Annotated in this window: 53 protein-coding genes and 1 pseudogene; 30 read left to right on the top strand and 24 right to left on the bottom strand. The window is 59.6% G+C overall.

The annotated features are described in order from the left end of the window. Window positions 1-40: 40 nt before the first annotated feature. From ABD937_RS17095 to ABD937_RS17065, 7 genes are all read left to right on the top strand, one after another. Window positions 41-412: an immunity 22 family protein gene (locus tag ABD937_RS17095; RefSeq protein WP_345257016.1), complete on the top strand. Its 372-nt coding sequence runs from the start codon at window positions 41-43 to the stop codon at window positions 410-412. Window positions 413-421: 9 nt separating this feature from the next. After that, the gene (locus tag ABD937_RS17090; RefSeq protein WP_345257015.1) at window positions 422-919 is read left to right on the top strand and encodes a hypothetical protein; all 498 of its coding nucleotides are present in this window, start codon (window positions 422-424) and stop codon (window positions 917-919) included. A 20-nt stretch (window positions 920-939) separates the two neighbouring features. Continuing rightward, window positions 940-1,413, top strand: a complete 474-nt coding sequence (locus ABD937_RS17085; protein WP_345257014.1) for a YdeI/OmpD-associated family protein — start codon at window positions 940-942, stop codon at window positions 1,411-1,413. 133 nt (window positions 1,414-1,546) lie between these two features. Further along, entirely contained in the window at window positions 1,547-1,768 is a 222-nt protein-coding gene (locus ABD937_RS17080; RefSeq protein ID WP_345257013.1) for a hypothetical protein, read from the top strand. A 122-nt stretch (window positions 1,769-1,890) separates the two neighbouring features. Then, entirely contained in the window at window positions 1,891-2,565 is a 675-nt protein-coding gene (locus ABD937_RS17075; protein ID WP_345257012.1) for a phosphoribosylanthranilate isomerase, read from the top strand. A gap of 63 nt (window positions 2,566-2,628) precedes the next feature. Further along, on the top strand, window positions 2,629-2,991 hold the full coding sequence (locus tag ABD937_RS17070; RefSeq protein WP_345257011.1) for a lipocalin-like domain-containing protein: 363 nt from the start codon (window positions 2,629-2,631) through the stop codon (window positions 2,989-2,991). A 39-nt stretch (window positions 2,992-3,030) separates the two neighbouring features. Then, window positions 3,031-3,285 (top strand): acyl carrier protein, encoded by a 255-nt coding sequence (locus ABD937_RS17065; RefSeq protein WP_345257010.1) that lies wholly within the window; start codon window positions 3,031-3,033, stop codon window positions 3,283-3,285. A 9-nt stretch (window positions 3,286-3,294) separates the two neighbouring features. Here ABD937_RS17065 and ABD937_RS17060 read toward each other — a convergent pair whose 3' ends face one another. Beyond that, window positions 3,295-3,684, bottom strand: a complete 390-nt coding sequence (locus ABD937_RS17060; RefSeq protein WP_345257009.1) for a hypothetical protein — start codon at window positions 3,682-3,684, stop codon at window positions 3,295-3,297. Window positions 3,685-3,907: 223 nt separating this feature from the next. Here ABD937_RS17060 and ABD937_RS17055 point away from each other — a divergent pair, with 223 nt between their 5' ends. The 3 genes from ABD937_RS17055 to ABD937_RS17045 all read left to right on the top strand — a co-directional run bounded on the left by ABD937_RS17055 (window position 3,908) and on the right by ABD937_RS17045 (window position 8,015). Further along, window positions 3,908-4,261, top strand: a complete 354-nt coding sequence (locus ABD937_RS17055; protein WP_345257008.1) for a single-stranded DNA-binding protein — start codon at window positions 3,908-3,910, stop codon at window positions 4,259-4,261. 217 nt (window positions 4,262-4,478) lie between these two features. Continuing rightward, window positions 4,479-6,701, top strand: coding sequence for a helix-turn-helix domain-containing protein (locus ABD937_RS17050; RefSeq protein ID WP_345257007.1), 2,223 nt, complete (start codon window positions 4,479-4,481; stop codon window positions 6,699-6,701). Window positions 6,702-6,743: 42 nt separating this feature from the next. Further along, a complete protein-coding gene (locus ABD937_RS17045) occupies window positions 6,744-8,015 on the top strand; it encodes a M23 family metallopeptidase (protein ID WP_345257006.1) in 1,272 nt (423 codons plus the stop codon). Window positions 8,016-8,018: 3 nt separating this feature from the next. Here the strand turns inward: ABD937_RS17045 and mnmG are convergent, their stop codons facing one another. Together mnmG and ybeY are read right to left on the bottom strand one after the other, a co-directional pair. Beyond that, window positions 8,019-9,881: a tRNA uridine-5-carboxymethylaminomethyl(34) synthesis enzyme MnmG gene (gene mnmG, locus ABD937_RS17040; protein WP_345257005.1), complete on the bottom strand. Its 1,863-nt coding sequence runs from the start codon at window positions 9,879-9,881 to the stop codon at window positions 8,019-8,021. 612 nt (window positions 9,882-10,493) lie between these two features. Continuing rightward, window positions 10,494-11,012, bottom strand: a complete 519-nt coding sequence (gene ybeY, locus ABD937_RS17035; RefSeq protein ID WP_345257004.1) for an rRNA maturation RNase YbeY — start codon at window positions 11,010-11,012, stop codon at window positions 10,494-10,496. Here ybeY and ABD937_RS17030 point away from each other — a divergent pair. After that, window positions 11,011-11,229 carry a FeoA family protein gene (locus ABD937_RS17030; RefSeq protein WP_345257003.1) on the top strand — a complete coding sequence of 73 codons (219 nt, stop codon included), beginning with the start codon at window positions 11,011-11,013 and terminating at the stop codon, window positions 11,227-11,229. The two genes, ybeY and ABD937_RS17030, sit on opposite strands and share 2 nt — an antisense overlap. Window positions 11,230-11,232: 3 nt before the next feature. Then, the gene (gene nadD, locus ABD937_RS17025; RefSeq protein WP_345257002.1) at window positions 11,233-11,820 is read left to right on the top strand and encodes a nicotinate (nicotinamide) nucleotide adenylyltransferase; all 588 of its coding nucleotides are present in this window, start codon (window positions 11,233-11,235) and stop codon (window positions 11,818-11,820) included. Window positions 11,821-11,930: 110 nt separating this feature from the next. Here the strand turns inward: nadD and ABD937_RS17020 are convergent, their stop codons facing one another. Beyond that, window positions 11,931-13,169, bottom strand: coding sequence for a chromate transporter (locus tag ABD937_RS17020; protein ID WP_345257001.1), 1,239 nt, complete (start codon window positions 13,167-13,169; stop codon window positions 11,931-11,933). A 40-nt stretch (window positions 13,170-13,209) separates the two neighbouring features. On the opposite strand from ABD937_RS17020, the gene ABD937_RS17015 reads away from it, so the two are divergent. Continuing rightward, window positions 13,210-14,523, top strand: a complete 1,314-nt coding sequence (locus tag ABD937_RS17015; RefSeq protein ID WP_345257000.1) for an amidohydrolase — start codon at window positions 13,210-13,212, stop codon at window positions 14,521-14,523. 54 nt (window positions 14,524-14,577) lie between these two features. Here the strand turns inward: ABD937_RS17015 and feoB are convergent, their stop codons facing one another. Continuing rightward, window positions 14,578-16,692 (bottom strand): ferrous iron transport protein B, encoded by a 2,115-nt coding sequence (gene feoB, locus ABD937_RS17010; RefSeq protein WP_345256999.1) that lies wholly within the window; start codon window positions 16,690-16,692, stop codon window positions 14,578-14,580. Between the two features lie 275 nt (window positions 16,693-16,967). Here feoB and ABD937_RS17005 point away from each other — a divergent pair, with 275 nt between their 5' ends. From ABD937_RS17005 to ctlX, 4 genes are all read left to right on the top strand, one after another. Then, window positions 16,968-18,620, top strand: a complete 1,653-nt coding sequence (locus ABD937_RS17005) for a M28 family peptidase (RefSeq protein ID WP_345256998.1) — start codon at window positions 16,968-16,970, stop codon at window positions 18,618-18,620. A 16-nt stretch (window positions 18,621-18,636) separates the two neighbouring features. Next, window positions 18,637-19,071, top strand: a complete 435-nt coding sequence (locus tag ABD937_RS17000) for an IPExxxVDY family protein (protein WP_345256997.1) — start codon at window positions 18,637-18,639, stop codon at window positions 19,069-19,071. A 197-nt stretch (window positions 19,072-19,268) separates the two neighbouring features. Then, window positions 19,269-19,499 carry a 4a-hydroxytetrahydrobiopterin dehydratase gene (locus tag ABD937_RS16995; protein WP_345256996.1) on the top strand — a complete coding sequence of 77 codons (231 nt, stop codon included), beginning with the start codon at window positions 19,269-19,271 and terminating at the stop codon, window positions 19,497-19,499. Continuing rightward, entirely contained in the window at window positions 19,496-20,425 is a 930-nt protein-coding gene (gene ctlX / locus ABD937_RS16990; protein ID WP_345256995.1) for a citrulline utilization hydrolase CtlX, read from the top strand. Before ABD937_RS16995 ends, ctlX begins: the two co-directional genes overlap by 4 nt. A gap of 296 nt (window positions 20,426-20,721) precedes the next feature. Here ctlX and ABD937_RS16985 read toward each other — a convergent pair whose 3' ends face one another. The 6 genes from ABD937_RS16985 to rho form a co-directional block, all read right to left on the bottom strand. Next, a complete protein-coding gene (locus ABD937_RS16985) occupies window positions 20,722-21,507 on the bottom strand; it encodes a TylF/MycF/NovP-related O-methyltransferase (protein ID WP_345256994.1) in 786 nt (261 codons plus the stop codon). A gap of 105 nt (window positions 21,508-21,612) precedes the next feature. Beyond that, window positions 21,613-22,662: a selenide, water dikinase SelD gene (selD, locus tag ABD937_RS16980; RefSeq protein ID WP_345256992.1), complete on the bottom strand. Its 1,050-nt coding sequence runs from the start codon at window positions 22,660-22,662 to the stop codon at window positions 21,613-21,615. A gap of 1 nt (window position 22,663) precedes the next feature. Then, window positions 22,664-23,572 carry a hypothetical protein gene (locus ABD937_RS16975; RefSeq protein WP_345256991.1) on the bottom strand — a complete coding sequence of 303 codons (909 nt, stop codon included), beginning with the start codon at window positions 23,570-23,572 and terminating at the stop codon, window positions 22,664-22,666. After that, complete coding sequence (mnmH, locus tag ABD937_RS16970; protein ID WP_345256990.1) at window positions 23,569-24,858, bottom strand: tRNA 2-selenouridine(34) synthase MnmH; 1,290 nt, start codon at window positions 24,856-24,858, stop codon at window positions 23,569-23,571. Before mnmH ends, ABD937_RS16975 begins: the two co-directional genes overlap by 4 nt. A 193-nt stretch (window positions 24,859-25,051) precedes the next feature. Further along, on the bottom strand, window positions 25,052-25,741 hold the full coding sequence (locus ABD937_RS16965) for a hypothetical protein (protein WP_345256989.1): 690 nt from the start codon (window positions 25,739-25,741) through the stop codon (window positions 25,052-25,054). Between the two features lie 494 nt (window positions 25,742-26,235). Further along, a complete protein-coding gene (gene rho, locus ABD937_RS16960; protein ID WP_345256988.1) occupies window positions 26,236-28,071 on the bottom strand; it encodes a transcription termination factor Rho in 1,836 nt (611 codons plus the stop codon). Window positions 28,072-28,638: 567 nt separating this feature from the next. Between rho and ABD937_RS16955 the strand changes: the two genes are divergently transcribed. Continuing rightward, window positions 28,639-28,854: a hypothetical protein gene (locus tag ABD937_RS16955; RefSeq protein ID WP_345256986.1), complete on the top strand. Its 216-nt coding sequence runs from the start codon at window positions 28,639-28,641 to the stop codon at window positions 28,852-28,854. 168 nt (window positions 28,855-29,022) lie between these two features. Here ABD937_RS16955 and nadA read toward each other — a convergent pair whose 3' ends face one another. Beyond that, complete coding sequence (gene nadA / locus ABD937_RS16950) at window positions 29,023-30,036, bottom strand: quinolinate synthase NadA (RefSeq protein ID WP_345256985.1); 1,014 nt, start codon at window positions 30,034-30,036, stop codon at window positions 29,023-29,025. Window positions 30,037-31,034: 998 nt separating this feature from the next. Here nadA and ABD937_RS16945 point away from each other — a divergent pair. From ABD937_RS16945 to ABD937_RS16935, 3 genes are all read left to right on the top strand, one after another. Continuing rightward, window positions 31,035-33,203: a peptidylprolyl isomerase gene (locus ABD937_RS16945; RefSeq protein WP_345256984.1), complete on the top strand. Its 2,169-nt coding sequence runs from the start codon at window positions 31,035-31,037 to the stop codon at window positions 33,201-33,203. Between the two features lie 272 nt (window positions 33,204-33,475). Further along, a complete protein-coding gene (locus ABD937_RS16940; protein ID WP_345256983.1) occupies window positions 33,476-34,006 on the top strand; it encodes a DUF2480 family protein in 531 nt (176 codons plus the stop codon). A gap of 159 nt (window positions 34,007-34,165) precedes the next feature. After that, complete coding sequence (locus ABD937_RS16935) at window positions 34,166-34,864, top strand: hypothetical protein (protein WP_345256982.1); 699 nt, start codon at window positions 34,166-34,168, stop codon at window positions 34,862-34,864. A gap of 209 nt (window positions 34,865-35,073) precedes the next feature. On the opposite strand, the gene corA is transcribed toward ABD937_RS16935, so the two are convergent. From corA to ABD937_RS16920, 3 genes are all read right to left on the bottom strand, one after another. Next, window positions 35,074-36,171: a magnesium/cobalt transporter CorA gene (gene corA / locus ABD937_RS16930; protein ID WP_345256980.1), complete on the bottom strand. Its 1,098-nt coding sequence runs from the start codon at window positions 36,169-36,171 to the stop codon at window positions 35,074-35,076. A gap of 64 nt (window positions 36,172-36,235) precedes the next feature. After that, a complete protein-coding gene (gene kdsB, locus ABD937_RS16925) occupies window positions 36,236-37,000 on the bottom strand; it encodes a 3-deoxy-manno-octulosonate cytidylyltransferase (protein ID WP_345256979.1) in 765 nt (254 codons plus the stop codon). Window positions 37,001-37,269: 269 nt separating this feature from the next. Beyond that, the gene (locus ABD937_RS16920) at window positions 37,270-37,707 is read right to left on the bottom strand and encodes a MarR family winged helix-turn-helix transcriptional regulator (protein ID WP_345256978.1); all 438 of its coding nucleotides are present in this window, start codon (window positions 37,705-37,707) and stop codon (window positions 37,270-37,272) included. 89 nt (window positions 37,708-37,796) lie between these two features. Between ABD937_RS16920 and ABD937_RS16915 the strand changes: the two genes are divergently transcribed. Further along, a complete protein-coding gene (locus tag ABD937_RS16915) occupies window positions 37,797-38,288 on the top strand; it encodes a quercetin 2,3-dioxygenase (RefSeq protein WP_345256977.1) in 492 nt (163 codons plus the stop codon). A gap of 339 nt (window positions 38,289-38,627) precedes the next feature. Here the strand turns inward: ABD937_RS16915 and ABD937_RS16910 are convergent, their stop codons facing one another. From ABD937_RS16910 to ABD937_RS16895, 4 genes are all read right to left on the bottom strand, one after another. Continuing rightward, window positions 38,628-38,915: a DUF3817 domain-containing protein gene (locus tag ABD937_RS16910; RefSeq protein WP_345256976.1), complete on the bottom strand. Its 288-nt coding sequence runs from the start codon at window positions 38,913-38,915 to the stop codon at window positions 38,628-38,630. 226 nt (window positions 38,916-39,141) lie between these two features. Further along, window positions 39,142-40,416, bottom strand: coding sequence for a M16 family metallopeptidase (locus ABD937_RS16905; RefSeq protein WP_345256975.1), 1,275 nt, complete (start codon window positions 40,414-40,416; stop codon window positions 39,142-39,144). Between the two features lie 84 nt (window positions 40,417-40,500). Then, a complete protein-coding gene (locus ABD937_RS16900; protein WP_345256974.1) occupies window positions 40,501-41,739 on the bottom strand; it encodes a M16 family metallopeptidase in 1,239 nt (412 codons plus the stop codon). A 180-nt stretch (window positions 41,740-41,919) separates the two neighbouring features. Beyond that, on the bottom strand, window positions 41,920-43,104 hold the full coding sequence (locus ABD937_RS16895; protein WP_345256973.1) for an aspartyl protease family protein: 1,185 nt from the start codon (window positions 43,102-43,104) through the stop codon (window positions 41,920-41,922). A 608-nt stretch (window positions 43,105-43,712) separates the two neighbouring features. On the opposite strand from ABD937_RS16895, the gene mqnC reads away from it, so the two are divergent. The 5 genes from mqnC to ABD937_RS16870 all read left to right on the top strand — a co-directional run bounded on the left by mqnC (window position 43,713) and on the right by ABD937_RS16870 (window position 47,608). After that, window positions 43,713-44,837, top strand: coding sequence for a cyclic dehypoxanthinyl futalosine synthase (gene mqnC / locus ABD937_RS16890; protein ID WP_345256971.1), 1,125 nt, complete (start codon window positions 43,713-43,715; stop codon window positions 44,835-44,837). Window positions 44,838-45,222: 385 nt separating this feature from the next. After that, window positions 45,223-45,567, top strand: coding sequence for a hypothetical protein (locus ABD937_RS16885; RefSeq protein WP_345256970.1), 345 nt, complete (start codon window positions 45,223-45,225; stop codon window positions 45,565-45,567). A 3-nt stretch (window positions 45,568-45,570) separates the two neighbouring features. Further along, window positions 45,571-46,221: a hypothetical protein gene (locus ABD937_RS16880; RefSeq protein ID WP_345256969.1), complete on the top strand. Its 651-nt coding sequence runs from the start codon at window positions 45,571-45,573 to the stop codon at window positions 46,219-46,221. Beyond that, a complete protein-coding gene (locus ABD937_RS16875) occupies window positions 46,182-46,937 on the top strand; it encodes a sensor histidine kinase (RefSeq protein WP_345256968.1) in 756 nt (251 codons plus the stop codon). The genes ABD937_RS16880 and ABD937_RS16875 overlap by 40 nt, the downstream gene beginning before the upstream one ends. 2 nt (window positions 46,938-46,939) lie before the next feature. Then, a complete protein-coding gene (locus ABD937_RS16870; RefSeq protein WP_345256967.1) occupies window positions 46,940-47,608 on the top strand; it encodes a response regulator transcription factor in 669 nt (222 codons plus the stop codon). On the opposite strand, the gene ABD937_RS16865 is transcribed toward ABD937_RS16870, so the two are convergent. Further along, the gene (locus ABD937_RS16865) at window positions 47,596-47,925 is read right to left on the bottom strand and encodes a hypothetical protein (RefSeq protein WP_345256965.1); all 330 of its coding nucleotides are present in this window, start codon (window positions 47,923-47,925) and stop codon (window positions 47,596-47,598) included. The genes ABD937_RS16870 and ABD937_RS16865 overlap by 13 nt on opposite strands. A gap of 532 nt (window positions 47,926-48,457) precedes the next feature. Here ABD937_RS16865 and ABD937_RS16860 point away from each other — a divergent pair. Then, a complete protein-coding gene (locus tag ABD937_RS16860; protein ID WP_345256964.1) occupies window positions 48,458-49,228 on the top strand; it encodes a phosphatase PAP2 family protein in 771 nt (256 codons plus the stop codon). A 111-nt stretch (window positions 49,229-49,339) separates the two neighbouring features. Here the strand turns inward: ABD937_RS16860 and ABD937_RS16855 are convergent, their stop codons facing one another. After that, entirely contained in the window at window positions 49,340-49,564 is a 225-nt protein-coding gene (locus tag ABD937_RS16855) for a hypothetical protein (protein WP_345256963.1), read from the bottom strand. A gap of 280 nt (window positions 49,565-49,844) precedes the next feature. Between ABD937_RS16855 and ABD937_RS16850 the strand changes: the two genes are divergently transcribed. Next, window positions 49,845-51,485: an ABC-F family ATP-binding cassette domain-containing protein gene (locus ABD937_RS16850; RefSeq protein WP_345256962.1), complete on the top strand. Its 1,641-nt coding sequence runs from the start codon at window positions 49,845-49,847 to the stop codon at window positions 51,483-51,485. Window positions 51,486-52,558: 1,073 nt separating this feature from the next. Next, window positions 52,559-52,942: a GtrA family protein gene (locus ABD937_RS16845; RefSeq protein ID WP_345256960.1), complete on the top strand. Its 384-nt coding sequence runs from the start codon at window positions 52,559-52,561 to the stop codon at window positions 52,940-52,942. A 331-nt stretch (window positions 52,943-53,273) separates the two neighbouring features. Here the strand turns inward: ABD937_RS16845 and ABD937_RS16840 are convergent, their stop codons facing one another. The 3 genes and pseudogenes from ABD937_RS16840 to ABD937_RS16830 form a co-directional block, all read right to left on the bottom strand. After that, the gene (locus ABD937_RS16840; protein ID WP_345256959.1) at window positions 53,274-54,824 is read right to left on the bottom strand and encodes an ArnT family glycosyltransferase; all 1,551 of its coding nucleotides are present in this window, start codon (window positions 54,822-54,824) and stop codon (window positions 53,274-53,276) included. A 313-nt stretch (window positions 54,825-55,137) separates the two neighbouring features. Then, window positions 55,138-55,524, bottom strand: coding sequence for a hypothetical protein (locus ABD937_RS16835; RefSeq protein ID WP_345256958.1), 387 nt, complete (start codon window positions 55,522-55,524; stop codon window positions 55,138-55,140). 143 nt (window positions 55,525-55,667) lie between these two features. After that, window positions 55,668-56,029, bottom strand: a pseudogene (locus tag ABD937_RS16830) (hypothetical protein); the annotation flags it as partial.

Below are 56,029 nucleotides of genomic sequence, written 5' to 3'. Positions count from 1 at the left end.
CAGGTGGCGGCGACAGATGGTTACATCCGTAAATTGCAGCATGACAGAACCCACGGTAGCCATATGGGTAGGGAACTTCACGGATGAAGCGGCCTTACGCTCCTATACAAGCCTGGTATATGACGATGAGGGAGAGGCAACAAGCCCCTTTGCACACGACACAGGGCTGGAGTGGTACGACGAGGACTTTATGGAGGCCATAATGATCGATCCGCGGGATCCGCTCACCGCGATCGGCAGGGCGTCGTATGCCGCAAGCTTCCTGCCCCAGCTGCAGCCCCTGGCCGCAAGGCTCGCCGGCCACAATGCCTGCATCCTGCTCTATGATCTCGAAGATCCCGTAGAAATGCGCAGCAGCGCCGCTGTGACCTTTGCAGGAACCTTTGCCTATAGTCCCGACGAAGCCGGATAAGTTTCGCCTATGCCACCCCGCCTGCACCCCGTTCGCTCCACCTATGCCCTGCTCGCCGCCCGCTGCCGCCAGCAAGACCACAGCGAGGATTGGATCGACTGGGCGATCGACCTGATGGAGGCGGGCTACGACACCGCGCACATCGTGGAGCTGGCCGGAAGCACGCCCGCGCTGAATGCTTTCGAGCGGAGTGAGCTCACCGCGCGGGCGCTCGCCGAGGCGGGCATCGACGCCTCCGACCGCGAGCAGGTGCTCCGCGAATATGCCTGGCACCTCGCCTCAGATGCTCTCGAAGGAGGTCTTTCCTACCCGTCGGCAGTACGCGAGCTGACGCAGCTCAGCCGCGACCTCGGTTACCCGGCTGAGCTTAGCCAGTTTCACTGGCTCGACGACGTGTACGGCGATCCCGTGCTCTACGGCTACGCGTCGGCCGCGGCGGTGCATCCACAGACCGAAGAAGCGCTGCTCCATTGGCTTCATGTATATGAATCCGGCGGGATGGACTAAGTTTGAATCCTCGTACCACCATGGACTATATCATTCAGAAATTCGCACAGGGCGGGATGCATTACCTGCCGGTAGATGACGTTACCGCCGCCCCCCTGCTTGCCGGCGGCAACAAGCGGGTTGTACTTCGCGCAAAGGGCGTGGAGCTCCACGCGGCCCTGCAGCGCAGCAAAGAGTCCGGATACTACATTGCCCTCGGCGCGCCCAGCCTCAAAAAGCTGGGGGCAAAGGAAGGCGACCGTCTCGATGCCGCCATCAGCCGCGATGAGGATCCCTATCAATTCGTAATGCCCGAAGAGCTGCTCGAAGTGCTGCGCACCGACCCGGAGGCCGACACGGTCTTTCATGCGCTGACCCCGGGCAACCAGCGGGGCCTCATGCATGTGGTGACGAGCGTGAAGTCGCCGGAGAAGCGCGTGGAGCGCGCCCTCCGGATCGCCGAGCGCATCAAGGCCGGGGTCACGAGCCCGATGAAGGTGCTTGCGCGTAAATGAATGTTTAGGGGAACGCGCATGCTGACGGCTGCAGCGCCCATCCAGGCTATTTATTTAATGTGAAAACCGGTGGGGCGGGCGGTCCTTGGGCACAATTTTCGGACGTACAAGAGCGAACTTAAAAACCTGAGTTATGGCAACAAGCAGACATCGCGGTACGGAGCTCAACAATGTCCGGGAAACCTGGGAACAGAATGAGCGCGAGAGCGGCATGACGCCAGTCAGCAATACAGGCAGCGAGGGGCTGGAGCGCACGATCCAGGAAGAGGCGGCCGAGTACGACCGCAATTCCAGCGAGGAGCGCCTGCTCGGCGGCGACCGTGCCTCCGTGAGCGACGCCGAAGGCGAAGAGTGATCCGTGCGGACAATGGATAACGAAGGCCTCCCTGTGAGGCCTTTTGCATTTCCCTATCTTTAGCTACCGGCCACCGGGCGATTGCTTTAGCTTTTTTCTGACCCAACTAAAGCACACACGCCATGAAGATCAAGGTCTGCGGAATTACTACGCTGGAGCAACTGCACGAGCTTGCCGCCCTCGGCATCCACTACGCCGGGTTCATTTTCTACCCGCCCTCGCCCCGCCACGCGGAGCGCTTCGGCCTCCGGGGCGCCCAGGTAAAGGCGGTGCGCTACCCGTTGTATAAGGTCGGCGTCTTTGTAGATGCGGGTTATGAAGAGGTGCTGCGGCGCGTGGAGGAATACGGCCTCGATATGGTACAGCTCCACGGCCGCGAATCACCCTGGACCTGTGAGCAGCTGATGCCGCACATCGACGTCATCAAGGCCCTGCGCTTTGCCGAGAACGACCACGTGGAATGGACGATCCGCCATTATACGGCCTCCACCGACCTGCTGTTGCTCGACACGGGCGTTCCGGCGCCGAAGGAAGAGCGGGAGAACAAAGCGCTGCACGGGGGCATAGGCCGGCGCTTCAGCTGGAACCGCCTGCGCGGCCTCGCCGTGGACAAGCCCTTCCTGCTCAGCGGCGGTATCGAGCCCGGCGATGCCGCCTATATCCGCTCCTTCCTCACCGATTCCGCGGCCCGCTCGCTGGCAGGCGTTGACCTCAACAGCCGCTTCGAGAGCGCACCCGGCATCAAGGACGTCGAAAAGATCCGGCGCTTCATCGCGGAGCTCGGGGGCACACAATAGTGCGGCGCCTTTCACGTTGTTGGGTATGCGCAGCGGCAGACCGCTGCCGTCAAACCACTACTTATGCGCAATCTACTCATGGCCGCAGCCGCCGGCCTGCTCCTCGCCTCCTGCGAAACCGCACAGAATGCCAATGCCCTTGTAGGCACCTGGTCCGGCGCGGAATGGCTGGTAGACGGAAAACAAGTCCCGGCGCGCAACGCCGCCGCCACTTCGTTCACCTTCGCGGAAGACGGTAATTATACGTATACCAATGAGGGGGTTGTGGAGAAAGGGCTTTGGAAGATACAGGACGACAAGTTGTATACAACGCCGGCCGGCCAAACGGAGATGATGGTGAAGATCGCACGGGTGACCAAGGATTCGCTCGTGTTCGACATGAACCGCGGCGGCCTTCCGGAAACGCTTACCCTGGTTCGTAAATGATTTCCGTAGTTATACGGATCAACGCAGTAACCTGAACCAATGGGACTGGACACCGTGGAGCTGATCGTACGTATCGAACAGCACTTCGCCATATGCATCCCGGATGCGGAAGCCGAGCGCATTGCCACCGTGCAGGACCTGGCCGACGCCGTGTTGCGGCATTCTGGGCCGCCCCCGAACCTGGTAGCCGAGATCACCAGGCGGGTGGTGGAGCTGGTGGCTGACCATGCCGGCCGGGACCCGGACGCCGTGCTCTTGGCGCATAGCCTCACGTCCGACCTCGGATTGGATTAACACAAACCGCTATATGTCAGGCGCCGCCTCCTCACTGCGCCGCCGCACCAGCAGGATGCGCTCCTGCGGCAGCTCGAGCCAGCCATACTCGTAGCAAAAGCTGTAGGTGCTTCCCCGCTTGTTCACATACCGGTGCGTTGCATACCGGAACTGAAAGCCGCGCAACAGCAATTCTTCGCGCGCCACTTTGCCCACATCGCCTGCCCGCAGCAACCCCTCGAGTATCCGCCGGTTTTTCAGCAGCGCCGCATTGATGCGGCGCACCAGCGCGGCGTCCGCTCCTTTACGCGCATTGTTATACGCATTGCGGCAGTAGTCGTTACAGAATTTCTTGTCGCTGCGCCCGCGCAGGGGGTGGCCGCAATGGCGGCAGGGCGACAGCTTGGCCCCTGTTTCCATATGCAAGATTTTTTAATATGATCCGCCGCCGCATCCGCTTCGGGCGGCGCTACAAACCTCGCACGGCTGCCAGCCGGAAACAAAGGTTTTTACCCATTTACTTCCGGGAAAAAACGGGTAAAAACCGGTTATCCCCTCAGGGGCTGGGCACCTTTGTGTTGTCCGGGGCAAGGCGCCGCCACGGGCTGAGATAACAAAATTCATCACGACAAAAACCGACACTATGTATGCACTTCGCAACAAGGTTCAGCTGATCGGAAAGCTGGGCCGCGACCCCGAGATCCGGCTGATCGACGGCGGCAAGAAAAAAGCTTCCTTCACCATGGCTACCAACGAAAGCTACCGCAACGCCAAAGGAGAGCGGGTAACCGAAACTCAGTGGCACAATGTGGTAGCCTGGGGTAAGGTAGCCGAGCTCACGGAGCGCTTCCTCCTGAAAGGAAAGGAAGTAGCCGTGGAAGGAAAGCTCGTCAACCGCACGTACACCGACAAGCAAGGGCAGCGCAAGTACTTCACCGAGGTGGTCATCTCTGAGATGATGCTGCTCGGCGACAAGAGTGCAGAGGCTGAAGCTTAAGCGCGTGCCGGCGCTTCCGGAGCGCCGGCCTTTTTTTCCCTTTTCCGAAACAGGGCGATTGCTTTTAATATGTTCGGGGAAAGCGGTGCATGCTGCCGCCGGCCGGCAAGCGGAGCCTGCGCTCCGAAGCCCCGTACGCCCCCACTTAAATATGTCTTAAGAAACAGGCATGGATCCTTCGTCACCGGCGGTCTTTCGTAACTTTATGGATCCTGAAATGAAGTCGCAAGACGCCTCCAATACACTCTTCCAGCTGGCCCTCGACCTGGTGAACAGCACCACCCAGCACCTCTTCCTGACCGGCAAGGCCGGTACGGGCAAGACCACCTTTTTGCGTTTCGTAAAAGAGCACACCCGTAAGAATACGGTGGTGGTCGCCCCCACCGGGGTTGCGGCCATCAATGCGGGCGGTGTCACGATGCACTCGTTCTTCCAGCTGCCCTTCGGCACCTTCGTTCCGGGCTCCTTTCACCGCAGCGGCCAGTCGGCCAGCGTGGAGGTTACCGACCGGCATAGCTTGTTCAAGAACATCCGCTTCGGCGCCGACAAGCGCAAGCTGCTTGAAGAGCTGGAGCTGTTGATCATCGACGAGGTGAGCATGATGCGCTGCGATATGCTCGACGCGATCGATACCATCCTGCGTCACTTCCGGAAGATGCCCTACGTGCCCTTCGGCGGCGTGCAGGTGCTCTTCATCGGCGACCTCTTCCAGCTTCCGCCCGTGGTGCAGAATGAAGAATGGTCGATCCTGCAGCAGTATTACGAAAGCCCCTTCTTCTTCAGCGCCAAGTCCGTTGCCGAGGCTCCGCCGCTCTATATCGAGCTGAAGAAGATCTACCGGCAGAACGAGCAGGTCTTTATCGACATCCTGAACCGCATCCGCAACAACGCAACCACCGGGCAGGACCTCAATGTGCTGAACGCCCGCTTCCGGCAGGACTTCTTGCCGCCGGCCGACGAGCACTATATCACGATCACCACGCATAACAAAAAGGCCGACACCATCAACCGCGCCGAGCTCGACAAGCTCAAGGGCCGTGTATATACCTTCCAGGCCGAACTGAAAGGCGACTTTTCCGAGAAGGCACTGCCCACCGATACGGAACTCCAGCTGAAAGAAGGAGCTCAGGTGATGTTCATCAAGAACGACTCCTCCGCCGAACGCCGCTATTACAACGGCCGCCTGGCTACCATCAAGTGGATCCTGAACGATGAGATTATGGTGTCGTTCCCCGACGGAGGCGACGACCTGAAGCTGGAGAAGGAAACCTGGAAGAACATCAGGTACACCTATAATAAAGAGAACGACGATATCGATGAAGAAGAGCTCGGCTCGTTCACCCAATACCCGGTGCGGCTTGCTTGGGCCATCACGGTGCACAAGAGCCAGGGCCTCACGTTCAGCCGCGCTATCATCGACGCCGGCGCCTCCTTTGCTCCCGGCCAGGTGTATGTGGCCCTCAGCCGCTGCACCGATATGGAAGGCATGGTGCTGCGCTCGCGTATCTACTCCAATGCCATTGCCACCGACAGCAGGGTGCTTGCGTTTGCCCAGCAGGAATCCGACGAGGAGGTGCTGCGCGAGCGGCTCGAAAGCGAGAAGTACAAATGCTGGTCGCTCGACCTGCTGAAGCTGTTCGACTGGCACCGCATCGTATACGAACTGCACGAGTGGAGCATCGTTGTGCCGGAGAAGAAGCTGCCCGATGTGGAGGCGACGCTGAAGCTATCGCAGGCATTGGTTGTTCGGGCCAAAGAAGCGGCCGATACGGCACGTAAGTTCCAGGCGCAGCTGATCCGGCTCACCGATGACGCACAGCGTACCGGCGATACCGCGGCACTTGCCGACCGTATGAGTAAGGCTGTGGGCTACTTCGCCCAGATCCTCGCGCAAGACATCCTGCTTCCCGTGCAGGAGCACCTCAAGGAGCTCGCCTATAATACCCGCGTCAAAAAGTACAAGGAAGACATTATTAAGCTGGAAGGCTTTCTGTGGCAACAACTGCAGCGCCTGCTCACCGCCTCCTGGGGCGAGTTGAAATTTTTCGATGACTTTGCCGGCTACCAACGCTATAACCCGGCGGAGCAGTCGATGCACAAGAAGGAAGCCGCCAAGAAGCCGAAGACCGAAAAAGGCGCTACGCTCCAGGTGACGCTCGAGCTGTTCGAAAGCGGCAAGAGCATCGAGGAGATTGCGACCGTTCGTAACCTGGCCATCAGTACGGTGGAAAGCCACCTCGCGCAGTTTGTACGCGAAGGCCGCTTGCAAATCAACGACGTAGTGGAGCCCGTGAAGGTGGAGCAGATCCTGAAGGTGATGGACGAGGTCGGCACCGAAAGCCTGGGGCTGATCAAAGGCCGGCTCGGCGACGCGTATTCCTTCGGCGAGATCCGCGCCGTGCTCAACCACCGGCTCTTTGCGCAGAAGCTGAGTGCCTGATAATGGCTGTGGCGCAGCATTTGTGCGCGTCGTATATTCTTTATGAACCGCATCCTGTTTCTGGTACTCCTTACCTGTTTCCTGTTTTCCTGCAGCGGCAAGGGCGGCGCTTTCGGAGGCCGCACGCCACTACAGCGCTATGCACAAAAGCTCATAGATGCGGACTTGCGCACAACCACGCTGGGCGGGCTGTGGCTGCGTGCGTACGACTCGTCGCTGCAGGCGCCCGAAGTGGTGTCCCTCCCCTACCGAAAGGCTGGCTACTTTGCCGACACCGAGCCGCGCGCAGTAAGCATCGCCTTCGCCGCTGGCCGCGGTTCCGGCCTGCAAATCGATGTAACACCACGCAGTGCCGGCGACTTTCGCCTGTACACCGAATTGTGGCGACAGGAAAGCGACGGGCAATACCGCCTCGTGCATGCGTTCGACTCTGCGCAGCGGGCTTATACGTACACTGCCGACAAGGAAGAGAAACTCTTGCTCCGCCTGCAGCCCGAATTGCTGCAAAAAGGAGAATATACCCTGAGCATCACCGTTGGTCCCTCGCTGGCCTTCCCGGTGCCCCGCGGCCGTATCGGCTCGGTGTGGGGCGATGCGCGTGATGGCGGAGCGCGACGGCACGAAGGGATCGACATCTTCGCGCCGCGGCGCTCCGCGATCATTGCCATTGCTCCTGGTACGGTGGGCCGGGTGGAAACAACACGGCGGGGTGGCAAGGTAGTCTGGCTCCGGCCCGACGACCGCCCGATCAACCTATACTATGCGCACTTGGAGGAGCAGCTGGTGGAAGCGGGTGATCGTGTGGATATTGGCGACACTATCGGGCTCGTCGGGACCACAGGTAATGCGAAAGGCACTCCGCCCCACCTGCATTTCGGTATCTATGGGCGTGGTGGGGCTATTGACCCGGAGCCCTATGTGGACCCGGAACTGAAGCGGCCCGGGCTGGTAGCTCGTAGCGTTGCGGGCAATTGGATGCGGTTGCGTCGGGCGATCGAGTGGAATGGAATAGAGTTCTCACCAAACGAACTGCTCCGGGTTACTGATGTCGATGAACGCTTTGCGATCGGGTATACACCCGGGTGCCAAAAGTTGAAGGTTGCGCTGAGCAACCTTCAAAACATTGATAATCAAATTGTTAGACTTTCCAACGCGGCTTATATCCCGTTACTGGATGAGCCTTCGGAACGTGCAGCGGCTCAGCAGGCCATAGCACCCCGGGGCTCTGTGTATTTAAGAGGGTTTTGGCGTGACTATGCGCTTGTTCGACAAGGTACCCTTGAAGGATGGGTTCCCCGTGGCGTGCTGCGCTGATCATCAGCGTCCCATATACACCATCAGGATCTGGATATCGCTCGGGTTGATACCCGAGATCCGGCTTGCCTGCCCCAGGGTCTGCGGGCGGATGCGCCCCAGTTTCTCCCGCGCCTCGATGCCCAGGGAAACGATCCGGGTGTAATCGAAATGCTCAGGGATCGCCAGGCTTTCCATCTGGCTCATGCGCTGCACAAGCTCCCGCTCCTTATCGATATACACTTGGTACTTGACCTGGATCTCGGCCTGCTCCCGGCTCTCCGGCTGAAAGCGGCTGAGGCCCTCTCCTACTTTGGGTACAGATTCCATGATCGCCTCGAGCCCAACGTTGGGACGCAGGATGATCTTTTCCAGCTTTTGCTTTTCGGTGAGGGCGGCGCTGCCCACACCTTCGAAATAGGGATTGATCTCAGCCGGGTCCAACTGCGTTTGGGAGAAGTACCCTTTGATCTCTTCTACTTCCGTACGCTTCCGGAGCATGCGTTGCATCCGCTCCTCCGTGGCCAGACCCAACCGGTAGCTCAACTCGGTAAGGCGGAGGTCGGCATTATCCTGGCGGAGCAGGGTGCGGAACTCAGCACGGGACGTAAACATCCGGTAAGGCTCCTGGGTGCCCTTGCTGATCAGGTCATCGATGAGCACACCGATATACGCATCGCTGCGCTTCAGCACAAGTGGCGCCTCGCCGCGGATCTTGAGGTGTGCGTTGATTCCGGCCATCAGGCCCTGGCAGGCCGCTTCCTCATAACCCGTGGTACCGTTGATCTGCCCGGCGAAGTACAGGTTCTGCAGCCCCTTTGTTTCCAGGCTGTACTGAAGCTGTGTAGGCGGAAAGTAGTCGTACTCGATCGCGTAGCCGGGGCGGTAGAAACGTACGTTTTCAAAGCCGGGCACACGGCGCAGCGCATCGTACTGCACCTCTTCCGGCAGGGAGGTAGAAAAGCCGTTGACATAAATCTCAGCCGTGTTCCAGCCTTCGGGCTCCACGAAGAGCTGGTGGCGGTCGCGCTCGGCAAACCGGTTGATCTTGTCTTCGATGCTGGGGCAATAGCGGGGACCGGTGCCTTCGATCCGGCCGGTGTACATCGGGCTACGGTCAAAGCCGGTCTTCAGGATATCATGCACTTCGCTGCTGGTGTAGGTGATCCAGCAGGAGCGCTGCTCTTTCGGTTTGGGCGTGTCGAGGTAGGAGAAACCGACGATCTCGTCGTCACCCTTCTGCTCTTCCATCTTTGTGTAGTCGAGCGAGCGGGCGTCTACCCGCGGCGGGGTACCCGTCTTCAGGCGGTCTGACTCGAAACCCAGGGAAACAAGCTGCTCCGTAATGCCTTCAGCGGCGCGCTCGGCCACCCGACCACCGCCAAGTCGCTTCTCCCCTATATGGATGACGCCGTTCAGGAAGGTCCCACTGGTGAGTACTACGGCCTTGGACCTGATCTCGTGTCCCATACCGGTGACTACACCCGTTACTTTGGAACCATCTACGAGCAAGCCTTTCACCATGTCCTGGTAGAAGTCTACGTTCGGCGTAGCCTCAAGCATTTCCCGCCACTTGATCGCGAAGAGCATGCGGTCGTTCTGCGTACGGGGGCTCCACATGGCCGGTCCTTTCGAGCGATTGAGCATCCGGAACTGGATCATGGAAGCATCGGAGACGATCCCGGAGTAACCTCCCAGAGCATCTACCTCCCGAACGATCTGGCCTTTGGCGATTCCACCCATGGCCGGATTACAACTCATTTGGGCAATGGTCTGCATATTCATGGTCACCAGGAGCACCTTGGAACCCATGTTGGCAGCCGCGGCGGCAGCCTCACATCCGGCGTGCCCCGCCCCCACAACGATTACATCATACTGCTGAAACATAAGGTTGCAAAATTACCGAACTAGGGCGGGCAGTCGTGTTAAAACAGGTGTTCCACGTGAAACCTTGGGCTCACTTCGGGTGTCAAGTAGAACGCTTTTAGGCCTCATAGCGGGAGAGTATAAAGGCAGGCCATCACTAACAAGCAGCGGCATGGGCCAACCTGCATGGAAGGGCCATGTGGCGACGCCTGCGAAAAACACGTAAAGGCCAAAAGATCCGCGGAGGCTCATGGTGATAACGGTCATTCGGGTGCCGTATAGGAAATCGAAAGCAACTCCTGTTTGAATTATTCTTTGGTCGCGGCCGCCTTATGCCCTGCCTCGCAAAGCAGCTCAACTGGCTCGCCCTTGCAATTGTTGCCAACCACGTTCAGCGGGCGAATCGAACTAACCTTTCAAGCGCGGTTCGCGCCCTGAAAACACAAATGTGAGTCCCGCTTTTCAAGCGCATCCCTATCCTTGGGATGAGCTTGTAGTCACGTCATGTTTCGCGAGCACTGGGGTTATTGTAAGAGTGGCGTTGTCAACCACCGTCTTTCCGACACAATGGGGTGCGGAAATAAAGAAGAGTTCCACGTGGAACTCTTCTTTAAGCTCTGCCTTCCCCCATCCTTAGTTCCACGTGGAACCAAAATAGCGCCCTAGCCAATACTCCTCCCGTTCGCGCATCGCTTTCTGCTCTTCCTTTTTCTTGTCTTTGTACCCACAGAGGTGAAGGAGCCCGTGGAAGATTACCCGGTGCAGCTCCGCCGCAAACGAATGCCCGTACTTTCCTGCATTCTCACGTACCCGCTCCACCGATATGTAGATGTCTGAGAGAATGGGGGCTCCCTGGGGAGAAAAGGGAAAAGTGATGATATCGGTGTACGTATCGTGGTTGAGGTGCTGCCGGTTGATCTCAAGAAGGTATTCGTCAGAACAGAAGATATAGTTGATCGCCTCCACCCCCATCCCCTCCTCCTTGGCCAGATCAAGGAGGAACTTCTTTAAGGAGGTACGGTGGGCAAACGGAAACTGCTGCGCTACGTAGTGGAAGCGAATGGACCCGGAGGTTGCTTTGGAAGACATACCCCAAAATTCGGCAACAGCAGGCAATCCCTTGCCGTAGCTTTGTGCATTGATTGAAACCATGAGATTATCTGATCTGAAACAAGGGGAGCGCGGAAGAATCAAGAGCTTTCATAGCTCGGAACTCGAACTCAAACTGATGGAAATGGGCTGTATACCCGGAGAAGAGGTGGTGGTGGAACAGATCGCTCCACTCGGCGACCCGATCTCGATAAAGGTAGCCGGCTACTCCCTGAGCCTCCGGAAGAACGAAGCCAACGAGATCATCATTGAACGATAAGCCATGCAGGTCGGACTCTATTTCGGATCCTTCAACCCTATCCACATCGGGCACCTGATCATCGCCAGCCACGTGCTGAACGTAACCTCCCTGCAACGGGTGTGGTTCGTGATCTCGCCGCAGAACCCGTTCAAGCCTTCCTCTACCCTCCTGAACGAATACGACCGCCTGCACTTGGTAAACAAAGCGATTGAAGGCGACGACCGGCTCCGGGCCTCCGAAGTGGAGTTCAGCCTCCCCCGCCCCTCTTACACGGCGCATACCCTTGCGTACCTCGAAGAGAAATACCCGACCTACTCGTTCCAGATCATCATGGGCAGCGACTCCTTTCAAAACCTCCCGAAGTGGAAGAACGCGGGCGCCATCATTGGCCGATACCCCATTCTCGTTTATGAGCGACCCGGCTTCCCGGTCGCCGATACCCACGGCGCCGAGGTGACCCTCCTGCAGGCACCCCTCCTCGAAATTTCTGCTACACATATCCGCGGGCTGCTGCACGACGGGAAGTCGATCCGCTACCTCGTGCCTGACGCCGTGGCCGAGGAGATCCGAAGCAGCCGCTTCTACCGCAAGGGTCCCGGGTCGGCATGACCGTTGGGAGCAGCACCCCTTCTGATTGCGTGAACCGCCGGCACCCGCCGGCTTTTTTGTGTGAAGTAGTAGGAGATGGAACTGCGCTTGTGGTATACCGTTAACCCTGCTCAAAGCAGGTAGCCAAGCAGCAGGCAGGCCGCTACGATCACCGGGGAGATGACGCGTGTAAAGTGAAGCAGGCAAAACGTTCCCACCAGCACCGCGATATTGACCAGGCTATAGCTGCGCCCGTCGAACATCGACACGTCTTTCGCAATGAAGAACGTAGCCGCGATCATGATGCCCACTACGGCAGCGTTGATGCCTTCGAGCGAGCGGTAGATGGCCGCGTATCTTTTGAGGTTGTTCCAGATCGGGAAGAAGAAAAGCACCAGCAACACACTCGGAAGAAAAAGGCCCACCGTACCGATGATGCACCCGACTACCTGCAGGAACGGGCCCTCGTTGCGCAGCGCCATTCCGCCCGTGAACGAGCCGATCGAAAACACCGGCCCCGGCATCGCCCGCACCATCCCGATGCCGGTCATCATCTCCTCTTTGTCGATCCGTACCACGTTGCGGTTCTCCGCCTTGACCGCCTCCGGGCGCACCGAGAACTGCTCGTACATCAGCGGCATCAGCACATGCCCGCCACCAAACACGAGCGAGCCCATACGGTACATATTCTCAAACAGGTTAATGGGCTTGCGGTCGGGCCAGTCGTTCTTACGCGCCGTTTCTGAAAGCGCCCCGGCAAATAAAAATATAAAAACAAATAACCATATGTTTCCCCACTTGATCTTACGCGGCTTGATCTCTTTCTGTGGGATCCGCTTCCGGCTCAGGTTGGTAACTACCCCGCTCAGCACGATCAGCGTAGGAAAGATCCAGGGAAACTGGAAGAAATAATAGGTCGCCGCCGTACACACCAGCATGATGACCCAGGTGATGGTATTCCGGATCGACACACCGAATACCGCTACCGAAGCATAGGCCAGGAAGCCAACCGCCATCGCCGGAATAAACCGGAACAGGTCGTTGTGGTTGGTGTTCTTATCGAGATAGGGAATGAAGAACGACAGCGCCCCCATGAGCACACAGGCCGGCGCGATCCAGACCAGCAGCGTGAGGATCGCCAGCGGAAGGCCTCCCCGCTTGTACCCGATGAGCGTCAGGATCTGTGTCGACGAAGCCCCGGGCAGCAAGCTGCAAAAGGCATTGTACTCCATCAGCTCCTCCTCGGTGATGTAGGGCGTTTGCCGCGCAAACGTCTTGATCATCATCGCCATATGCGCCTGCGGCCCTCCCACGGCAGTAAGCGCGTGCAGAAACACGGCTTTGAGGAAAGGTATGTGGCGAAGGAGCATGGCCGGCTAAATTAAATAAATCCCTATGTATCTTCAACCCATGCACAGCAGGATCACGCCCCTCCTCCTTTCCCTACTCTTTTCCGCAGGCGCCACCGCGCAGAAAGCACCGGCCTACGAAAGCAAGGTCGAAGCCGCCGTAAATAAGGTGGAGCCGCAATGCATCGCCTGGCGCCGCCAGCTGCACGCAGCCCCGGAGCTCGGCAACCGCGAGTTCAATACAGCCAGGCTCATCGCCGCCCACCTGCGCAAGCTCGGAATCGAAGTAAAAGAAGGCGTGGCGCATACCGGCGTGGTGGGCATCCTGCGCGGCAGCAAGCCGGGACCGGTGATCGGGCTCCGCGCCGACCTGGACGCCCTGCCGGTGACCGAGCGGGCGCCCCTCCCCTTCGCCTCCAAAGTGAAGACCCAATACAACGGGCAGGAAGTGGGTGTGATGCATGCCTGCGGACACGATACCCATGTAGCCATCCTGTTGAGTGTAGCCGAAGTATTGAGCGGCATGAAGAGCGAGCTCGCAGGCACGGTCAAGTTCGTGTTCCAGCCGGCGGAGGAAGGCCCCCCGGCGGGCGAGGAAGGCGGCGCCGCCCTCATGGTGAAGGAAGGGGTGCTCGACAATCCCAAGGTGGATGCTATGTTCGGGCTTCACATCAACGCACAGACACCGGTGGGCGAGATCCGCTACCGCGAAGAAGGCATGATGGCCGCCGCCGACTGGTTCCACATCCGCATCAAAGGCAAGCAGGCACACGGCGCCGAGCCCTGGATGGGCATCGACCCGGTGATGGTCGGCGCGCAGATCATCACCGGCCTCCAGGCCATCGTGAGCCGGCAGTCGGAGCTTACCAGGAATGCCGTCGTGATCTCCACTACCATGTTCCAGGGCGGCGTGCGCGAGAACATCATCCCCGAGGAGGCCACCCTCGCCGGCACCATCCGCACTCTCGACAAGAACATGCAGAAAGATGTATGGGAGCGTGTGGAACGTACCGCCAAGCATATTGCCGAGGCATCGGGCGCCACAGCGCAGGTGACCTTTACCTCCAAAACGCTCGTCACCTACAACGACCCCGCACTTACGCGCCGCATGCTTCCGTCGCTCCAGCGCGCTACCGGCAACAAAGCCAGCGTGATGGACGCCCGCACCGGGGCCGAAGACTTCTCCTATTTCGCCGAGAAGGTTCCGTCCCTCTTCTTTTACCTCGGCGGCATGCCGGCCGGAAAAGATCCGAAGACCACCGCCTCGCACCACACACCCGACTTCTTCATCGACGAGAGTGGCATGAAAACCGGCATCCGCGCAATGACCTACCTCGTGCTGGATTACGGGAATGCGGGCAGCACGAAAAAGTAAGTGGCAAAAAAAAGCACCCGTCTCCGGGCGCAACATCCAACGGATGGAGATCTGCTATTTCAGGAGCTGGTAGGCGATGAGGCTCATCACGTAGGCAATGCCCGTCATGTACACGAACTGGATGACGGGCCATTTCCAGGAGCGGGTTTCGCGGCGCACCACGGCAAGCGTGCTCATACACTGCATCGCGAACACATAGAAGATCATGAGCGATACGCCGGTGGCGAGGGTAAACAGCGTGGAGCCATCGGCCTTCTTCGCATCGCGGAGCTTGTGCTGCAGGCGCGTGCCTTCTTCGTCTTCGCCCACACTGTAGAGCGTGGCCATCGTACCTACGAACACCTCGCGGGCAGCAAAGGAGGTAATGAGCGAAATACCGATGCGCCAGTCGTAGCCAAGCGGCTGAATGAGGGGCTCGATGGACTTGCCCAGAATACCCGCATAGGACGCACCAAGCTTTTCCGACTTATATACCGTTTCGATCTCTTCCGCCGGGCGCTGCTGCGCAACCATGCGGGCCCGCTTCTCTTCCACGGCCTCCATACGCTTCGAAGGGCCGAATGAACTCAGGAACCAAAGCGCCAGGGAAATGATCATGATGACCCGCCCCGCCTCGAACACGAAGATCTTCGCCTTCTGAATCATCGTGGTACCCACGTTGGCCCAGCGCGGCGCGCGATAGATAGGCAGCTCGAGGATGAAGAAGCTTTTCTCCTTGATGTTGATGAACCACTTGGCCACCCACGACACGAACAGCGCCATCACGAGGCCGAGCAGGTACAGTCCCATCATCACCAGCCCCTGCACCGAGATAAAGCCGGCGAGGTACGTATTGGGAATCACGAGCCCGATCAGGATCACGTACACCGGGAGGCGGGCCGAGCAGGAGATCAGCGGGGTTACGAGGATCGTGAGCAGGCGCTCCTTCCGGTTCTCGATGGCGCGGGCGCTCATGATGGCCGGCACCGCGCAGGCAAAGCCGCTGATGAGGGGCATCACGCTTTTTCCGTTCAGTCCCACGCTGCGCATGAGCCGATCGGTAAGAAAAGAGATGCGCGCCATATAGCCCGTGTCTTCCAATAAAGTAATGAGCCCGAACAGGATCATGATCTGCGGCACGAACACGAGGATGCCCCCCAGGCCGGCCACCACGCCGTTCACGAGCAGGTCGCTCCACCACACTTCGGGCAGCGCCCGCGAGAGGGCACCCGAGGTCCAGGCGAAAGCGCCGTCGATCCAGTCCATCGGGAACTGCGCCAGTAGAAATACGGATTGGAACAGCAGGAACAGGACGCCCAGCAAAATGAGGTAGCCCCACTTGCGGTGGAGCAGCAGGTTGTCGAGCTTATCGGTAAAGAGGGTTTGCTGCCGCGGGTCGGGTTCCGACACCGAGGCCTGCATCACGTGCTTGATGCGCGTATACCGCTGCATGATCTCGCTGGCCTGGGTGCGGGTATGGTTGAAGGCGTGCTTCTCCTCGATCCGCTCGATCTGGTTCTGCAGCTCGGGGTTGAAGTTGAACTGCTCGTGGTTGATGAGGTAGTGGATCGCCTTGTAATCGCTCACCTCGGGCAGCAGGGCCTGCACGTCGCCGATGGCCGCGCCGGCGAGCTCGCGGTGATCGATGAAGTCGCGGGCGGGCACCTTGTAGCGCTGCTCCACGGTTTGCTCGATGGCCTTCTTCAGCTGGGGCACGCCTTTCTGCTTGCGCGGGTTCACCGACACCACCGGCACGCCGAGCTCGCGCTCGAGTTCAGCCAGGTCGATGATGATGCCTTTCTTACGGGCGAGGTCCACCATCGTGAGGGCGAGTACCACCGGCTTCTTGAGGTCGATGATCTGGGTGCAGAAGAGGAGGTTGCGCTTCAGGTTGGCCGCATCCACCACCACCACAAAAACGTCGGGGTGTACTTCCGGGTCCTGGCCAATGAGCACACGATAGCTCACCCACTCGTCGAGGCGCTTCGGGTAGAGGCTGTAGGTGCCGGGCAGGTCAATGATGTTGGCGATGTAGTTGCCGGAGAGCTGCGTGGTGCCCGACTTCTTCTCCATGGTAACGCCGGGGAAGTTGCCGACCTTCTGGTTGAGGCCGGTGAGGCAATTGAACAACGAGCTTTTGCCGCTGTTCGGGTTGCCAACGAGTGCGATATGTACAGTGGAGGTGCTCACGTTCCGGGCCGCAAAGGTAACCCGCCCCGCGCGGCCCGGCTTACGAGATCGGGAGTTTTATAAAAAGGTTAGGACCGGGACCCGGCAATCGGGAATCGGGAATGCGTGGAGAGGGTGATGGGTCTTCGCTTGTCATTCTGACTATGTCGAAGGAAGCCCTTGTCATCCTGAGCTTGCCGAGGGAGCGAAGGAAGCAACTAAAAAAGGCCACGGCCGCGTCTTGTTTGCAGGGAGCAAGAGATATTTTTGCCGAACTGCACCGAAAAACTGATTCCATGCGCCTTTACCTGATCACCCTTACTACCGTACTCGGGCTAACTTCGTTCGCCCAAAAAAACCGCAAGGAGGATGACCTCCTCCTCAGCAACCTCCGCAACCACATCGACTACCTCGCCTCACCCAAGCTTGAAGGCCGCCGCGCCGGCTCCGCAGGCGAGGCCGAAGCAGCCAATTATATCAGCCAGCAGTTCAGCGCCGCCGGCCTGCAGCCGAAAGGCAGCGACGGCTTTTACCAGCCCTTCGAGATCCCCGAGGGACTGCAGGTGCTCCCGGCCACTACCTTCAGCATCAACGAGCGCGTGGTAGACACGGCCGATTTCTTTCCCCTCGCCTTCAGCGCCAACGGCACGGTGAGCGGCTCGGCGGCGCACGGGCTGCAGGAGCGCGGCGAGCCCTGGTTCCTCGACCTGAAAGACCTGGCCGAGGAAGCGCACCGAAACCCGCACTTCGACATGAGCGAGGCGGTGCGGAAAAAAGCACTAATCCTGAAAGGCAAAGGCGCCACGGCCCTGGTACTCCACAACAGCTCCCCGTTCCCCGATGGCCTCGCCTTCGATCCGAAAGACAAATCGGAGCGTCTTCCCTTCCCCGTGTTCTACCTCCGCGCGAAAGCGGCGCAGGCCTTCCTGGGTGATGCCACCGCCACGTACCGCCTTGAGATGACGAGCGCCATCGGGCCCAAGGCCCGCACCGGCCGCAACGTGATCGGCTATATCGACAACGGCGCGCCGCATACCGTGGTGCTCGGCGCCCACTACGATCACCTCGGCTGGGGCGAGGACGGCAACTCGCTTCACCGCGATACCGCCCGCCGCATCCACCACGGTGCCGACGACAACGCCTCCGGCACCGCAGCCCTCCTGGAGATCGCCCGGCTGATCCCCGGCTTCAAGCACAAGAAGCACAACTACCTGTTCATCGCGTTCTCGGGCGAGGAGCTCGGGCTCTTCGGCTCCAAGTACTTCGTGGAGCACCCCACGCTCGACCTCTCCAACGTGAGCTACATGATCAATATGGACATGGTGGGCCGCCTCAGCGACTCTACGCACACCCTTACGGTGGGTGGCTACGGCACCACGCCGCTCTGGGGAAAGCTCTACGGCATCACCGGTAAAAAGCGCCTTACCGATGCGGGACTCAAATTCCGATTCGACAGCAGCGGCACCGGCCCGAGCGACCACACCTCTTTTTACCGCAAGAACATCCCGGTGCTCTTTTACTTCACCGGGCTGCACACCGATTACCACAAGCCCACCGACGTACCCGACCGCATCAACTACGACGGCACGCGCTTCGTGATCCGCCACATCCTGAGCCTCGTGGACCGCACCCATACCGGCGAGAAGCCCGCCTTTCAAAAAACCCGCGAAGTGGCGATGGCCTCCTCGGCCCGCTTCTCGGTGACGCTGGGCATCATGCCGGATTATACCTTCTCCGGCGGCGGCGTACGCGTGGAGGGTGTGAGTGAGGGCCGTCCCGCGCAGAAAGCGGGGCTCGTAGCCGGCGACATCATCACCGCGCTCGGTGAACACAAGGTGACCTCCGTAGAGAATTACATGCAAGCACTCGGCAAGTTCAAGAAAGGCGAGAGCACCGAAGTGAGCTATACCCGCGGTGGAACGGCCGCCACCGTACGCGTTACGTTTTAACCCCATGCTGCTGCCTATGAAACTGATCCTGGACCACAACGCGATGACGGACGGCTTCTTCGAAGACACCCGCCTGCTGGGCATCATGGCCCCGATGAAGGACTACACCTTTTGCTGGCACCTCAACGACCTCATGGGCGTCGACTTCCGCATCAACAACGAGATCGAGATCCAGCTGAAACGCAAGGACCGCAACTACTTCTTTACGGTGTTCGAGTACCAGCAACCGCACACTGCGCTTACGCATTACCTCTACAACAACCAGTTCGACGGCGAGTACCTGTTGCCCGAGTTCCGCCACCTCGACTTTCTCTGGCTCTTCAAGGGCGATGCCATCGAGGACGACGAGATGAGCCACATCATCAGCAATATCCGCGGCATCCGCGGCGTACAACTGGTGGTGGAGCTCACGAATGAGCAGATCCGGAACAAAGAGCACCTTGTATTTTGATGTCAGATCTCGGATGTGATGATGTCAGATCTGTTTTAGGTCCAGTAGTTCCTAGTGTATCAAAACTGACTTTTCATCGTAGATGTAGGAATCGCGTACGTGGTTCGGCACGTTCATTCCTCTTGAATCATAATTATCTTTAGACCCACCAGATCACAGATCCGAGATCACAGATCTGAGATCCTAAATTCTCCTTTATGTGGACTGAAGCCGACAATGCCCTGTACCGCAAATTCACGTTCCCCGACTTTAGCGCTGCTTTCGCGTTCATGACGCGGGTGGCGCTCGTGGCCGAAAAGCAGGACCACCATCCCCGCTGGACCAACGTGTGGAATACCGTGGAGATCTGGCTCAACACCCACAGTGCCGGCAATACCGTTACCGAAAAGGACCGCACCCTCGCCGCGGCCATCGATGCCCTGTTATGAGCCCGCTTGCCGATAAAGTACTGATGGTGCGGCCCGCGGCCTTTTGCTACAACGAGCAGACGGCGGCCAACAATCATTTCCAGCAATCCACTTCACTGGACCCCGGTGCGCTGCAACAGCAGGCGCTGCAGGAATTCGACGGCATGGTGCGGACACTCGTAGCTGCCGGCATCGAGGTGCTGGTGGTGGAAGACACGCCCGAGCCCATAAAGCCCGACGCCCTTTTTCCCAACAACTGGATCTCCACCACGCCCGACGGCCGCATCCACCTCTATCCCATGTTCGCGCCCAACCGCCGGGCCGAGCGCCGGAAGGGTATTGTAGATCTACTGCAGCGTCAATTCAACGTGGGCCGCGTCAACGACTGGAGCTTTCTCGAAGAGCAGGAAGTATTCATCGAAGGAACGGGCAGCATCGTGTTCGATCATGCGGGCCGTACCGCCTATGCCGCCTTATCTCCACGCACCGACCGGGCCGCGCTGAGCCTGGTGGCGAATGCCCACGGTTATGAAGCAGTAGCCTTCGACGCGCAGGATGCCGCCGGGCGCGCCATCTACCATACCAACGTGTTGCTCAGCATCGGGCAGCACTTTGCGCTGGGCTGCGGCGCCGCCTTCACGAACTCCGAAGAACGGACATCCGTACAGGAGCGCCTCTCCGGAAGCGGTCATGAGTGGATCGACATTACGTTCGAAGAGATGGCGGCATTCGGTGCCAACCTGCTGCAGGTGCGGAATAAGAAAGGCGATCCCTGCATCGTGCTCAGCGCCACCGCGCAGCGGGCACTCGCACCGGAGAAGCTAACGCTGCTCGAACAGCAGGGCACACTCGTTCCCGTATCCGTGCCCACTATCGAAACCGTGAACGGCGGCAGCGTGCGCTGTATGCTGGCAGAGATCTTCCTCGAAGAGAAGGAACGCAGATGATGCGGATGCGCCGGATAAGTACGGATCGTTTCTAGAGGCTGTTTAAGTTAATGTGCTTTCTGAAAACGCTGAATGGTCGGCCGCAAGCGGCCTCAGCGCGCGACGACGCAACGGCGCGACGATTAAATGCAAGGAGGACTTTTGAGCACATTGCTGCTTCGCTGCGCCGCCCCCCGAAGCTTCGGGGCGCCGCGTCGCCGCGCCGAAAGGGCCGCTTGCGGCCTTGCCAGACCCTCAATTAACTCAAACAGCCTCTTAGTAGTCGGCCCGTAATCCTACAAGCACACCTTAACACTTCAGAAGGCGGCGGCTTCGGTTTTGATACCCGCGCGGCCGGTGTAGTCGACGCGGTGCAGGAGCAGCGGCGCCTTGCCGGCAAAGTATTCATCCACTGCCTTGCGGCAGCCGCCCCAGTGGCCGTAGTCGTCGATGATGAGCACACCGTTTGCGCTGAGGCGCGGGTACAGGTGCTCGAGCTCGTGGCGGGTGGATTCGTACCAGTCGGTATCAAGGCGGAGGAGGGCAATGGCGCCGGCAGGGATCGTGCCCGGGATCGTGTCTTCCACCTTGCCTTTCACATACACCACCTGGCTTTCAGGAAGTGCCGTGCGGCGCATGTTCTGCTGCACGTCGGCAAGATCGGCGAGGCACCACACCGACTCTTCCTTGTTGGATTCGTTCTCCTTCAGCAGCACGTCGGCACGGGCGCCGGCAAAGTCCACATCGGCCTCGGTGGGCTCCGACATGCCCTCGAACGTGTCGTAGAGAAAGATCTTCCGGTCGGTGATGCCGCGCTTGCGGAGCATCGAAGCGATCACCATCGAGCTGCCGCCGCGCCACACGCCGGCCTCCACGAAATCACCGGGAATGCGGGCCTCCAGCACGTAGGATACCGAGCGGAAGAGGGAATACATGCGCTCTACCGAAGTCATGGTGTAGGGCTTGCACAGCCGGTAGATCTCCCAGAACTCGGGCTCGAAAAAATCGGGGTACTGTTTGGTGATATCGGTTTCCGCAGCCTCCATCGGGGTGAGGCGGTAACCCATATTGCGTGCGAGGCGGGAAACGATCTTTTTCAACATGTGAAGTGATTTACCGGTGGGCGAAAATAGCGCTTTCACTGCGATCGAACCGGTCCGTTACTACCCGCTCCATCCGTCACACCCGTGTTCCCGCGCTGCTACGGTTTATAGCATTACCTCGATCCGTTTCTCCCCTGCCGCCTTCATGGTGCCGATCGGGCTTGCATACAGCCCTTCGGCCCGGAGCAGGGTTTCTACGGTAGCGGTATCGGCGGGCGCCACGGCTACCAGGAGCCCGCCGTTCGTTTGCGGGTCGGGCAGCAGGTTGAAGGCCTCCATCACGTTCACGCCTTTCCCGAACGATACCTCTTTGCCGTAGCTGTTCCAGTTGCGGAAGGTGGCGTCGGGGATAGTGCGTTGCTGCAGGTAGGTCTCGAGTCCTCCGATCCGCGGCAGGGCGCCATACTGCAGCTCCGCTGAAAGACCGCTGCCGGCACAGAGCTCGTGCAGGTGTCCGAGCAGCCCGAAGCCGGTAACGTCTGTCAGCGCATGCACGCCGGCAATGAGGCCCAGCTGCGCTCCTACCTTGTTGAGCCGGGTCATTTGCGCCATCAGGCCCTCGTAATGCGCTTCTTCCAGCACCCCCCGCTTGAGGGCCGTGGCCAGCACGCCCACGCCGAGGGGCTTGGTGAGATAGAGTACGTCGCCTTCCTGCGCGCCGTCGTTGCGCTTCAGGTGGTGCACCTTCACGGAGCCCGTTACGGCCAGCCCGAAGATGGGCTCCGACGAATCGATGGTATGCCCGCCGGCGAGCGGGATGCCGGCTTCGGCACACACGGCGCGGCCACCCCGGAGCACTTCGCGCGCCACCTCCACCGGCAGCTTCTCGATGGGCCAGCCCAGGATGGCGATGGCCATCAGCGGCGAGCCGCCCATGGCATACACGTCGGAGATGGCATTCGCCGCGGCGATCCGTCCGAAGTCGTAGGGATCGTCGACGATGGGCAGGAAGAAGTCGGTGGTGGAGATGATGGCCGTATCGCCCTCGATGCGGTAGGCCGCGGCATCGTCGTTGCTTTCGTTGCCTACGAGCAATTCAGGGAAGGAGGTCACGGCATCGGTGTGCACGATCTGCTGTAGTACGGCCGGCGCGATCTTGCAGCCACAGCCGCCGCCTTTGGAGAATTGGGAGAGCTTCAGGGGAGCGGTTTCCATGTCATCGTTGTTTTTGCAGCACGAGCTTCGCATTGGTCTGCAGGTCGGCGCTGAAGTAAATGTTGTGCCGGCGGTCGCCGTCGATGATCTGCAGCAGGCCGGTATTGGGCGCCAGCGTTCCGAGGTTCTCGGCCAGGAGCGCGAGCTCTACGCGGTCGCCGGCGGGGAGGCGCAACGTGTGTCGGGTGGCTGTATCGCTCAGCTTGATGTGCGTGAGCACCGCCTGCCCGTTGAGGTAGATGCTGACGCTGTCGCCGTCCACTACGCCGTTATCATAGAGCGCGATCGTGAGGCTGTCGCCGCGTACCGCCACCGTCTGCAGGGCCGTGCTCTTGCGGGCTTCGAAGGCCAGCACCACGGGTGCCGCGGGCGCCACGCGGGTCCTGGGCTCTTCGCGGCGCGGCAGCGGACGGGCCTGCGGCGCCGGACCCGGACGGAGCTCGTTAAGACGGGCTACGAGTGCCGAGCCCACGCTGTCCTTTTTGCGGCGCAGGTTCACCGTGCCGGTCACCGGCGCCCATTGCTTCGTGCGGTTCGTTTCCCAGCGGCCTTCCAGTATTTCTACGAGCCCGTCGCCGCTCACAGGCAGTACGAGCAGCTTGCGCACGCCCTTCGCCGGCTTTTCCGGGAAATTGTTGTCGAGCAGCTCGTCGTCTTCCACAAACAGCTTGCCCTCGCGGACGAGGCCTTTGACTTTGCGGATGCCGTAATAGAAGCGGTCGTTGACGGTGAAGGTGGTATAAGCGAAACCGCGGATGCGGCCGCTCTCCTGGCTCAGCGACAGCTCGAAGTGCTGGAGGAGGCGCGTCGTGTCGTTGTAGAGCGTGCCGATGTAAAGGCCGTTCACTTCCTGGGCACCCAGGTAAGCGCGTCCGCAAAGGAGGAAGGCCAGGACGAATAGGTATCTCATTGCGTAGATCGGATTAAGGCGTGTGCATTGTCGGGCCGAACGTCGGCGCAGGGCACGCGATGCAGTAATTGTTCCAGCCCGGTGCGGTTCTGCAGGCCTTTGCCGTAGTGCTTGTCGTAATAGCGGAGCAGGATGGCGAAGCACTCCGAAAGGTTATCCTCGTCGAGGTGCTGCAGTGCCAGCTTGTGGTCGAGGCCGCCGAGGCGCTGCCGGATGCGGTCGATGGCATCGCGCAGGCGCTCCCGGTCGAGCACGCCGTATTCTTCCACGATGTGGGCGAGGCGCTGTTCAAACGGGATGTCGAGGAAATACACCGGCGACTGCCGCATCGTAGCCCAGAGGCGGTGCGGGATGTGGAGCTGGCCGATGCGCTGGCTTTCGTCTTCGAGCCAGATGGGGCGGGAGGCGGGAATCGGGAATCGGGAATCGGGAATCGCTTCACTCCCGGCCACGTTTCCTTTCTCTTCTACATTCGGTCCCACCGACCAGGGTACATCGCGGAAAGAGCTCTTTGCAGCTTCGGGCACAGGAAGAAAACTACCGGCATCGGAGGCATCCATTGCCGATTCCCGATTGCCGATTGCCGATCCGATTACCGCCCTGATCTCAAGCGCAAGCAGGTTCTCGAATTGTTCCTGTGTGGGTTGCGGGGGCATGTCGATGTTGCCGAAGGCGGAACCCTTGTGGCAGGCGAGGCCTTCGAGGTCGATGACGGTTTCGCCGAGGGTCTTCAGCTCGTGGAGCAGCTCGGTCTTGCCGGAGCCGGTATAGCCGCCGAGGATGCGGAGCGGCAGCGGCAGGGTGAAGGTCTCGAGCACGTAGTTGCGGAACGATTTGTAGCCGCCGTCGAGTACGTGCACGTCGAAGCCATAGAGGTCGAGGAGCCAGGCTACGGCGCCGCTGCGCATGCCCCCGCGCCAGCAGTAGACGCAGATGGGGGGCTTTTCGCCGAGGTCACGCGCGCGGGCGGTACGCTCCACCGTCTCGATCATCGCGCGCATCTTCGGCCCGAAGTGGTCGAGGCCGATCTTGATGGCCGCCTCCCGGCTCACTTGCTTGTAGGCCGTGCCTACCTGTGCCCGCTCCGCATCGGAAAAGAGCGGCAGGCTGAGGGCGCCGGGCAGCTGCGCGTGCGCATACTCCGAGGGCGAGCGCACGTCGAGCAGGAGCGCGCCGGGCAGCAGCTCCAGGAAACGGGTAACGGAATGACGACGCAGGGCCATGACGGCGAAGGTAGTTGACAATCTTTTGGTGGAGGTCGGTCTCTTGCGGAAGTCAAAATTCAAAAGTCAAAATTTAAAAAACCTTGATTGTTGACCCATCCTACCGGTAACGTAACATCGCCACAGTTCAACTTGCAGCCAGGTCCGGTACCAAGAAGAAACTCCGGCAGAACCGACCCCTTTTTGAACTTTGCTTTTTGACTTAAAAGAAAACCCCTCCGGATTGGAAGGGTTTTCTTTTTTAAACGTGAGGCGCTTAATTATCGGTCTTGACCTTACCGTCGTCGCCGTCGTACTTGATCTTCTCGCCTGTCTTCTTGTCTTTGATCTTGATGTCGCCATCATCGCTGACCTTCACCTTCACGTTCTCGTCCTTGATCTTATTGCCGTTATCGCTCACTTTTACTTTTCCGCCATCCGTGCTGCCGCTCGTACCGGAAGTACCGGTGCTGCCCGAGCCGCCCATATAGGTCGTATCGTTCATCCAGCGCTCGTCGTCCATCTTCCAGCGCGTGTCGTAGTCTACCCAGGCATCGTTATCGCCCTTGTACTGCAGCGTATTGTTCTGCATGCGGGCTTCGCCGACGCGGTTCCAGCTGTCGTTCTCGGCACCGTATACCCACCAGTTACGCTTGTCCACATAGCGCCAAACGGGCTCGTTGGTCTCGGCGTTCACGGCGCGGCGCGTGGTGGCGTCGTAGCGTACGTTGATCTGCTTACCGGTGCGGGCGTCGAGGATGTTGCCGGCTTCGCTGTTGACGCGGAAGGAGTCGGCGATGGCGGCGTAGTTGCCGGTGCTGGTATTGGTGGTCGTGCCTGCGTCCGTAGTGGTAGTGGTGGTAGTGGTGCTCGTAGAGTCACTGCCATTGTTGTTGCCATCGCCGCTGCCGCAGGCCGTAAGGGCTACTGCAACGAGGGCGAAGCCGAACAATTGTACTTTTTTCATGACTGTTTGCATTTGTTTCAACCAATGTTAGCAAAAATGATTCCCGGCAGTACGGAGCATGGACTCGTTGGGGAAATCGCAGAGCTTCGTTTTAACAATTGTCCGAATCGTGATTGCCGGGCTTGCCGCTTATTCAGGCACCGGAATAGAGTGCCTGACAGCTACAAGGAACCTGTTCCGCAAATTAGCCGCGCAAGCGCGGGCCGAGGGCTTGCGCCCTTTCACGACGACACGACGGCACAAAGACACGACGCCATTGAACAAGTGAATCCTATCTTTCTTCGTTGCGCCGTCGTGTGGTTGTGAATAAGGCCGCAGGCGGCCTTGACACGCCCCCGAAGCTTCGGGGGCCGCAACGACGCAACGGCGCGACGAAGAAATACGAGCTTGACCATCTGCCCGTCTCGAATTCGCTGCGCGGCCTACGCTTAGACACCTGCGTACAAACGAAAAAAGGCCCTTGCGGGCCTTTTGTATTTTCATGATTGACGACCTTACCCGTTCATCGAAGCCAGGAACTCCTCGTTCGACTTCGTTCCGCGCATCCGGCGGAGCAGCTCGTTCATCGCTTCCTCGGGATTCATATCGGTGAGGTATACGCGCAGCAGGTTCATGCGCTGCAGCACGTCGCGCTCCAGCAGCAGGTCGTCGCGGCGGGTGGAGGAGCCCACGAGGTCGATAGCGGGGAAGATGCGGCGGTTGGCAAGGCGGCGGTCGAGCGCCAGCTCCATGTTACCGGTACCCTTGAATTCCTCGAAGATCACCTCGTCCATCTTGGAGCCGGTGTCGATGAGGGCGGTGGCCAGGATGGTGAGCGATCCGCCGTGCTCGATCTTACGGGCGGCGCCGAAGAACTGCTTGGGCTTTTGCATCGCGTTGGCTTCCACACCACCGGAAAGTACTTTACCCGACGAGGGCGCCACGGTGTTGTGGGCGCGGGCGAGGCGGGTGATGGAGTCGAGCAGGATCACCACGTCGTGTCCGCACTCCACGAGGCGCTTCGCCTTGTTGAGGGCCACGGTGGATACTTTCACGTGCTTCTCGGCGGGCTCGTCGAAGGTGGAGGCGATGACCTCGCCGCGCACGGAGCGCTCCATATCGGTCACTTCCTCGGGGCGCTCGTCGATGAGCACCACCATCAGGTATACTTCGGGGTGGTTGGCGGCGATGGCGTTGGCCACTTCCTTCAGCAGCACCGTTTTACCCACTTTGGGCTGGGCCACGATGAGTCCGCGCTGGCCCTTACCGATGGGGGTAAAGAGGTCCATGATCCGCGTGCTGTAGTTGGTGGGACCGGTAAAGAGGTTCAGCTTCTCGAAGGGGAACAGCGGCGTCAGGTAGTCGAAGGGCACGCGGTCGCGTACTTCCTCGGGTGTTTTGCCGTTGATGGTTTCCACCTTCAGGAGCGCGAAGTATTTCTCGCCTTCTTTCGGCGGGCGTACGGAGCCGTACACGGTGTCGCCCGGCTTCAGGCCGAAGAGCTTGATCTGCGAGGGCGATACGTATACGTCGTCGGGCGACGACAGGTAGTTATAGTCGGAGGAGCGCAGGAAGCCGTAGCCGTCGGGCATCATTTCGAGCACGCCTTCGCCGATGATCTGGCCGTCGAACTCGATGTTGAAATTATTGGAGATGGCGCGGTCGGCCTTCTGGAAGAACTTGTTGATGTTGGTGGGCGAGATCATGCGCTCCGGGATCTGCGGCTCGGGCTGGGCTACCTGGGGCTGCTGTGCCTGCTGCGGCTCGCGGGAGGCCTGTTGCTGGGCCTGGGCGGCCGCGGCGGCAGCTTCCGTTTGCTGGGGCTGCTTATCGGAAGGCTGGGGGCGCTCCTGCTTCGGCTCGGCGGTATTGCCCGGCTCGGGTTGTTCGGCAACCGCTTCGGCTTTGCGCGGACGGCCACGCTTCGGGCGCTCGCCGGCCTCGGGGCGGGGTTCTTCCTTGCGCGTTTCTTCTTTTTTCGGAGGCGGAGGCGCTGCGTTGGCGGCGGCTGCGGCGGCGGCGGGGCGGCGGCCCGGGCGCTTCGGCTCTTCGGGTGCAGCTGCAGGGGCCGGGGCGGCTTTTTCCTCGGGGGCCGACGTGTCTTCCACGATGGCCTCTTCGTTGGAGTGGGCCGTAGCGGCTTTTACGATGCGGCGGCGACGGCCACCATCTTTCTCTTCTTTCTCGGGAGCGCCTTTTTTTGCAGGGGAAGCCGACAGGGCTTGCTTATCGAGGATTTTGTAGATGAGGTCTTGCTTGCTGAGCTTGCGGGCATTGTCGATCTTCAGGCGTTCTGCCACATCCAGCAATTCAGGAACGAGCATGTCGTTCAACTGCAAAATATCGTACATACGGATACTTGGGGTTTAAAAGGAGGACCTGGTTAAAAAACCGGGCGGGGGGTTGAAAAGGTTTGAGTTGTTTTGAATGGAATGGTCGGGAAGTGACCGGGTCAGGAGATTAAGGGATGGAGCTCCGAACGGTTTCCGGTGCAATTTTACACCGAAAACGGAAAACCTAAAAATTTTAATTGCACAGCGGGCCGGTGGGGTAAGCGGGTTCAGTGGGGTGAGCGGGTCAACGGGTGAGCGAGTGAGCAAGGGAGCGGGTCAACGGGTGAGCAGGTGAGCAGGTGAACCTGGATGGCTCGCAAGAAGGGATGTTTCTGTACCCGAGTTCTCTTGTGCACTACTTCACCCACTCCTTTCCTCCTACCGACCCGCTGCCCTGCTCACCCGCTAACCTGCTCACCCCTTCACTTATTCACTCACCCGCTCACTTGCTCCCCTATTCGTCTGGATAACTGCTGACCTGCTCACCTATTCACTCGCTCACCTGCTCACCTATTCACCCGCTCCCTGACCCGGCCGTAGCGCTTCGTGGCACAGGGCTTGTTCGTTTTTACGAAACGGAATACTATGGGTAAAGATCATCGTGGCTATCCTTCGGGCGCCAATAAATCAGAGAGTGAAACGGGCATTCCCACGCGCATGGAGCCGGAGAACCGCCCCAACGACGAGGCAATGACGGAAAAGTATACCAACGACGACCAGACGGTGGCCGACAATGTGCGTACGGGTCATCCGAACCGGAATACGGATAAGGGAGAGAACCCGGGACCGCCCTATTCGTGAGCGGGTGAGCGGGTGAGCGGGTGAGCGAGTGAGCAGGTGAGCGAGTGAGCGGGTGAGCGGGTGAACCCGACACCGATCACAAAAAACGGAGGCCGTCGGCCTCCGTTTTTCTTACTCACTTGATGACCCGCTCACTTGCTCACCTGTTCACGGATCACGGTTCACGATCTAGATCAATCCCGCTTTTTCCGAGATCTCCATCATCCGGTCGAGGGAGGCCTTGGCCTGGAGGCGGAGCTCCTCGTCCATTTCGATGGCCGGCTGCTCGTATTTCATGCAGAGGTAGATCTTCTCGAGGGTGTTGCGCTTCATGTGCGGGCAGTCGTTGCAGGCGCAGGAATTGTCTGGCGGCGCCGGGATGAGGGTCTTGGAAGGGGCCTGCTTGGCCATCTGGTGCAGAATGCCGGCCTCCGTGGCCACGATGAAGCTCTGATGCTCGGTGTTCTTCACATAGGCCAGCAATTGCGTCGTAGAGCCCACGAAATCGGAGATGCGCAGGATGGGCTCCTCGCACTCGGGGTGGGCGATCACCTTGGCCTCGGGGTGGCGCACCTTCAGCTTCGTGATCTTTTCGAGCGAGAAGATCTCGTGCACCATGCAGGCGCCGTTCCAGAGCAGCATGTCGCGGCCCGTGGTGCGGTTGATCCAGCCGCCGAGGTTCTTGTCGGGCGCGAAGATGATCTTCTGGTCTTTCGGGAAGCTATCCACGATGGCCTTGGCGTTGCTCGAGGTGCAGATGACGTCGGTGAGCGCCTTGATACCCGCGGAGCAGTTGATGTAGGAGATCACCACGTGGTCGGGATGCTGCTCCCGGAACTTCTTGAAGAGCGCGGGCGGGCAGCTCTCCGAAAGCGAGCAGCCGGCCTTCAGGTCGGGGATCACTACCTTTTTCGAGGGGTTGAGGATCTTGGCGGTCTCGGCCATGAAGTGCACACCGGCAAATACGATCATGTCGGCGTCGGTCTTGGCGGCCGCCTGGGCGAGGCCGAGCGAGTCGCCGATGAAGTCGGCGATGTCCTGGATGTCGGGTTCCTGGTAGAGGTGGGCGAGGATGACGGCGTTCTTTTCTTTTTTGAGGCGCTCGATCTCGGCGAAGAGGTCGAGGGTCGGGTCCACATCGATGTCCAGAAATCCTTTCTCGATCAACTCGTTTTCCGCGGCTATCAACATTTCCTTAGGCATATAATAACTTGTATTAAATACAATTATATAAATAGAGTCCTATTACTATTAGGGCTGTGGATTTGGGGATAACGCATCCGCCCTTTTTATGGGATGCAAAAACGATGCACTTATACACCGTTATCCCCAGCTTATCCCCGCCAAAGGTACCGAGGGGTCCTGTTTATCGCCGTTTTTTAACAGGGATGTGGATTACCGGGTGTGGGTAGCCGTTCCGATACATGCGAATAATTCGTGTTGTGAGTTCAGGTGGGATAAATCGGGGAAAACCCACAGCCTTCCGCCGCCGGCTCCCGGACGGGCGAGTTGTACCCGACGCCTCCACCGCTTCCGCAGCGCAATACCCGGGTTTATGCACAGCTATTCCCGCTTATCCACAGGAAAAAAGTCAAAAATCAAAAGGCAAAAAGGGGGCTTTCGAACCGGGATGCACGTACCGGCCGCCGCCATTCGTTTTGTTGTGGAAAACGATGGCTTTGATTGGCGGACGTTTACTATCGGTTTCGGGCAGTTCTTAAAGTTCGGCTTAGTCCGTAGTCGGAGACTACGGACAACCGGATATGCGGAAGGCATTAGAGCGCGAGCTTTATTGCCGTGCTTCGTAGCAGGTTACGTGTGTCATAAATAAAGAAGTGAGGTTGCTGCCGTGCCGCTGCGCTGCCACACGAACGCCTAGCCGCAGGCAGGATCCATTCTTTGCGTACTCCGCGTCTTGGCGCCTTTGCGTGAAACCCGCGTGCCGCTTTGGTGTATGCCAGCCGCTTGCGGCGGTACCATCGGGAAGAAGCCGCGATTTAAAAAAAATTTCCGGCGCTGCGCGCCTTATACACCGTTGCGCCCCGCGGAATTTTCCCCGGCCCCAACGTTTCCCCTCCCGGGTGCCCCGCGCGGCCGAAAACGCTATAAAATACGCTCTTATAGCGGTTTTCCACAATTTGTTGATAAGTCCGAAACCCCTATTTTTGCCCACTCTATATATAAAATACCGAAACTCCACTATGTCACTCATTCAGAACATCAGGGACAAGTACGCCCGAATTGCGGTGATCGCCATCGCCCTGTCCCTAGTCGGGTTCATCCTGATGGATGCCCTCTCCGGCCGCAGCAACCTCTTCAGCGGCAATGAAACCACCATCGGCGAGATCAACGGCGAAGAGATCGATTACCTCGACTTCGACAAGCGCCTCAAAGCCCAGGAAGAGCAGTACAAGGCCCAGGGCTACGACATGGGAGACAACCGCCAGCAGCTGGTGGAAGGCGCCTGGAACGCAGAGCTCATGCGCGTGCTCCTCGGCGAGGAATACAAGAAGCTCGGCATCACGGTTTCCGACAAGGAAGTGAACGACTACCTCTTCGGCGCCAACCCGCCGCAGGACCTGCGCCAGCAGTTCACCGACTCTACCGGCCAGTACAACGCCGCCCGTGCGGTGCAGACCATCAACCAGATGCGCAAGTCGGGCACCCCCGAGCAGAAGGCCAACTTCGACAATTACCTCGCCGGCATGCGCAACCAGCGCCAGTTCGAGAAATACACCGCCCTCCTCGCGCACAGCGTATACGTGCCGAAGTGGTTTGCCGAGAAGCAGCTCTCCGACGCGAGCCTCGTGGCCAAGACCGCTTACGTGAACGTGCCCTACGCCACCATCGCCGACTCTACCGTGAAGGTGAGCGACGACGAGATCCGCCGCTACATCGACAACCACCGCACCGAGTTCGAGCAGAAGGAAGAGTCCCGCGGCATTTCCTATGTGCTGTTCCCGGCCGCCCCTTCGGCCACCGACAGTGCCGCCGCCCAGCAGGCCCTCCTGCAGCTGAAGCCCGCCTTCGACTCGGCAGCCAATTACGAGGAGTTCCTCCGCACCAACAACAGCACGATGCCTTTCTATAATGGCCTGCTCAACAAGAGCGCCATTCAGCAGCCCAACAAGGAAGCCATCCTGGCGCAGCCCGTGGGCACCACCTACGGCCCCTACCTCGAAACCGGCCAGGGTGGCCGCAACTTCTGGGTAATGTCGAAGGTGCTCGAAGCCCGCGCTATTCCCGACACCGTGACCGCGCGTCACATCCTCATCGGCACCTCGCAGCAGGATCCGCAATCGGGTCAGCGCGTAGCCATTCGCGACGACAGCACCGCCAAGCGCCTCGCCGACTCCGTACGCGGCCTCCTCGCCGCCGGCCAGTCGTTCGACAGCCTCGTGGCCCGCTTCTCCGACGACCCCGGCTCCAAGCAAACGGGTGGTAAGTACGAGAACATCGCCGCCAACGGCCAGATGGTGCCTACCTTCTCCGACTACATCTTCACCGCCGGCGTAGGCCAGGTGGGCGTGGTCAAGACCGACTTCGGCTACCACATCATCGAGGTGCTGTCGCAGAAAGGCGCTTCCACCGGCTACAAGGTTGCCTACTTCGGCCGCCCCATCGAGGTGAGTGCCGAAACGGAGAATGCTGCCGCCAACGCCGCCAACCAGTTTGCCAACGACAGCCGCAGCGTGGAAAGCTTCAACCAGAACTACGATAAGAACCTCCGCACGAAAGGCCTCAACAAGCAGGTGGCCGACAACATCACGCCTCTTTCCTACAACATCCCGGGTATCGGCGTATCGCGCGAGCTCGTGCGCAACATCTTCTCCGCCACCCGCGGCGAGGTGCTGCAGCCGCAGCGCATCACCGCCCCGGTGGAAGGCTACGTGGTAGCCGTGGTGACCTCGGTGAACAAGCCGGGCCTCATGAGCGTGAACGCTGCCCGCCCCGGCGTGGAAGTGGTGCTGCGCAACCAGAAGAAGGCCGCCCAGATCCGCAAGAACATCGGCGCCATCAGCACCCTCGAAGCCGTTTCGCAGAAGGTGAGCCAGCCCGTGGTAAACGCCGACAGCGTGCGCTTCGCCGGCAACAACAACAACGCCCTCGGCTTTGAATACAAAGTGATCGGCGCCGCCTTCAACCCCGCCAACAAGGGCAAGGTGGTACCCGAGCCCATCGACGGCCAGGCCGGTGTGTACGTGCTCCGTGTAGACGGCATCTCCGGTACCGTTACCGAGTTCGGCAACGCCCAGCAATACCGCCAGGTGCTCCAGCAGCAGGCCCGCCAGCAGGCCCAGAACCAGGATCCGCTGACGCCGCTGAAGGCCCGCGCCTCCATCAAAGACAACCGCGCGAAGTTCTATTGAGCCCGCGTTAAAGTTTCCTTTCCTGAAAAGGCCCTCCAGTAACTTTGGAGGGCCTTATTTTTTGAGGGCGGAGGTGGGATTGAAGAGGTGGAATACTTGAACATTAGAATACATGAGTACGTAAGTACTCGAGGTGGAGGGATGAAATTTGAGGAAAGAGGGCGCCCCTCTACGCTATGCGCTCCTTTCCTCCCCTCGGTTATTCAATTGCTCATGTACTCGATTATTCAAGTATTCCCCCTCCTCCCTCACCCCTCCTAAATCTACCCTTTATGTCAGACGCATCTCCCAATAACAATCCCGACCTGCTGGTGAATAAAGTCGCCCAGAGCGGCATTCTCTCCCTCGACCTGGAGGCCTACCTGCCGGCGGCTCCGGTGACCACCTTCGACTTGAAGGACCACCTCTTTATGGGCCTCATCCTGAAGGAAAAGGACTTCCGCCAGGCGCTCAAGGAAAAAGACTGGTCGGACTACAGCGGCACCTACGTGGCCGTTACCTGCAGCGTGGACGCCATCATCCCCGTGTGGGCCTATATGCTGGTGACGAGCTATCTCCAACCGGTGGCGCGCGAGGTATACGTCGGCACCGAAGCCGAGCTCTACAAGCACGTGGTGCTGCAGAATATCGATGCCCTCGATGCGTCGGCCTACGACGGGCAGCGCGTAGTGGTGAAGGGCTGCGGCGACGTGGCCATCGAGCCCTATGCGTATGCGGCCATCACGCAGAAGCTGCTGCCCGTGGCGAAAAGCGTGATGTATGGCGAGCCCTGCAGCACCGTGCCGGTGTATAAGAAAAAATAATGGGGTAATGTGCTAATGGGGTAATGGGATAATGAAGCAGGAGCGCTACCACCCCATTACTGAAGCCATGGGTTATTGACCCATAGCTGCCCAGGGTTGACAACGTAGGCAGTTTGCACGTTGAAAGAAGACACATCCTCAACCAATAAACGAAGCCCGATGCGCCGACACCTCCTTTTTGCCGCACTCGTTATGCTTGCCGCCTGCGGCTCCGGTGATGCCGGGAAGGAAGCAGAAGTCGCTGCCGGCAGCATGGAGGCGCCGCCGCCCGTGGGCCCCGAGATCCGCCGCGCTGCGGAGGCACTGCCCCGTCTGTATGCCTGGATAGCGGCTCAGGACACGGCCTTTGACCCGGACGCGTTCGAGGTCTTCTCGCCCCTGGATGCCGATACGATGCCGGCCCGGCCGATGCCCCCTTCCGAGCTCGCGCAATGGAAGCCCTACCTGATGTATAACGCCGACAGCTCGCTGGCCATCGACCTGTATTCCTACAACTACGTGCTGCGGCGGCGCGGGGGAAAGACGACCCTGGAAGAAGGCGGTCCTGACTTCGAGGTGGGGCTCATCGACCTGGCAAAAGGCACGCGCCGCCGCCTCTTCTTCACCGGTACCGCTGCCTCCGTGCTCGATGCCGCCTGGACCGACAGCCGCACCGTGCTGCTGGCCGTAGCCGAAGTGCGCAGCGACGACGGTTTCCGCCCCACCCTGCACCGCTTCAATGCGCTTACCGGCGAAAGCACCCTCAGCACCTATCCTACTGTACTTCGTGGCGACGTGGCGCAATACCCATCCCCCGGCTCCTCCCCAGGAGGGAGGGGTGACTCTGTGGGAGATCACTACGGTAAGAAGCAGTACTAATGTTGACGAGACGTTATGAAATACCCAGATGGCCATGCCATCTGGGTATTTCTTTTTAGAGTAGCAAGTTGCTAGAATAAATATCCCGCTACCGCAGAACAACTTTTAAATAATTCACAGCGGAATCTCCAACCTGAAGAAAAGCCTCGGCAACAAAGTTCAGTGGCACAGGGTCACCCCTTCCCTTTGGGAAGGGGCCGGGGGATGGGTCAGAACCAGCCACGGCGGCGGAAGATGCGCACCATGAACAGCGGGATGAAGAGCATGAGGCCCACGGAGATGAAGAAGCCCCACTTGTTGTGCAGCATCGGGATGACGTCGAAGTTCATTCCGAAGATGCCGCCGATGACGGTGGCCGGGGCCAGCAGGCAGGTCACGATGGCCATCACCTTCATCACCTCGTTCATCTTCAGGTTCACGTTGTTGATATAGAGGTCCTGCATCGAGGTCATCACGTCGCGGTAGTTCTCGGAGAGGTCGGCGGCCTGCACGATGTGGTCGTACACGTCCTTGAAGTATTTCTCGGTGCGCTCGTCGAGCAGGTCGCTTTCGGAGCGGATGATGGCGGCCACGAGATCGCGTACGGGCAGGATGTTGCGCTTCAGCACGATGAGCTCCTTGCGCAGGCGCGTGATGCGGGCCATGGCGATGGGCGTGGCGTTGCGCACCACCTCTTCCTCGAGGTCCTCGATCTTTTCGCCGAGGCGCTCCATCACCAGGAAGTAGTTGTCCACGATGAGGTCGAGGAGGGAGTAGCAGAGGTAGTCGGCGGGGCGCTGGCGCACCTTGCTGTTGGCCATCCGCAGGCGCTCGCGCACGGGGTTGAAGACGTCGCGGTCGGGGTCTTCCTGGAAGGTGATGACGAAGTTGCGGCCCAGCACCACCGAGATCTGCTCCTGCTCTACCGAGGACTCGTCCTTGTTGAAGTAGAGCATGTTGAGCAGGCAGTAGAGCACGCCTTCCACCTCGTCCATCTTGGGCCGCTGGTTGCAGCTCAGGATGTCCTCGGCCAGCAGCGGGTGGATGCCGAAGTGCGCACACACCGCTTCCACGTCTTCCTTGCGGATGCCGTCGATATTGATCCAGGAGATAAGGCCGTGGTCTTTACAGTAATACACATCCTCCACCCGGTCGAACTGCTCTACCTCCAGCGTGCTTTCGTTGTAGTTGTACACCGAGATGTGCACTCTTTCCACGGGCTTGCGCACGTATTCCACCGTGGGGTTCACGTGCAGGATCTCCTTGGTGCGCTCGGTGCCGAACAGCGCGTCGGGAAGGATATAGCGGAGGTAGTTGCGGGGAGACATGGGGAACAATCGAACAGGGAATAAGGAACATGGAATGACGAAGGGAAGGTACGGGCCCTTTTCGTTACTTATTCATTCCTTGTTCGATTGTTCCTTGTTCCCTGTTTTCCCGTTCGATTTCCCTCTGCGCCCGCTCGAGGTCTTCGGGGGTGTTGATGTCGACGCCGATGGGCTCGGTTAGGGCCATGCGGAGGGGAATGCCGTGCTCGAGGAAGCGGAGGCACTCGATCTTCTCGGCGGCCTCGAGCGGCGTCATCGGCCATTGCGTGAACTGCAGCAGCGCGCTCTTTCGGAAAGCATACACGCCGATGTGGCGGTAGTGCGGGATGTCGATGTCGGTGCTGCGGGGATACGGGAGCAGCGAGCGGCTGAAGAGGAGCGAGTTGCCTTTGAGGTCCGTCACCACCTTCACCACGTTGGGATTCTGCAGGTCGCTTTCTTCGGAGATGCGGTCCATGAGCGAGGCCACCTGCACGGTGGGGTCCTCGAAGAGGGCCAGGAGCTGCTGCAGGGCCCCCTTGTTGATGAAGGGCGTATCGCCCTGTACGTTCACCACGATGTCGACGTCGCGATCCGCCACGGCTTCGGCGATGCGGTCGGTGCCGCTCTCGTGGTCGGCGCGCGTCATGGCCACGGCCCCGCCGAAGCTTTCGACCTCGGCGCGGATGACGTCGGAGTCGGTGGCCACCAGCACTTCGTCGAAAAGCCCCGAGGCCTGCGCCGCCTCGTAGGTGCGGCGGATGACGGTCTTATCGCCCAGCAGCTGCATCAGCTTACCGGGAAAGCGCGTGGCGGCATAGCGGGCCGGAAGTACAGCTACGATTGACATATGAAGGCGAATAAAGTGAAAGAAGTTTTTTTCACCGCTAAGAAAAGAAGAAAAGAAGGGTTTCGCTAAGAATAATCTTCAGTGTGCATTTCGCATCAACCATCCAGAAATATTGCATCAGTTGATATGTGGTAACAGAAAATGCATTCAAAGAAAGCGAACTGGCAGATCAATCCAATCCTTAGCGAATACCTTAGTTACTTCTTTTCTTAGCGGTAAGAATCGCCTATTTAACTTCTTAAGCCTTATTACTCCTCGCCAGGTAACCATCAGGATCTTGATCCGGCAGTTGTTTCGCACAATTGCGCCAGTAGCTTCCGCAGCAGCGCATAATCGGCGCTCCCGATCCGCGCTTCCCATTTCTTCTCGAAATCGAAATTGATCTGACGCCCGGCATCCCGCACCTTTTTCCCTTTGGCCGTCAGAAAGAGCAGCGCCGCCCGCTTGTCGGAGGGGTCGGGCTTTCGCCGCACGTAGCCCGCCTCCTCCAGCTGTGCCACCAGGGCGCTCATGCTCTGTTTGGTAATGTGCGCAGCGGCCGCCAGCTCCGTGATCCGGCTGCCCTCGTCCTTCGTATGGTGAAAGATCCAGCCATGCGAGGGCGACACGTCTTCAAATCCCCGCTCCTGCAAGGCGGCCTCCATATTGGCCCGCAGTTCATCCCAGAGCAGGCGCAGGTAAGCGCCGGTATTGATATATTCATCCATCGGATATGCGTTTTGAGGCAGGGTGCCCCGGCAAATATAGTAAGGCAAACTTACTTTTGTGGTCAGTTAAACTGACTAAATAAACAACTATGCAGACTACAGGATTTCTGAGCCGCAACGATGCGGCGAACGCCCGGGCCATTCCCGGTGCGCTGTTTCACTTTCTGGCCAACGGCGCCCAGACCGGCGGCGCCTACTCGCTGATGTACATCGAAGTGCACAAAGGCAACGAGCCGCCGCCGCATACCCACCAGCGCGAAGACGAAAGTTACTATATCCTCGAGGGAGCCATCCGCTTCTGGATCGGCGACCGTGTGGTAGATGCGCGGGCCGGCGATTTCGTACACCTGCCGAAAGGCGTTCCGCACCGCTTCGAGCTGCAGACGGAATGCGTGAAAGAACTGATGTGGATCGCGCCCGCCGGATTGGAAACCTGGTTCTGGGACAACAGCGCGCCTGCACCCGATGGGCGCCCGCTGCCCCTCCCGACCGCGCCGCCCGCTCCCGAAATGATCGCCCGCTTTGTGCAGACGCTTTCGGAGTATGGTGTGGAGATGGCACCGGTGGGCGTTCCGCGATAAAGATTTTGAAGGTGAAGAAGGTTTTTTCACCGCTAAGAAAAGAAGTAAAAAAGGTATTCGCTAAGATAGAGCCCCGGTGACGCGGGGCTTTTGCATTTCAGATCCAGGAAGTGATGATGTCAGATTTGTACCAGGTGAGGTCTTTCGTTCTTGATGGGAGAATTCCGATACGAACACTGGTGTCAGGCCTAGAGATTGTTACCTCTGTTAGCACTGCGCATAAAGACACGGCTCCTTACCAATAAACTAATAAACCAATAAACGTTCTCTCCTTAGCGAAACCCTTAGCCCCTTCTTTTCTTAGCGGTTAAAATCGCTTCTTTTACTTCAAACGCCTTGTTATTGCCGCTCTATTCTTTTGTCGAACCACAACGTACCGAACGGAAAGAACGCGGCCACGCCGCCGAGCACCATTTTTCCGAAGGTCCATTTCAGGATCCCTTTCACGATCAGCAGGTGCAGGCAGTACGCGATGAACAGGATGCCGTGGATCCAACCCACGTACTTTACCATCAGCGGCTGCTGCCAGATGTATTTCAGCGGCATGGCGATGAACAGCAGGGCGATCCAGGAAAGGGCTTCCGCATAACCCAGAACACGAAGGCGGCGCACGGCGGGATGTTGCATGGGGGCAAAAGTACGAATGTGCGAATGGGGGAATGGGGTGATCGGGTAATGGGTGACGAGAATCAGGTTTGTTAGGGTTCAGAAAGGTTCAGGGAGGTTAGGTGACTGAGATACAGGAGAAACCCCGCGGCTGCGGGGTCTCCATTTCTTTATTCCCTGTTCTTTATTCCTTGTTCAATTGTTCGATCAGGGACGCATCATGGTGCTTCATTACCAGGCTGCCGGATTACACCACCACGAGCTCGTAGAAGTTGTCGTCCACGAGGTACTTGTTGGCGAGCTCCTGCAGCTCCTTGGCCGAGATCGTGCGGATGGTCCGGATCTGGTCGTAGAAGTAGGTCTCGGGCACGCCGTTGAGGATGATGTTCTTCCAGCGGTTAATAATATGGAAAGGGCCATCGAGGTCGCCGAGGATGGAGCCCATCATGTAGTTGCGTACGAGCGCCAGTTCTTCGGCATCCACCTCCTCTTCGCGGAGGTCGGCCATCTCCTTGTATACCTCCACGATCGCGGCCTCGCACACGTCGCGGCCCGCCTCGGTGGAGATCACCCAGGCCGAGCGCTGGATGTGGTTCTCGAGGTAGCTGTAGATACCGTAGGTATAGCCTTTGTCTTCGCGGATATTGGTCATCAGGCGCGAGCCGAAGAAGCCGCCGAACAGGTTGTTGAGCACCTGCACCTTCAGGAAATCGGGGTGGTGGCGGTTCGGGAAGGGCGTACCCATGCGGATGGCGCCCTGCACGCCGTTGGGATCGTTGATGACACGGTATTTCTTTTCCCCGGCCAGCACCAGCTGGTGCTGCGGTTGCTCCACCGGCTTATTCCCAAGGTCGCCGAGCTGCTCGTCGAGCAGGGCGAAGAGGTCTTTGGGCAGCTTGCCGGCGGCGAAGATGACGAACTTCCCGTTCTTGTAGTAGCGCTCGTAAAAGTCGACCAACTCGTCGCGCGTGAGGGCGTCGAAGTCCTCGAAGCGGCTGAAGCGGCCGTAGGGGTGGTCGGGCCCGTACAAATACGTATCGATGAGTCGGCCGGCCACGAAGTCGCCCTTCTTCAGGTTCACGTTGAGGCGCTGCTTCATGTTCTGCTTGTACGTCTCGATCTCTGCCTCCGGAAAGGTAGATTCTGTCAGGAGCTCCTTCAGCACGGGCAGCAGGGCGGGCAGGTGCTTGCTGAGGGTGTGGATCGATACCGAGGCGGTTTCGTTGTAGCAGTTGCGGTTGAGGTAGGCGCCGTAGTACTCGAAATGCTCGTTGATCTGGAAGGCGCTTTTGTTGGTCGTGCCGTTCTTGAGCAGGAAGTTGGCGGAGGCGGCGATGAGGTTGCGCGGCTCGTAGGAGTTGCCTGCGTAGAACACGAGCTCGAGCTGCAGCACGTCTTCGGCGCCCGCGTCGATGGCGTATACGTCTACCCCGTTGCGGAGGGTGTATTTGTCGTAGGGCTTCAGCGTCAGCGTGAGGTCTACGGCGTCTTTTATGGCAGGGGGCGTTTTGCGGTCCAGCATGAGAGAAAGGTTTAGAAGGTTCAGGGGTTTAGAAGGTTTAGGGGGTTGGCTTGCGCACGCAACCCCCTAAACCTTCTAAACTTCCTAAACCTTGGCTTTATAATAAAGCGTGTTCGAATTGTTGTCGTCGAAGATGATGTTGGCCTCGGCCTTGATGTCGGCGGCGGTGACCGCGTTGTAGCGCTCCAGCTCCGTATTCATGAGCTCGGCGTCGCCGAGGAGCTCGTAGAAGGCGAGGGAGTTGGCGCGGTTCATCAGCGTCATGTCTTCGAAGGCGATGATGCTCTCGGTCTTGTTCTTCACCTTCTGCAGCTCGCTGTCGGTGATGCCGTCGGCCTTCAGCTTCGTGAGCTCGCGCTCCACGGCGGCCTCGGCGTCTTCGGGCGACACGCCCTTCACGAGCTTGCCTTCGATGGCCAGCAGCCCGGGCTCCACGGTACCGAAGTGGTAGCACTCGATGTTGGAGAACAGCTTCTGCTCCTTCACCAGGGCCTGGTAGAGGCGCGAGGAGCCGCCGCCGCCCAGCACCTCGGTGATGAGGTCGGCCGCGTAGTAGCGCGGGTCGAGGCGGCTGTAGATATGCCAGCACTTGTAAAACGCGTCGAGGGGCACGTCGGCGGTCACCGTTTCGCGGCGCGGCGCCGACTGCCGCGGCTCTGCGGGGATGTTGCGCTCGTATTTCTCACCCGCCTCGATGGGACCGAACCACTTCTCGGCCAGCTCGCGCACGCGCTCCGTGGTTACGTTGCCGGCCACCACCAGGATGGCGTTGATGGGGCGGTAGTGCTTGAAGAAGAAGTCCTTTACGTCCTGCAGCGAGGCGTGCTCGATGTGGGAAAGCTCCTTACCGATGGTCATCCAGCGGTAGGGGTGCACCTTGTAGGAGAGGTCGCGGAGGCGCAGCCACACGTCGCCGTAGGGCTTGTTGAGGTAGTGCTCCTTGAATTCCTCCATCACCACCTTGCGCTGCACGTCGAGGCTCTTGTCGGTAAAGGCGAGGGAGAGCATGCGGTCGCTCTCGAGCCAGAAGGCCGTTTCGAGGTTCTCCGAAGGAAGCTGTATGTAATAGTTGGTGAGGTCGTTGGTGGTGTAGGCGTTGTTCTCGCCGCCGGCCATCTGCAGCGGGTCGTCGTACTCGGGCACGTTGACGGAGCCGCCGAACATGAGGTGCTCGAAGAGGTGGGCGAAGCCGGTGCGGGAGGGGTCCTCGTCGCGGGCGCCTACGTCGTAGAGCACGTTCACCACGGCCATGGGGGTCGACAGGTCCGGGTGCACCAGCACGCGGAGCCCGTTGGATAAAGTAAAGCGTTCGTACCGAACCACGGGATCAGTTTTTTTAATGAATAAGACGGTAAATGTAGGGAGAGAACCAATGTGCTAATGGGTAATGTGCTGATGGGGGAATGGGTTTAGGGGGTTTAGAGCGTTTAGGGGGTTTAGGAGGTTGCGTGCGCCAGCCAACCCCTAAACCATCTAAACCCCCTAAACCTTTCTGAACCTCCCCTACTGAATGCTTCCCACGATAAAGGAAAACTGCTTCAGCTCGGTGCCGCGCCGCACCATTACCTCTACGCGCTCGTGGGTTTGCTGGAGCAGCAGCTTGTAGCGGCCGAGGAGCTGCGAGAAGTCCTTGTTGATCGACACCACGATGTCGCCCTCGAGCAGCCCGGCCTTTTCCGCCGGCGAGCCTTTGGCCACGTCGCCGACGGTGATGAGGTCGTCGATGAGGTAGAGCTCGAGGCCGGGGTAGGAATAGTCGAACTGGTCGCGGAAGTGGCTGTTGGGCAGGAGGTAGATCTCGCCCCGGTCGTAGTTGACGATGGCGTTGAAGCGCCGCAGGAGGTCGGAGCCGATGAGTCCGGCCAGCGTGGGGTACGACGTTACGTTGTACAGGTCGTTGAACACGTATACCGGCACCTCGCGGAAGCGGTAGGGGCCCACGCGTACCTCGCGGATCACGGTCATGTGCATGTCGATCTTGCCGCCGAGGCCCTCGGCCTGCTTGGCGAAGAGCTTCCTCTTTTTCTTCAGGAATACCGAGTCGCGCACGAAGTCGGTGGTGAACATCATGTTGAGGCCGGCGCCCAGGTCGTAGAGGAAGCGGGCGTTGTAGGCCTTCTCGTCGCGCACGCGGAAGGGGTGCACGGGCAGGGTGCTGATCTGGGGGCGGAGCAGGAAGCCACCGCGCGGGTACTTGAGAGAGCCCTTGCTCCAGAAGTCGATATAGGTGCTGTCGTAGTTGATCTTGAGGATGTAGCGGCTCAGGAGCGAGTAGCCCACGATGCCGTCGATGCGCTCGCCGTATACCGCCGTGAGCAGGCTGTAGTCGTTGATGTGGAAGTTGAGCGAGTCGGCGGAGAGGCCCGGCAGGTGGAGCGAGAGGTTGTTGACGAACGACACCTTGCGGGTGCCGGCGATGCCGCGGATGCTGCGGTCGGAGGGCAGGGGCTTCAGCCCGAGGGCTTCGGCCGTCATGGAATCGAGCGAGATGCCGCCGGAGCCGGAGTCGAGGAGGAAGTTGAGGGTGTCGGGGGAGTTGCCTACGCGGGCGCTGAATACGATGACGCCGCCGGTGTACTGGTGAAAGGGCACGCGGGTCAGGAAGCGGGATGGCTCCACGAATTCTTCCTGCGCACCCGCAGCCGCCAGGCGGGTGACCAGCAATAAAAACAGGAGCAATCGGCGCATAGGGGTGGCTTTGAGTCAAGACAGCTTTCCGGTGCAAGTAGCTGCGTACGGGCAAGTTAGCGGATTCGGCAGGATGTTAGGTGCCGGTTTCCCGAACAAAGGACGAAATGGGCGATTCCGCTGACGGGTGGGACTTTTCGGGTTCGGGCACAGCCTGGGGGATGTCAGATCTGTGATCTCGGATGTCCGATCTTTCGGGCAGCGCAGCCTTGAATGCTCCCGCTGGTTCGGGAGAACAAACGAACACGGAAGGAGGGAAAAGGAAAGAAGAGATTTTTACCGCTAAGAAAAGAAGAGGCTAAGGTTTTCGCTAAGGAGAGAATGTCTATCGGTTTATTTGTCTATTGGTAAGGCAGGTCCGGCGCCACCTGTCTCATCGTACCGGAAAGTCGTACTTCCGGCGCCTGACGAACACTACCTTGTCCGCACAGCATATCCGTGTTAATCATAACAAATCCGTGTCCCCCGAAGCTTCGGGGTGCGTTCCTTCGCTCCTGCCGGCGCCAGCCATAAATCACAAATCTGAAATCACAAATCTGAAATCACAAATCTGAGATCCCAGATCTGAGATCCGACATCTGCGATCCCCCATAGTATCTTTGCGCCTGATGAACCTCGACTCCCTTTACGACAAGGCCCTTGGCTTCGGCTTCCTCACGGTGGAGGAGGGCATGGAGCTCTTTGAGCAGGCCCCCCTCACCGACCTGATGAACGTGGCCGACCAGCTGCGCCGCAAGCAGGTGCCCCACGGCAAAGTGACCTGGCAGATCGACCGCAACGTGAACACCACCAACGTGTGCATCGCCAACTGCAAGTTCTGCAACTTCTACCGCATCCCCGGCCACCCCGACGCCTACATCACCGATATGGACACCTACCGGAAGAAGATCCGGGAGACCATCAAGTACGGGGGCGACCAGCTGCTGCTCCAGGGCGGGCACCATCCGGGCCTCGGGCTGCAGTTCTACGTCGATACCTTTCGCGCCATCAAGGCCGAATTCCCCGACATCCGCCTCCACACCCTCGGCCCGCCCGAGGTAGCCCATATCTGCAAGCTCGAGAAGATGTCGCACCACGACGTGCTGAAGGCCCTCAAGGAGGCCGGTATGGACTCCCTCCCCGGGGCGGGTGCCGAGATCCTCGTGGACCGCGTGCGCCGCCTCATCTCCAAGGGCAAGTGCGGCGCCGACGAATGGCTCGCCATCATGCACGAGGCGCATAAACTGAACATCACCACCTCCGCCACCATGATGTTCGGGCATGTGGAAACGATCCGCGAGCGCTTCGAGCACCTCGTGCGCATCCGCGACGTGCAGGCCCTCAAGCCGGCCGAGGCCAAAGGCTTCCTCGCCTTCATCCCCTGGACCTTCCAGGACGTGGATACCCTGCTCACCCGCATCCGCGGCGTGCACAACCTCACCACGCCCGAGGAGTACCTGCGGATGATCGCGCTGAGCCGCATCATGCTCCCCAACGTGCTCAACATTCAGGCCTCCTGGCTCACGGTGGGCAAGCAAACGGCGCAGCTCTGCCTGCACGGCGGCGCCAACGACTTCGGATCCATCATGATCGAGGAGAACGTGGTGAGCGCCGCCGGCGCGCCGCACCGCTTCACGAGCCGCACGATCCAGGACGCGATCCGCGCCGCCGGCTTCGAGCCCCAGCTCCGCAACCAGCAGTACGAGTGGCGCGAGCTGCCCGCCGGCATCGAGGAGCAGGTGGTGGACTATTAGCCTCACCCCCGGCCCGACCTCACCCCCGGCCCCTCTCCGGGAGAGAGGGGTGACTCTGTGGGACATTACTACGGTAAGTACGTTCACTTCAGTTGACCATTCATTATAGTGAGCCCCGGCACCTTCGATGCCGGGGCTTTTTATGCGTTTGGAAACCCGCAGGCAGGCACTATAAAAGATATAAGCGCTGTAAGTGCGCCCACACTTCCGACCCGAAGAAAAGGAATCAGAACGAGGTTCAGTGCCACAGAGGCACCCCTTCCCTTAGGGAAGGGGCCGGGGGATGGGCTACGCAATTTTTTCGATAAAAAGTATCGTAGTCCTACGATTGTTTTTTTCGTTTTTTGTTCGGACTTTGCCCGCCACGTAAAAACCAACTACGCTTATGAACCACGAGATTACCCTTGATGAGGCCATCGACCTCACCAAACGCTTCCGGACCCTGCGCCCCACCGTGCTCAACCCGCTCTATGAAGCCATCGACATCCTGCCGACCTGCGAAACCTTCGACCGCGAAGCGGTGCAGGCCCTGCTCAATGCCAACCCCGACTGCGCCAGCTTCCGCATCTACTACGGCATGACCGACGACCTCAAGGTGCACGCCGTGCTGGTGGCGGCAGACGCCAACGGGGCCGACCTGCTGCCGGCGCCCGGCAACGAGAACGTGATCCTGGAAGGCTCGCAGCGTTGCCCGAATACCTGCCCACCGGCGTCGTCTCTTAATTCCTGAGCCATGCCCTATTGGCTACAACATACGCTCTCCTTCTCCATCCTGTTTCCGGTACTCGTGGGCATCCTGCGTTACCGGCAGCTCGATGCGCGGTACCTGCCGTTCCTGCTGCTGATGTGGATCGGCTTCGCGAACGAGCAGGTGAGCTATGTGAGCGGCAAGCTCTTTCGCACCAATGCGCCCAACAGCAATCTCTGGTTCCTGGCGGAAGCACTCCTTTGCCTGTGGTGCTTTTACCGTTGGCGGCTTTTCCGCAAGCCGCTGGTACCCTGCCTCATCGGCGGCGCCTACGTCCTGTTCTGGGCCATGGAGACCTTCCTGCTCCGCAGTATCCTGGACTTCAGCGTGTACTTCCACATCTGCTATGCGTTTGCCACCGTGCTGATGGCCATCCAGTACATCAACAAGCTGATCGTGACCGAGCAGCAGCTCTCGATCCGGCACGGCGACTTTACCATCTGCACCGCGCTCGTCATCTTTAACACCGGCGCCGTGTTTTCCGAGTGTTTCTGGCTCTACGCATTCACAGAGAACGCCAAGTTCGGCGACAGTGTTTTCCTGATTACTACGTTCGCTAATTTCTTCACCAACATCATGTACGGCTTCGCCTTGCTATGGGTACCCAGGAGACAAGTTTACTTGCAGCTATCGTGATCGCGGCGATCCTGATCGGGGTCATCATCCTGTTCTTCGTGGCCTCGATCATCCGCCAGCAGCGCCGCAATCTAACCCTGCACCGGCAGAACATGCTGGCCGAGATCACCACCCTCGAAAAGGAGCGCTCCCGCATGGCCCGCGACCTCCACGACGAGCTCGCGCCCCTGCTCGCCGCCATCAAGATGAAGATCAACTCCTTCGCCCTCACCGACCCCGACGACGAGGAGGAGATGACCCGCACCAACGGGCACATCGACGCCCTGCTGAAGCGCATCCGCGAGATCACCTTCGACCTCATGCCCGCCTCCCTCCAGCGCAAGGGCTTCGTGACGGCCGCCCGCGAGTTCGTGGACTACATAGGCCGCAGCGCGCCCATCGCCATAACGCTGCAGGCCGAGGAAGGCCTCTCGGTCACCGACGAGCGCATCGCGGTGAACCTCTACCGCATTCTCCAGGAAGTGGTGCAGAACACCCTCAAGCACGCCGGCGCGGCGCGCCTGCTCCTCTCGATCCACCGCGATAAGAAGGACCTCGTGCTGGCCAGCAGCGACGACGGCCGTGGCTTCGACTGGGACGAGAAAGCCCTTTCCGCCAACGGCATCGGCCTCAAGAGCCTGAAAAGCCGCGTGGAGATCCTCAACGGCACCTTTTCCGTAGAAAGCCGCCGCGGCAAAGGCACCTCCTACATCTTTAGAATACCTTTACCGTCCTGACTATGCAACCCACAACCACCACCCCGATCCGCCTCCTCATCGCCGACGACCACGAGATCTTCCGCGACGGCGTCCGCGCCATGCTCAAAAAGCAAAAGCACCTGGAGCTCACCGGCGAGGCGGCCAATGGGGAGCAGTTGCTGGCCAAAGCCGAGGAGCTGCACCCCGACGTGGTGATCACCGATATCCGGATGCCCGGCACCGACGGCATCGCCGCCACCCGCCGCCTGCAGGAGCTGATGCCCGAGGTGTCGGTGATCGCGCTGTCGATGTACGACGAGGAGCACCTGATCGTGGAAATGCTCGAGGCCGGCGCCCGTGGCTACCTGCTCAAGAATGCGCCCAAGGAGGAGATCGTGCAGGCCATTGAAACGGTGCATGGCGGCGAGGTCTACTTCTGCCGCGCCACTTCCCCCCGCCTCGCGGAGCTCATTGCGAAAAGCTCCTACAACCCCTTCCGCAAGCGCCCCGCTACCGAGCTCAACGAGCGCGAAAAAGAGATCGTGCGCCTCATCTGCCAGCAGCTTTCGAGCCGCGAGATCGCCGAAAAGATCCACGTGAGCCACCGCACCGTGGAAGCCTACCGCGACCGCCTCCTCGACAAGGTGGGGGCGCGCAACGTGGCCGGCCTCGTGGTTTATGCCATCCGCAACGGTATCTACAAATTGTAATCGCCCTCCGACAGCAGCTCGCCGCCTCGGATAAGCCCCTGCAGGTACGCGTCGGCGGGGTTGAACGTGCAAGCCCGTACCACCCAGTGGTCGTGCTCGGGCGCCGCCTCCAGCAACACGGAAAAATCCCAGCCCAGCGAGCGCAGGTAATAGCGGCGCGGGGGCTCCGCATAGCGGATGATGAGCGCGGGCCGCTCCACGGCGCTGCGGAACTCGTTGTAGCGCCCTTCCGAAACGCCGGTATCGCCGCAATGGGCTTCGAGGCCAAAGACGTGCAGGCCATAGGGGTCGGTGAGAAAGGGCGGGCGCGAATCCATGGGCGGTGCGTTTAGGGAGGAAGAAAAAGGGTACGGATCGGGCCAAACAAAACAAAAAAGCAGAGCAGCGGCAGGCCGTATGAAACGGCTCGTCCGGCAGCAATTTACCGTATGGGCCAACAGCAGACAATGGAGGAACTACGGTACTTTTCTTCGTGGAAATACGGCCTCACCCCCGGCCTCACCCCCAGCCCCTCTCCTGGGAGGAGAGGGGTGCCTCTGTGGGAAATTTCTTTAATTCTTTTGCCATCATAGGGTTCGACCCGTTTTGTTTTCTGCTGACTTCAGTGTCCGGCTTGATCGGTGGCTTAACGCTGCCCACCACTCTCCGTGGAAAGCGACATGCTGCTAAACAAAAAATTATGCTGTATCGCCAGCATCATCTAGCAAGCCAGTGAGAAAGGTTCCACAGAGACACCCCTCTCCGTATGGGAAAGGGGGCCGGGCTCCGCCGGCCAAAGCCTTTGGCGTCGGACGGGGTGAGGCCGGGGGGGAGGCTCGAACCTCGCACATTGTTTGTACCGCATCGGTCATGATCCGTAAGTTATCCGGCAAGGTGCGGCGCTTTTGGGCCAGCCTCGCCCTGCTTTCCGTGGAGATGGTGCTGCTGGCGGCCGTGTTCCTGGTGTCGCTCACCGTCTTTGGCTATATGGTGCGGCGCGTGTTCGTGCTGCAGAACAATGACTTCGACCAGCAGGTCTTCGACTACCTGGGGGGCTGGGTAACGCCCGGGCTCAACCGCTTTATGCAAGCCGTGACCTTCCTGGGCACGCACCGCTTCCTCATCCCGGCCAACCTGTCGCTCATTGCCTGGTTCCTCTTTGTGCGCCCGCACAAGTGGTATTCGATCAAGGTTCCCGCCATTGCGCTGAGCTCCCTGCTGCTGATGTCGCTGCTGAAAAACCTCTTTGGCCGCTCCCGTCCGCTCGACCCCCTGCTGGAGCCTGCCCGCGGCCTTTCCTTTCCGAGCGGCCACGCCCTGATGAGCATGACCTTTTATGGCCTGCTGATATACATCACCTATCACTCCGTGAAGAACCCGCGCCTCCGCTGGCCCATCATTGCGTTCCTGGGCCTGCTGATCCTGACGATCAGCTTCAGCCGCATCTACCTGCGGGTGCATTACACCAGCGACGTGCTGGCCGGCCTGGCCCTCGGAGCGCTGTGGGTAGTGCTGGCGCTGAAGCTCATCCGCCGCATCGAAAAGCAGGGCAAGCGTACCCTCGGACCCATCGTCGGTCACGGCCCGGCGCCTACCATGGGCACCGGCCCCGTTCCCAACGCTCCTTCGGAGCCGATGTAAGCGCGGCGTCCGGTACCAAAAACCAGAGACGCCCGGCTAAGGGCGTCTCTGCAATTGAGGGAATATGTTGTAAGAATCTGGTTCGCGGGCGGGGGTACGGGAAGCGATGGTTTATTGGGTATCGGGGCGGTCGAGGCTGTCGAGCTCGAGGGTATCGGCAGGCATCGGCGCGGGGAGGGGCCATTTCGGGACTTCGTCGAGCGAGCCGGCGATGCGCGCCTGGCGCTGCTCGGCGGTTTCGAGGGAGGTTTCGGCCGCCTTGCCCTTGGAGCAGGCGGTGAGCAGGGCGCAGCCCAAAACCAGGGCCTGCGCGGTAGCCAGTATTCTTCTTTTCATGCTTCCACAGTTTGTTACCGGTGGCGTAGTACAAGTATTTTGCCATTATGCCCAAAAACTAGGTTTCCTTAACGCGGCCGCGCTCCGCCGGGGCGCCGAAATCGCTACCTTTGCACGCCCAAAGAGGGCCGTTTATTGGTCTATTGGTTTATTCGTTTACTGGCAAGTCGCTTCTGCTCAACAGAATGACAGAACCCAACCAGTAAAACGACCGGGCACAGCGAACGCCCACAAATAAACCAGTAAACGAATAAACCAATAAACCCTCCCGCTTTCTACTATGATCAGTGTAAATAATGTTTCCCTCTCCTTCGGCAAGCGCGTCCTATTCGACGAAGTGAACATCACGTTCCAGAAGGGCAACTGCTACGGCGTCATCGGTGCCAACGGCGCCGGTAAATCGACGTTCCTCAAGATCCTCTCCGGCGAGATCGAGCCCAACAAAGGCAAGGTCGACATCACCCCCGGCGAGCGCATGGCCGTGCTGAAGCAGAACCAGTTCGCGTACGACGACGTAACGGTGCTCAACACCGTGCTCATGGGCCACGAGAAGATGTGGAAGGTGATGCATGAGAAAGATGCCATCTATGCCGACCCCGAAGCCACCGAAGACGACTATATGCGCGCCGGCAACCTCGAGGCCGAATTCGGCGAGATGGGCGGCTACACCGCGGAAAGCGATGCGGCCACCTTCCTCAACGAGCTCGGCGTGAAAGAGCACTTCCACCAGAGCCTTATGAAGGACATCCCCTCCAACATGAAGGTGCGCGTGCTCCTCGCCCAGGCCCTCTTCGGCAACCCCGACATCCTGCTGCTCGACGAACCGACCAACGGCCTCGACATCGAGACCATCGGCTGGCTCGAGAACTTCCTCGCGGATTACCAGAACGTGGTGCTCGTGGTGTCCCACGACCGTCACTTCCTCGACGCCGTGTGCACGCACGTGGCCGACGTGGACCGCGCCAAGATCAAGGTATTCTCCGGTAACTATACGTTCTGGTACGAGAGCTCGCAGCTGATGGCCCGCCAGCTTTCCGACAAGAACAAGAAGGTGGAGGAAAAGCGCGCGGCGCTCATCGACTTCATCGCCCGCTTCTCGGCCAACGCCTCCAAGTCGAAGCAGGCCACCTCGCGGAAGAAGGCGCTCGAAAAACTCAATATCGAGGAGATCGAGCCGTCTAACCGCCGCTACCCGGGCATCATCTTCCAGCCCCTGCGCGAAGTCGGCAACCAGATCCTGAACGTGGAAGGCCTCTCCGCCTCCATGGACGGCCGCAAGCTGTTCGACAAGGTGACCTTCTCCGTGAACAAGGGCGAGAAGATCGCGTTCCTCTCCAAAGATCCCTCGGCCGTGACGGCCTTCTTCGAGATCATCAACGGCAAGCAGGAAGCGCAGGGCGGCAAATACGAGTGGGGCACCACCATCACCAAGGCCTACCTGCCGATCGAGAACAACGAGTTCTTCACGGAAGGCCTCGGCCTCATGGATTGGCTGCGCCAGTATGTGCCCCCGCACGTGACCGACGCCGACGAGCCCTTCCTGCGCGGCTTCCTGGGCAAGATGCTCTTCTCGGGCGACGACATCGCGAAGAAGACCAACGTGCTGTCGGGTGGTGAGAAGGTACGCTGCATGATCTCCCGCATGATGCTGCAGAACCCCAACCTCGTGGTGCTCGACCAGCCCACCAACCACCTCGACCTCGAGAGCATCCAGAGCTTCAACGAAGGCTGCCAGACCTTCCCCGGCATCGTGCTCCTCACCTCGCATGACCACACCTTCCTGCAAACCGTGGCCAACCGCGTGATCGAGCTGACGCCCACCGGCATCATCGACCGCCTCATGACCTTCGACGAGTACATGGAAGACAAGCGCGTGAAAGAGCTGCGCGCGGAGATGTACGGCAACGCGGTGTTTGCATAAATACGGTAACGCGCACTTTATTATAGAGCCCCTTGCGGGGCTCTTTTTTATGTACTGTTGTGGAGGTATCGCCCGCCGCAAGCGGCTAGCTGTTCTCAAAGCGGCAAGCGGGTTTTCCCGCCGTTGGCGGGACAGGCTACGCGGAGACGCCAAGACGCGGAGCACGCGGAAAGTTGTTTGCTGCGCTCACTTTTCACGCGGAGGCGCAGCAACGGACGGCGCGGCGAATGTGCTGATCGCCGCAAGCGGCTGGCTTTTCTTGAAGCACAACGCGGGTTTCACACGGCGGTACACGATATGGGCACAGATTACCTTTTCAGGCTTGGAAAAAGACCTTGCGGAAGCAACGATTTTGCCGGGACCCGATCATCCTGAGTTTTTGGAACGGGGAAAGGCATAGCGGCCTTATCGTACCGCTGTCGCTGTTTCGCCGCGCCGCCGTGTGAAAGTCCTGCCGAAGGCAGGACCTTGTTTTGGCGTTCTCCGCGTCTTGGCGTCTCCGCGTGAAACCCGCGTCAAGGATTGAAGACTGCCAGGCGCTTGCGCCGGGAGACAGGTAAAGCGGCCCGTTCTGCTCACAACGCCTAACAGATTTTCAAGGCGCTTGCGCCGGCAATAAACTAACGCCGCCACCCAAACGAAAAAAGGACCCGCGGGGGTCCTTCAAGAACGTTGTTTTCAGGTCGCAATCAGGGATGGTAGGTAGACTTGTTCCGGTTCACCAGCTCGAGGGCGGCAAGCAACCCGAGGTTGAAGAGGAACAGCACCACGGTCCAGGATTCGAGGGCGTTCATAGCAAGCAGGCTCATTACGGGTGGTTTTATTGGCTTATTGGTATTCGCTAAATAACTAAAAGTACAGACAAGGCAGGGGGATATTTCGTTCAATTACCGGAAATTACCTACGAGCCGGTACTGCGAAGGAATTTGCAGCGCAGCGCTGCGGGCGGCGGCGGATTGATATTCACCGCACTGCACGGATGAGCGTCCGAAGCGTACTTCGGGTGGCTGTTTGCCGTCCGCGCCTTATTTTGCCGCCGCAACGCCGCTCCGGGTGTTCCATTTATCCCTACCATGCCTGGCTCCCACCTGCTCCGCCTCTTCAAATTCGGCCTTGTCGGGCTCCTCGGCATGGTGCTGGATTTCGGCGTCACCTACCTGCTCAAAGAGAAAGCGGGCATCAACCGCTTCGTGGCCAACGCCTGCGGCTTCTGCGTGGCGGTCGTCTTCAACTTCTTCGCCAACCGCGCCTGGACCTTCGCATCGCATGCGCCTAACGTGGAGGGACAGCTGTTTCGCTTCGTTTGCGTGTCGCTCATCGGCCTCGCCCTCAACACCGGCATCGTCTATTACTTCAACCGACGGGCGGTCCACTTCTACCTGAGCAAAGCGCTGGCGATCGTGCTGGTGTTCTTCTGGAACTATACGGCCAACAGCTACTTCACGTTTTCGGCGTAAGCGGAAGGCGAGGTAAGGAAAAGAAGTGTTTTCTTACCGCTAAGAAGCGAAGGGGCTAAGGTATTCGCTAAGAGTACGGTCTATTGGTAAGAGGTCGTCGCTGCGCAGCATAGTTTATCGTACCGGAGAATCTTACCTCCGGCATCAGGCAAAAGCAAGATGTTTCAGCAATCCATCCGCACCCATCGTATCAAATCCGTACCATCCGCGTTCCTTCTCTCCCGGATCAACGCGTCGCCGGCGCCCATAAAAAGTCCGGCGCAACCACTTCGTTATTCCATATCGATCATTCGATATTCCCTTCCCTGTTCCCTGTTCCTTATTCCCTGTTCTATTGTTCTTTCCCCTGCACCGGCACGGCGGCCTTTTTGTTGAGCCCGCTGAGGCGCCAGACCGTGAAGTAGCGGGCGGGCTGGCCCCCGCGGGTCTGGGTGATGGTGGTGACCGAATCGGCCTGCGCATACCACTCGCGGAACTGCGTGCGCGCGTCGTACCACTCGTTGGACGGCACTACGCACCAGGCCTTCGTGAGGTCCATGGCATGAAGCGCGAAGCGGTTGCGCCAGGCATAGTGGTGAATGTTGTGGAGGTCGCCGAGGCCGAGCACCGGGATCTCGTTGGGCGCCGCGAAATAGTATTCGAGGTGGGCCGCCGGGAACCAGCGGTGGGCCACAAGCGGTGCACCGGCCGGCATGCGGCCTTCGTTCTTTTCGCGCAGGTAGAGGGCGGCGAACTCGGGACCTGCTTCCCGCCAGCCGTGCAGGTCGAGCGTGAAGTCGCCGAAGCCCAGCTCTTTCGGATCCTTCTTTCCCAGCGTGCCCGGCACCGCGAAGGTGAGGGCGATGGCCACGGCCACCAGGAGGCCGGTGAACGCCAGCGCATGCTGCGGCAGGCGCGGCACGGGGCGTTCGCGCCGGGTGGCGAGAAAGATGGCCGTCAGCGGCAGCAGCGTTACCCAGGCCGGTCCGCTCCAATGCGGCAGCGTATCGCGGAAGAGGGCGATGGCGAGCAACACACCGATCATGGGGAGCGCGATAAAGGTGAAGAGCCGGAGCGGCTCCCGCACGGCAAAACGACGCTTGCGCAGCGCCAGGAGTGCCAGAACCGTGCCCACCACGATCACGGGGTTGTTGTACAGGAACTGGCCGCCGAGCTCGCGCCCGAAGCCGGAGAGGTGAATACCGTCCTGCACGGTGACGCGGCCCGAGTGGAAGCGGTAGGTGATGAAGTCGTTCTGGATGTTCCAGAGCAGGATCGGCGACGCGAGTGCGGCGGTGAAGAGGGCGGCCACGTAAAGCTGCGGGCGGGCCAGCCAGGTGCGGCGGCGCGCCAGGATGTATAGGCCAAGCCCGAGCCAGAGAAAGGCCCCGTGTACCTTGCTCAGGATGGTGAGCCCGGTAAGCAGGCCGAAGAGCAGCCAGGGCTTCCAGCGCTTCGGGTCGGCGTCGATGGAAACGAGCGTATGGAGTGCGGCGCACCAGAAGAGCATCTGTGGCGAGTCGGGGAGGATGAAGAGGCCGGCGATGATCGAGGCGTACACCGAGGCGTTGTAGAGCAGGGCGGCATACCAGCCGGCGCGGGCCGAATGCACGCGGCGCACGGTATGAAACAGGAGGGCGGTGGCGCCGGCGCAGCTCAAGATACTTCCGAGGCGTACGGCGGCCTCGCTCCATTCGAAGCCGAGGTTCCAGGTGCTGAGTCGGATCCAGAGGCCCACGAGCGGCGGGTGATCGAAGTAGTTCCACTGCAGGCGACGGGCATAGGTCCAGTAATAGACCTCGTCGTTGCCCAGCTCGAACACGGAGGCGAGCACCAGGCGCAGGAGCGCACCGAGTACGATAAGCCCGATGAGCCGGGAGCGATAGTTGGGAGAAAGCGCCATGGGGCGAAGGTAGCGGGGGATCGCAGATCTGTGATCTCGGATCTGTGATCTCGGATCTCAGATGTGGGATCTCAGATTTCAGATTTGGTTGGCGCGAGAGAGGATCTCAGATGTGTGATCTCGGATATAAGATCTCTGATTTGGGAAGTGGCTCAACGATGCGGGCGGTCTGCGAAGTGGAGTGCACTCCGGCAAGCTCAGGGCAGCAAAGCTTCGGGAATTTATCCTGATGGGTTGCGCAACGACGTTGGCTCCATAAACGACCCATTACCAATAAACCAATAGACCAATAAACCAATAACCACGCGCAGCGCTACCCAAAGGGAAAATTCGGATACTCGAGGTGATAGACGTCGGAGCCGTTGCGGGCGATGCCGGTGAAGTGAAAGGGATAGGGCTCCTGCACGTCTTCCACGAGGTCGAAAGCGCGGCAGGTGCGGCCGAGCCCCTCGAAGACGAGGGTGAAGTTGTGGTCGGGGCCTGCGAAGTCCCAGGCCGGGGCCTGTACGATGCGGTAGGCATGAAGCAGGGCGCGGCGGCTCCCGTCTTCCTGCACCAGGAAGGTCTGCGGCGAGATGCGGAGCAGGCAGGCTACGGTGAGGGTGCAGTGCACGATGGTGCTGCGCTCTTCGAGCGCTGCGGTGTCGATGGCAAGGTCGATCTCCGGCTTCAGGGCGGGTAGGAGGATCGTGGCGGGCATACAACCAATATACAAAGAAGATCTCAGATCGCGGATCTTTGATCTCGGATGTCAGATCTGTGATTTCAGATTTAAGGGAAGGCAGGAAAAGGAAAAGAAGGGTTTTTTACCGCAAAGATTCTGTGTTAGGCGCCAAGGGTTTTTCAATAATTTTGGAGTTCAAGGCGGTTTTTATGATCAGCCTGTGTAGGGCGGTTTTCTATGACCGCCTTATTTTTTTGCAGGTATTTCTTATCGTAGGGTGTCTTTGTCTTGAAGACGGTGTACATCAGTTCCAGTAGTCGTCGTTGTATTGCCACGAGCGCCTTCATTTTAATGCCGTGCCGGGCGATGAGCCGTGCGTAGATGGCGCGGAAGCGTTCGTCGTGGCGCGTGGCGCTCAGGGCCGGGAAGTGCATCGCTGCTCTTAGGCCGTGTTGACAATTACTTTGCATTAGTGAGCGCTGCGGCGAGATAGACGAATGCGAGGAAGCAGGTGTCGGTTTTATCATAGCGTGTTGCGACG

The organism is Flaviaestuariibacter amylovorans (genome assembly GCF_039541815.1).
Taxonomy (GTDB): Bacteria; Bacteroidota; Bacteroidia; order Chitinophagales; family Chitinophagaceae; genus Flavisolibacter; species Flavisolibacter amylovorans.
Note: the sequence above shows the minus strand (reverse complement) of the source record. Positions and strands in the feature narration are given on the sequence as shown.

What these genes read in the sequence shown, in the direction of transcription:
- ABD937_RS17020 (WP_345257001.1), bottom strand. Translation starts at nt 13,169, where the DNA reads ATGCTCCTTCGCCACATACCTTTCCTCAAAGCCGTGTTTCTGCACGCG.
- rho (WP_345256988.1), bottom strand. Translation starts at nt 28,071, where the DNA reads ATGTACGATATTTTGCAGTTGAACGACATGCTCGTTCCTGAATTGCTG.
- ABD937_RS16985 (WP_345256994.1), bottom strand. Translation starts at nt 21,507, where the DNA reads ATGTTGAAAAAGATCGTTTCCCGCCTCGCACGCAATATGGGTTACCGC.
- corA (WP_345256980.1), bottom strand. Translation starts at nt 36,171, where the DNA reads ATGTCTCCCCGCAACTACCTCCGCTATATCCTTCCCGACGCGCTGTTC.
- mnmG (WP_345257005.1), bottom strand. Translation starts at nt 9,881, where the DNA reads ATGTTTCAGCAGTATGATGTAATCGTTGTGGGGGCGGGGCACGCCGGA.
- ABD937_RS16920 (WP_345256978.1), bottom strand. Translation starts at nt 37,707, where the DNA reads ATGGATGAATATATCAATACCGGCGCTTACCTGCGCCTGCTCTGGGAT.
- ABD937_RS17005 (WP_345256998.1), top strand. Translation starts at nt 16,968, where the DNA reads ATGCGCCTTTACCTGATCACCCTTACTACCGTACTCGGGCTAACTTCG.
- ABD937_RS16935 (WP_345256982.1), top strand. Translation starts at nt 34,166, where the DNA reads ATGCGCCGACACCTCCTTTTTGCCGCACTCGTTATGCTTGCCGCCTGC.
- ABD937_RS16940 (WP_345256983.1), top strand. Translation starts at nt 33,476, where the DNA reads ATGTCAGACGCATCTCCCAATAACAATCCCGACCTGCTGGTGAATAAA.
- ABD937_RS16850 (WP_345256962.1), top strand. Translation starts at nt 49,845, where the DNA reads ATGATCAGTGTAAATAATGTTTCCCTCTCCTTCGGCAAGCGCGTCCTA.
- ABD937_RS17050 (WP_345257007.1), top strand. Translation starts at nt 4,479, where the DNA reads ATGAAGTCGCAAGACGCCTCCAATACACTCTTCCAGCTGGCCCTCGAC.
- ABD937_RS16840 (WP_345256959.1), bottom strand. Translation starts at nt 54,824, where the DNA reads ATGGCGCTTTCTCCCAACTATCGCTCCCGGCTCATCGGGCTTATCGTA.
- ABD937_RS16865 (WP_345256965.1), bottom strand. Translation starts at nt 47,925, where the DNA reads ATGGATTCGCGCCCGCCCTTTCTCACCGACCCCTATGGCCTGCACGTC.
- ABD937_RS16910 (WP_345256976.1), bottom strand. Translation starts at nt 38,915, where the DNA reads ATGCAACATCCCGCCGTGCGCCGCCTTCGTGTTCTGGGTTATGCGGAA.
- mqnC (WP_345256971.1), top strand. Translation starts at nt 43,713, where the DNA reads ATGAACCTCGACTCCCTTTACGACAAGGCCCTTGGCTTCGGCTTCCTC.
- ABD937_RS16885 (WP_345256970.1), top strand. Translation starts at nt 45,223, where the DNA reads ATGAACCACGAGATTACCCTTGATGAGGCCATCGACCTCACCAAACGC.
- ABD937_RS16955 (WP_345256986.1), top strand. Translation starts at nt 28,639, where the DNA reads ATGGGTAAAGATCATCGTGGCTATCCTTCGGGCGCCAATAAATCAGAG.
- ABD937_RS17000 (WP_345256997.1), top strand. Translation starts at nt 18,637, where the DNA reads ATGAAACTGATCCTGGACCACAACGCGATGACGGACGGCTTCTTCGAA.
- ABD937_RS16975 (WP_345256991.1), bottom strand. Translation starts at nt 23,572, where the DNA reads ATGAGATACCTATTCGTCCTGGCCTTCCTCCTTTGCGGACGCGCTTAC.
- kdsB (WP_345256979.1), bottom strand. Translation starts at nt 37,000, where the DNA reads ATGTCAATCGTAGCTGTACTTCCGGCCCGCTATGCCGCCACGCGCTTT.
- ABD937_RS16860 (WP_345256964.1), top strand. Translation starts at nt 48,458, where the DNA reads ATGATCCGTAAGTTATCCGGCAAGGTGCGGCGCTTTTGGGCCAGCCTC.
- ABD937_RS16855 (WP_345256963.1), bottom strand. Translation starts at nt 49,564, where the DNA reads ATGAAAAGAAGAATACTGGCTACCGCGCAGGCCCTGGTTTTGGGCTGC.
- ABD937_RS16880 (WP_345256969.1), top strand. Translation starts at nt 45,571, where the DNA reads ATGCCCTATTGGCTACAACATACGCTCTCCTTCTCCATCCTGTTTCCG.
- ABD937_RS16965 (WP_345256989.1), bottom strand. Translation starts at nt 25,741, where the DNA reads ATGAAAAAAGTACAATTGTTCGGCTTCGCCCTCGTTGCAGTAGCCCTT.
- ABD937_RS17060 (WP_345257009.1), bottom strand. Translation starts at nt 3,684, where the DNA reads ATGGAAACAGGGGCCAAGCTGTCGCCCTGCCGCCATTGCGGCCACCCC.
- ABD937_RS16845 (WP_345256960.1), top strand. Translation starts at nt 52,559, where the DNA reads ATGCCTGGCTCCCACCTGCTCCGCCTCTTCAAATTCGGCCTTGTCGGG.
- ABD937_RS17075 (WP_345257012.1), top strand. Translation starts at nt 1,891, where the DNA reads ATGAAGATCAAGGTCTGCGGAATTACTACGCTGGAGCAACTGCACGAG.
- ABD937_RS17080 (WP_345257013.1), top strand. Translation starts at nt 1,547, where the DNA reads ATGGCAACAAGCAGACATCGCGGTACGGAGCTCAACAATGTCCGGGAA.
- ABD937_RS17065 (WP_345257010.1), top strand. Translation starts at nt 3,031, where the DNA reads ATGGGACTGGACACCGTGGAGCTGATCGTACGTATCGAACAGCACTTC.
- ABD937_RS16870 (WP_345256967.1), top strand. Translation starts at nt 46,940, where the DNA reads ATGCAACCCACAACCACCACCCCGATCCGCCTCCTCATCGCCGACGAC.
- ABD937_RS17045 (WP_345257006.1), top strand. Translation starts at nt 6,744, where the DNA reads ATGAACCGCATCCTGTTTCTGGTACTCCTTACCTGTTTCCTGTTTTCC.
- ABD937_RS16835 (WP_345256958.1), bottom strand. Translation starts at nt 55,524, where the DNA reads ATGCCCGCCACGATCCTCCTACCCGCCCTGAAGCCGGAGATCGACCTT.
- ABD937_RS17090 (WP_345257015.1), top strand. Translation starts at nt 422, where the DNA reads ATGCCACCCCGCCTGCACCCCGTTCGCTCCACCTATGCCCTGCTCGCC.
- ABD937_RS16875 (WP_345256968.1), top strand. Translation starts at nt 46,182, where the DNA reads ATGGGTACCCAGGAGACAAGTTTACTTGCAGCTATCGTGATCGCGGCG.
- selD (WP_345256992.1), bottom strand. Translation starts at nt 22,662, where the DNA reads ATGGAAACCGCTCCCCTGAAGCTCTCCCAATTCTCCAAAGGCGGCGGC.
- ABD937_RS16915 (WP_345256977.1), top strand. Translation starts at nt 37,797, where the DNA reads ATGCAGACTACAGGATTTCTGAGCCGCAACGATGCGGCGAACGCCCGG.
- ABD937_RS17015 (WP_345257000.1), top strand. Translation starts at nt 13,210, where the DNA reads ATGCACAGCAGGATCACGCCCCTCCTCCTTTCCCTACTCTTTTCCGCA.
- ybeY (WP_345257004.1), bottom strand. Translation starts at nt 11,012, where the DNA reads ATGGTTTCAATCAATGCACAAAGCTACGGCAAGGGATTGCCTGCTGTT.
- ABD937_RS16905 (WP_345256975.1), bottom strand. Translation starts at nt 40,416, where the DNA reads ATGCTGGACCGCAAAACGCCCCCTGCCATAAAAGACGCCGTAGACCTC.
- ABD937_RS17030 (WP_345257003.1), top strand. Translation starts at nt 11,011, where the DNA reads ATGAGATTATCTGATCTGAAACAAGGGGAGCGCGGAAGAATCAAGAGC.
- ABD937_RS17070 (WP_345257011.1), top strand. Translation starts at nt 2,629, where the DNA reads ATGCGCAATCTACTCATGGCCGCAGCCGCCGGCCTGCTCCTCGCCTCC.
- nadD (WP_345257002.1), top strand. Translation starts at nt 11,233, where the DNA reads ATGCAGGTCGGACTCTATTTCGGATCCTTCAACCCTATCCACATCGGG.
- ABD937_RS16895 (WP_345256973.1), bottom strand. Translation starts at nt 43,104, where the DNA reads ATGCGCCGATTGCTCCTGTTTTTATTGCTGGTCACCCGCCTGGCGGCT.
- ctlX (WP_345256995.1), top strand. Translation starts at nt 19,496, where the DNA reads ATGAGCCCGCTTGCCGATAAAGTACTGATGGTGCGGCCCGCGGCCTTT.
- ABD937_RS16945 (WP_345256984.1), top strand. Translation starts at nt 31,035, where the DNA reads ATGTCACTCATTCAGAACATCAGGGACAAGTACGCCCGAATTGCGGTG.
- ABD937_RS16995 (WP_345256996.1), top strand. Translation starts at nt 19,269, where the DNA reads ATGTGGACTGAAGCCGACAATGCCCTGTACCGCAAATTCACGTTCCCC.
- ABD937_RS17095 (WP_345257016.1), top strand. Translation starts at nt 41, where the DNA reads ATGACAGAACCCACGGTAGCCATATGGGTAGGGAACTTCACGGATGAA.
- ABD937_RS17085 (WP_345257014.1), top strand. Translation starts at nt 940, where the DNA reads ATGGACTATATCATTCAGAAATTCGCACAGGGCGGGATGCATTACCTG.
- nadA (WP_345256985.1), bottom strand. Translation starts at nt 30,036, where the DNA reads ATGCCTAAGGAAATGTTGATAGCCGCGGAAAACGAGTTGATCGAGAAA.
- ABD937_RS17055 (WP_345257008.1), top strand. Translation starts at nt 3,908, where the DNA reads ATGTATGCACTTCGCAACAAGGTTCAGCTGATCGGAAAGCTGGGCCGC.